Source organism: Pseudomonas sp. Xaverov 83, assembly GCF_019352905.1.
Lineage (GTDB): Bacteria > Pseudomonadota > Gammaproteobacteria > Pseudomonadales > Pseudomonadaceae > Aquipseudomonas > Aquipseudomonas yamanorum.
Genome location: NZ_JAAAFU010000081.1, coordinates 53,396 through 109,752, shown reverse-complemented (window position 1 = coordinate 109,752; position 56,357 = coordinate 53,396). Strand labels below are relative to the sequence as shown.

Annotated in this window: 55 protein-coding genes (1 of these 55 cut by a window edge); 27 read left to right on the top strand and 28 right to left on the bottom strand. The window is 60.9% G+C overall.

Annotated elements, in window-relative coordinates; genetic code table 11:
- Nucleotides 1–242: the 3' portion of a LysR substrate-binding domain-containing protein gene (locus K0H47_RS26790; RefSeq protein ID WP_219273895.1), read on the top strand. The gene continues 631 nt to the left of window position 1, outside the view; only the last 242 of its 873 coding nucleotides appear in the window; the start codon falls outside the window, past its left edge; it ends in the stop codon at nt 240–242.
- A gap of 88 nt (nt 243–330) precedes the next feature.
- Nucleotides 331–1,158 carry a phosphonoacetaldehyde hydrolase gene (phnX, locus tag K0H47_RS26785; RefSeq protein ID WP_093201440.1) on the top strand — a complete coding sequence of 276 codons (828 nt, stop codon included), beginning with the start codon at nt 331–333 and terminating at the stop codon, nt 1,156–1,158.
- Nucleotides 1,159–1,197: 39 nt separating this feature from the next.
- Here the strand turns inward: phnX and K0H47_RS26780 are convergent, their stop codons facing one another.
- Nucleotides 1,198–2,163, bottom strand: coding sequence for an oxidoreductase (locus K0H47_RS26780; protein WP_063033017.1), 966 nt, complete (start codon nt 2,161–2,163; stop codon nt 1,198–1,200).
- Nucleotides 2,164–2,260: 97 nt separating this feature from the next.
- Here K0H47_RS26780 and K0H47_RS26775 point away from each other — a divergent pair, with 97 nt between their 5' ends.
- Nucleotides 2,261–3,205 carry an AraC family transcriptional regulator gene (locus K0H47_RS26775; protein ID WP_093201448.1) on the top strand — a complete coding sequence of 315 codons (945 nt, stop codon included), beginning with the start codon at nt 2,261–2,263 and terminating at the stop codon, nt 3,203–3,205.
- On the opposite strand, the gene K0H47_RS26770 is transcribed toward K0H47_RS26775, so the two are convergent.
- From K0H47_RS26770 to K0H47_RS26760, 3 genes are read right to left on the bottom strand one after another with little or no spacing between them, the layout of a single operon-like run.
- The gene (locus K0H47_RS26770) at nt 3,169–3,615 is read right to left on the bottom strand and encodes an NUDIX hydrolase (RefSeq protein WP_063033019.1); all 447 of its coding nucleotides are present in this window, start codon (nt 3,613–3,615) and stop codon (nt 3,169–3,171) included. The genes K0H47_RS26775 and K0H47_RS26770 overlap by 37 nt on opposite strands.
- 30 nt (nt 3,616–3,645) lie before the next feature.
- Nucleotides 3,646–4,029, bottom strand: coding sequence for a cytochrome c family protein (locus K0H47_RS26765; protein ID WP_003210355.1), 384 nt, complete (start codon nt 4,027–4,029; stop codon nt 3,646–3,648).
- 27 nt (nt 4,030–4,056) lie between these two features.
- Nucleotides 4,057–4,578: a GNAT family N-acetyltransferase gene (locus K0H47_RS26760; protein WP_219273923.1), complete on the bottom strand. Its 522-nt coding sequence runs from the start codon at nt 4,576–4,578 to the stop codon at nt 4,057–4,059.
- 124 nt (nt 4,579–4,702) lie between these two features.
- Between K0H47_RS26760 and K0H47_RS26755 the strand changes: the two genes are divergently transcribed.
- The 4 genes from K0H47_RS26755 to K0H47_RS26740 all read left to right on the top strand — a co-directional run bounded on the left by K0H47_RS26755 (nt 4,703) and on the right by K0H47_RS26740 (nt 8,883).
- Nucleotides 4,703–5,422, top strand: a complete 720-nt coding sequence (locus tag K0H47_RS26755; protein WP_219273894.1) for an SDR family oxidoreductase — start codon at nt 4,703–4,705, stop codon at nt 5,420–5,422.
- 142 nt (nt 5,423–5,564) lie between these two features.
- On the top strand, nt 5,565–5,942 hold the full coding sequence (locus K0H47_RS26750; protein ID WP_063033022.1) for a response regulator: 378 nt from the start codon (nt 5,565–5,567) through the stop codon (nt 5,940–5,942).
- A 101-nt stretch (nt 5,943–6,043) separates the two neighbouring features.
- Complete coding sequence (locus K0H47_RS26745) at nt 6,044–6,658, top strand: biliverdin-producing heme oxygenase (RefSeq protein WP_063033023.1); 615 nt, start codon at nt 6,044–6,046, stop codon at nt 6,656–6,658.
- Nucleotides 6,655–8,883 carry an ATP-binding protein gene (locus K0H47_RS26740; RefSeq protein ID WP_219273893.1) on the top strand — a complete coding sequence of 743 codons (2,229 nt, stop codon included), beginning with the start codon at nt 6,655–6,657 and terminating at the stop codon, nt 8,881–8,883. Before K0H47_RS26745 ends, K0H47_RS26740 begins: the two co-directional genes overlap by 4 nt.
- 358 nt (nt 8,884–9,241) lie before the next feature.
- On the opposite strand, the gene K0H47_RS26735 is transcribed toward K0H47_RS26740, so the two are convergent.
- A complete protein-coding gene (locus tag K0H47_RS26735) occupies nt 9,242–10,561 on the bottom strand; it encodes an ATP-binding protein (protein ID WP_219273892.1) in 1,320 nt (439 codons plus the stop codon).
- Entirely contained in the window at nt 10,558–11,268 is a 711-nt protein-coding gene (locus tag K0H47_RS26730; RefSeq protein ID WP_023659139.1) for a response regulator, read from the bottom strand. The genes K0H47_RS26735 and K0H47_RS26730 overlap by 4 nt, the downstream gene beginning before the upstream one ends.
- 164 nt (nt 11,269–11,432) lie before the next feature.
- On the opposite strand from K0H47_RS26730, the gene K0H47_RS26725 reads away from it, so the two are divergent.
- The 5 genes from K0H47_RS26725 (at nt 11,433) to K0H47_RS26705 (ending at nt 15,994) form a co-directional block, all read left to right on the top strand.
- Nucleotides 11,433–12,221 carry a VacJ family lipoprotein gene (locus K0H47_RS26725; RefSeq protein WP_063033026.1) on the top strand — a complete coding sequence of 263 codons (789 nt, stop codon included), beginning with the start codon at nt 11,433–11,435 and terminating at the stop codon, nt 12,219–12,221.
- Nucleotides 12,211–12,489: a hypothetical protein gene (locus K0H47_RS26720; RefSeq protein ID WP_081253212.1), complete on the top strand. Its 279-nt coding sequence runs from the start codon at nt 12,211–12,213 to the stop codon at nt 12,487–12,489. The genes K0H47_RS26725 and K0H47_RS26720 overlap by 11 nt, the downstream gene beginning before the upstream one ends.
- A gap of 112 nt (nt 12,490–12,601) precedes the next feature.
- Complete coding sequence (locus tag K0H47_RS26715; protein ID WP_063033028.1) at nt 12,602–12,808, top strand: hypothetical protein; 207 nt, start codon at nt 12,602–12,604, stop codon at nt 12,806–12,808.
- Between the two features lie 113 nt (nt 12,809–12,921).
- On the top strand, nt 12,922–14,841 hold the full coding sequence (locus K0H47_RS26710; protein ID WP_219273891.1) for an alkaline phosphatase D family protein: 1,920 nt from the start codon (nt 12,922–12,924) through the stop codon (nt 14,839–14,841).
- Between the two features lie 139 nt (nt 14,842–14,980).
- The gene (locus K0H47_RS26705; protein WP_201141049.1) at nt 14,981–15,994 is read left to right on the top strand and encodes a diguanylate cyclase domain-containing protein; all 1,014 of its coding nucleotides are present in this window, start codon (nt 14,981–14,983) and stop codon (nt 15,992–15,994) included.
- Nucleotides 15,995–15,999: 5 nt separating this feature from the next.
- Here K0H47_RS26705 and K0H47_RS26700 read toward each other — a convergent pair whose 3' ends face one another.
- Nucleotides 16,000–17,028, bottom strand: coding sequence for an amino acid ABC transporter substrate-binding protein (locus tag K0H47_RS26700; protein WP_063033031.1), 1,029 nt, complete (start codon nt 17,026–17,028; stop codon nt 16,000–16,002).
- A 194-nt stretch (nt 17,029–17,222) separates the two neighbouring features.
- Here K0H47_RS26700 and K0H47_RS26695 point away from each other — a divergent pair, with 194 nt between their 5' ends.
- Complete coding sequence (locus K0H47_RS26695) at nt 17,223–18,089, top strand: LysR substrate-binding domain-containing protein (protein ID WP_218169064.1); 867 nt, start codon at nt 17,223–17,225, stop codon at nt 18,087–18,089.
- Nucleotides 18,090–18,178: 89 nt separating this feature from the next.
- Entirely contained in the window at nt 18,179–19,429 is a 1,251-nt protein-coding gene (locus K0H47_RS26690) for an aspartate aminotransferase family protein (RefSeq protein WP_219273890.1), read from the top strand.
- Nucleotides 19,430–19,472: 43 nt separating this feature from the next.
- On the opposite strand, the gene K0H47_RS26685 is transcribed toward K0H47_RS26690, so the two are convergent.
- Together K0H47_RS26685 and K0H47_RS26680 are read right to left on the bottom strand one after the other, a co-directional pair.
- Entirely contained in the window at nt 19,473–19,856 is a 384-nt protein-coding gene (locus K0H47_RS26685; protein ID WP_219273889.1) for a hypothetical protein, read from the bottom strand.
- Nucleotides 19,846–20,115 (bottom strand): hypothetical protein, encoded by a 270-nt coding sequence (locus K0H47_RS26680; RefSeq protein ID WP_017476093.1) that lies wholly within the window; start codon nt 20,113–20,115, stop codon nt 19,846–19,848. Before K0H47_RS26680 ends, K0H47_RS26685 begins: the two co-directional genes overlap by 11 nt.
- A gap of 293 nt (nt 20,116–20,408) precedes the next feature.
- Here K0H47_RS26680 and K0H47_RS26675 point away from each other — a divergent pair, with 293 nt between their 5' ends.
- Together K0H47_RS26675 and K0H47_RS26670 are read left to right on the top strand one after the other, a co-directional pair.
- Nucleotides 20,409–21,746 carry a carbohydrate porin gene (locus K0H47_RS26675; RefSeq protein WP_093201502.1) on the top strand — a complete coding sequence of 446 codons (1,338 nt, stop codon included), beginning with the start codon at nt 20,409–20,411 and terminating at the stop codon, nt 21,744–21,746.
- Nucleotides 21,747–21,847: 101 nt separating this feature from the next.
- Nucleotides 21,848–24,265, top strand: a complete 2,418-nt coding sequence (locus K0H47_RS26670; RefSeq protein WP_201141044.1) for a glucose/quinate/shikimate family membrane-bound PQQ-dependent dehydrogenase — start codon at nt 21,848–21,850, stop codon at nt 24,263–24,265.
- A 61-nt stretch (nt 24,266–24,326) separates the two neighbouring features.
- On the opposite strand, the gene K0H47_RS26665 is transcribed toward K0H47_RS26670, so the two are convergent.
- The 9 genes from K0H47_RS26665 to K0H47_RS26625 all read right to left on the bottom strand — a co-directional run bounded on the left by K0H47_RS26665 (nt 24,327) and on the right by K0H47_RS26625 (nt 34,603).
- On the bottom strand, nt 24,327–26,663 hold the full coding sequence (locus K0H47_RS26665) for a bifunctional diguanylate cyclase/phosphodiesterase (protein ID WP_177070792.1): 2,337 nt from the start codon (nt 26,661–26,663) through the stop codon (nt 24,327–24,329).
- A gap of 203 nt (nt 26,664–26,866) precedes the next feature.
- Complete coding sequence (locus tag K0H47_RS26660) at nt 26,867–28,039, bottom strand: PotD/PotF family extracellular solute-binding protein (protein ID WP_219273888.1); 1,173 nt, start codon at nt 28,037–28,039, stop codon at nt 26,867–26,869.
- Nucleotides 28,036–29,010 carry a GTP-binding protein gene (locus K0H47_RS26655; RefSeq protein WP_093201511.1) on the bottom strand — a complete coding sequence of 325 codons (975 nt, stop codon included), beginning with the start codon at nt 29,008–29,010 and terminating at the stop codon, nt 28,036–28,038. Before K0H47_RS26655 ends, K0H47_RS26660 begins: the two co-directional genes overlap by 4 nt.
- The gene (locus tag K0H47_RS26650) at nt 29,007–29,306 is read right to left on the bottom strand and encodes a hypothetical protein (protein WP_017476087.1); all 300 of its coding nucleotides are present in this window, start codon (nt 29,304–29,306) and stop codon (nt 29,007–29,009) included. Before K0H47_RS26650 ends, K0H47_RS26655 begins: the two co-directional genes overlap by 4 nt.
- 13 nt (nt 29,307–29,319) lie before the next feature.
- Nucleotides 29,320–30,069 carry an SDR family NAD(P)-dependent oxidoreductase gene (locus K0H47_RS26645; protein WP_008438505.1) on the bottom strand — a complete coding sequence of 250 codons (750 nt, stop codon included), beginning with the start codon at nt 30,067–30,069 and terminating at the stop codon, nt 29,320–29,322.
- 144 nt (nt 30,070–30,213) lie between these two features.
- Nucleotides 30,214–30,975: an SDR family NAD(P)-dependent oxidoreductase gene (locus K0H47_RS26640; RefSeq protein ID WP_017476085.1), complete on the bottom strand. Its 762-nt coding sequence runs from the start codon at nt 30,973–30,975 to the stop codon at nt 30,214–30,216.
- 11 nt (nt 30,976–30,986) lie between these two features.
- Nucleotides 30,987–32,327 carry an MFS transporter gene (locus K0H47_RS26635; RefSeq protein WP_063033039.1) on the bottom strand — a complete coding sequence of 447 codons (1,341 nt, stop codon included), beginning with the start codon at nt 32,325–32,327 and terminating at the stop codon, nt 30,987–30,989.
- 42 nt (nt 32,328–32,369) lie between these two features.
- A complete protein-coding gene (locus tag K0H47_RS26630) occupies nt 32,370–33,248 on the bottom strand; it encodes a polysaccharide deacetylase (protein ID WP_003234086.1) in 879 nt (292 codons plus the stop codon).
- Between the two features lie 11 nt (nt 33,249–33,259).
- Nucleotides 33,260–34,603, bottom strand: a complete 1,344-nt coding sequence (locus tag K0H47_RS26625) for an amidase (protein ID WP_219273887.1) — start codon at nt 34,601–34,603, stop codon at nt 33,260–33,262.
- A 335-nt stretch (nt 34,604–34,938) separates the two neighbouring features.
- Between K0H47_RS26625 and K0H47_RS26620 the strand changes: the two genes are divergently transcribed.
- The 7 genes from K0H47_RS26620 (at nt 34,939) to cmoB (ending at nt 42,236) form a co-directional block, all read left to right on the top strand.
- Nucleotides 34,939–35,928 (top strand): GntR family transcriptional regulator, encoded by a 990-nt coding sequence (locus K0H47_RS26620; RefSeq protein WP_219273886.1) that lies wholly within the window; start codon nt 34,939–34,941, stop codon nt 35,926–35,928.
- Between the two features lie 222 nt (nt 35,929–36,150).
- Nucleotides 36,151–38,571 (top strand): endopeptidase La, encoded by a 2,421-nt coding sequence (lon, locus tag K0H47_RS26615; RefSeq protein WP_063033041.1) that lies wholly within the window; start codon nt 36,151–36,153, stop codon nt 38,569–38,571.
- Between the two features lie 202 nt (nt 38,572–38,773).
- A complete protein-coding gene (locus tag K0H47_RS26610; protein WP_063033042.1) occupies nt 38,774–39,166 on the top strand; it encodes a protease inhibitor I42 family protein in 393 nt (130 codons plus the stop codon).
- A 1-nt stretch (nt 39,167) separates the two neighbouring features.
- Nucleotides 39,168–39,821, top strand: a complete 654-nt coding sequence (locus K0H47_RS26605; RefSeq protein ID WP_063033043.1) for a lysoplasmalogenase — start codon at nt 39,168–39,170, stop codon at nt 39,819–39,821.
- A gap of 145 nt (nt 39,822–39,966) precedes the next feature.
- Nucleotides 39,967–40,398, top strand: coding sequence for a hypothetical protein (locus K0H47_RS26600; protein WP_063033044.1), 432 nt, complete (start codon nt 39,967–39,969; stop codon nt 40,396–40,398).
- A gap of 141 nt (nt 40,399–40,539) precedes the next feature.
- A complete protein-coding gene (gene cmoA / locus K0H47_RS26595) occupies nt 40,540–41,283 on the top strand; it encodes a carboxy-S-adenosyl-L-methionine synthase CmoA (RefSeq protein ID WP_063033045.1) in 744 nt (247 codons plus the stop codon).
- Nucleotides 41,280–42,236 (top strand): tRNA 5-methoxyuridine(34)/uridine 5-oxyacetic acid(34) synthase CmoB, encoded by a 957-nt coding sequence (cmoB, locus tag K0H47_RS26590; protein WP_063033046.1) that lies wholly within the window; start codon nt 41,280–41,282, stop codon nt 42,234–42,236. The genes cmoA and cmoB overlap by 4 nt, the downstream gene beginning before the upstream one ends.
- A gap of 141 nt (nt 42,237–42,377) precedes the next feature.
- Here cmoB and tadA read toward each other — a convergent pair whose 3' ends face one another.
- From tadA to lptF, 10 genes are all read right to left on the bottom strand, one after another.
- Nucleotides 42,378–42,875 carry a tRNA adenosine(34) deaminase TadA gene (gene tadA / locus K0H47_RS26585; RefSeq protein WP_063033047.1) on the bottom strand — a complete coding sequence of 166 codons (498 nt, stop codon included), beginning with the start codon at nt 42,873–42,875 and terminating at the stop codon, nt 42,378–42,380.
- Entirely contained in the window at nt 42,875–44,254 is a 1,380-nt protein-coding gene (locus tag K0H47_RS26580; RefSeq protein ID WP_063033048.1) for a multicopper oxidase family protein, read from the bottom strand. The genes tadA and K0H47_RS26580 overlap by 1 nt, the downstream gene beginning before the upstream one ends.
- A 226-nt stretch (nt 44,255–44,480) precedes the next feature.
- On the bottom strand, nt 44,481–45,224 hold the full coding sequence (pdxJ, locus tag K0H47_RS26575; RefSeq protein WP_063033049.1) for a pyridoxine 5'-phosphate synthase: 744 nt from the start codon (nt 45,222–45,224) through the stop codon (nt 44,481–44,483).
- A 52-nt stretch (nt 45,225–45,276) separates the two neighbouring features.
- Nucleotides 45,277–45,966 (bottom strand): DNA repair protein RecO, encoded by a 690-nt coding sequence (recO, locus tag K0H47_RS26570; RefSeq protein ID WP_093201548.1) that lies wholly within the window; start codon nt 45,964–45,966, stop codon nt 45,277–45,279.
- Nucleotides 45,967–46,130: 164 nt separating this feature from the next.
- Nucleotides 46,131–47,033, bottom strand: coding sequence for a GTPase Era (gene era / locus K0H47_RS26565; protein ID WP_003210432.1), 903 nt, complete (start codon nt 47,031–47,033; stop codon nt 46,131–46,133).
- Nucleotides 47,026–47,715: a ribonuclease III gene (gene rnc, locus K0H47_RS26560; RefSeq protein ID WP_003210434.1), complete on the bottom strand. Its 690-nt coding sequence runs from the start codon at nt 47,713–47,715 to the stop codon at nt 47,026–47,028. The genes era and rnc overlap by 8 nt, the downstream gene beginning before the upstream one ends.
- Before the next feature lie 147 nt (nt 47,716–47,862).
- On the bottom strand, nt 47,863–48,717 hold the full coding sequence (gene lepB, locus K0H47_RS26555; protein ID WP_017476070.1) for a signal peptidase I: 855 nt from the start codon (nt 48,715–48,717) through the stop codon (nt 47,863–47,865).
- A 5-nt stretch (nt 48,718–48,722) separates the two neighbouring features.
- Nucleotides 48,723–50,522: a translation elongation factor 4 gene (lepA, locus tag K0H47_RS26550; protein ID WP_003210439.1), complete on the bottom strand. Its 1,800-nt coding sequence runs from the start codon at nt 50,520–50,522 to the stop codon at nt 48,723–48,725.
- A gap of 152 nt (nt 50,523–50,674) precedes the next feature.
- Nucleotides 50,675–51,754 (bottom strand): LPS export ABC transporter permease LptG, encoded by a 1,080-nt coding sequence (gene lptG, locus K0H47_RS26545; protein WP_219273885.1) that lies wholly within the window; start codon nt 51,752–51,754, stop codon nt 50,675–50,677.
- Complete coding sequence (lptF, locus tag K0H47_RS26540; RefSeq protein ID WP_063033052.1) at nt 51,747–52,865, bottom strand: LPS export ABC transporter permease LptF; 1,119 nt, start codon at nt 52,863–52,865, stop codon at nt 51,747–51,749. The genes lptG and lptF overlap by 8 nt, the downstream gene beginning before the upstream one ends.
- 282 nt (nt 52,866–53,147) lie before the next feature.
- Here lptF and K0H47_RS26535 point away from each other — a divergent pair, with 282 nt between their 5' ends.
- From K0H47_RS26535 to K0H47_RS26520, 4 genes are all read left to right on the top strand, one after another.
- Nucleotides 53,148–54,638 carry a leucyl aminopeptidase gene (locus K0H47_RS26535; RefSeq protein WP_219273884.1) on the top strand — a complete coding sequence of 497 codons (1,491 nt, stop codon included), beginning with the start codon at nt 53,148–53,150 and terminating at the stop codon, nt 54,636–54,638.
- A gap of 193 nt (nt 54,639–54,831) precedes the next feature.
- Complete coding sequence (locus K0H47_RS26530; protein ID WP_063033054.1) at nt 54,832–55,260, top strand: DNA polymerase III subunit chi; 429 nt, start codon at nt 54,832–54,834, stop codon at nt 55,258–55,260.
- Between the two features lie 7 nt (nt 55,261–55,267).
- Nucleotides 55,268–55,672, top strand: a complete 405-nt coding sequence (locus K0H47_RS26525) for a DNA polymerase III subunit chi (RefSeq protein WP_219273922.1) — start codon at nt 55,268–55,270, stop codon at nt 55,670–55,672.
- Nucleotides 55,673–55,799: 127 nt separating this feature from the next.
- A partial coding sequence (locus tag K0H47_RS26520; protein ID WP_219273883.1) for a hypothetical protein occupies nt 55,800–56,357 on the top strand: 558 nt, incomplete at its 3' end.

The window sequence follows — 56,357 nt, the reverse complement described above, 5'->3', positions numbered from 1 at the left end:
GCGTCGCCGTGAACTGCGTGATGCAGTTGAACAGTCGCGAAGCCATCGTGCACGCAATCTCCAAAGGCATCGGCATCGGTTTTGTGTCCGCTGTGGAATACGCCGAAACCCCGGGCACCACACCCATCACCTTCGTCGACCACCCGTTTTTCATCGACTACCACCTGTGTTGCCTGGGGATCCGACGCAACCGACCGATGATCGCCGAGCTATTCGAGGCCAGCCCGATCCCGGTGACCTGATCGCCTTACCCGTTTAACCCCTCACCAGGCGCTTACCTCTTCTTCGACAGAGGGACGGCCTGCTCACATCTGAAAATGGAGACTTGCCATGCACTACCAACAACCTTCCAAGCTGCAAGCCGTGGTCCTGGATTGGGCCGGCACTGTCGTCGACTTCGGCTCCTTCGCCCCCACGCAGATTTTTGTCGAGGCGTTCGGCGAGTTCGGCGTCGCCGTTTCCCTGGAGGAAGCGCGCGGCCCGATGGGCATGGGCAAGTGGGATCACATCCGAACCTTGTGCAACCAGCCGCAGATTGCCGAGCGTTATCGGGCGGTGTTTGATCGCTTGCCAACCGATGAGGATGTCACCGCACTGTATGAACGCTTCATGCCGTTGCAGATCGAGAAAATTGCGCTGCATTCGGCGGTTATTCCCGGGGCTCTTGAGGCGATCAAAAACCTGCGCGAACAGGGTTTGAAGATCGGCTCCTGCTCCGGGTACCCGGCGGTGGTGATGGCCAAGGTGGTCGAGCTGGCGCGGCAGAATGGCTACGTCGCCGACCATGTGGTGGCGACCGACGAGGTGCCCAACGGGCGCCCGCATCCGGCGCAGGCGTTGGCCAACGTGATTGCCTTGGGCATCAGTGATGTGGCCGCGTGCGTGAAGGTCGACGACACCTGGCCGGGGATTCTGGAAGGCCGCAGCGCAGGCATGTGGACGGTGGCGTTGACCTGTTCGGGCAATGCACTGGGTTTGACCTATGAGCAATACAAGGCACTGCCCGCTGCTGAGCTGGCGCTGGAGCGCGCGCGTATTACACAGATGTTCGAGGGCTCTCGGCCGCATTACCTGATCGACACCATCGTCGAACTGCCGGCGGTGATCGAGGACATCAATGCGCGTTTGGCGCGCGGGGAGACACCGCAGGGTTCTTGATGGGCCGATGGGGTCAGCGCGCTGACCCCACACCGCGGCCTACCGTCCTGCGACAAGCTGTTCGCTGAGTGTCCACAACCGCTGTGCCAACCCCGCATCCACTGCCCACGGCCTGACACCCAGGTGTTCTTCCGATTCCGCACTCATCGCAACCGCCACATCACAGTTTTCACAATAAACCCCACCCATTCCCGCCAACTGCCCGCTCACCGCACACCACACACTGGTGGCCGCGCCTTGCTCCGGGGTTTTCATGTTCCGCTCAGGGTCGATCACCGGTTTCCCGTGCTCGTCTACATAGCCCGAAGCCTGCAGGATTTCAGCCTTCATATGCCGCACCAGGTCGGTAATGATTCCGCCAGGATGAACCGCAAACGCCCTCACCCCGCTGGCCGCACCGAGGGTGTCCAAATGCACGGCGAACAGTGCATTGGCGGTCTTGGACTGACCGTAAGCCTTCCATGGATCGTAGGTTTGGCGCTCGAAGTTCCAGTCGTCAAAGTCGACGGCACCGTGCACGTGTCCCCGTGAGGACAGCGCCACCACCCGCGCGCCTTCGGCGCGTTGCAAGGCCGGCCACAGGCGCTGGGTAAGCAAGAAATGCCCGAGATGGTTGGTGGCGAACTGGGACTCGTAGCCTTGGGCGTTACGACTCAGCGGCGGCGCCATGATGCCCGCGTTGTTGATCAGCAGGTGCAGCGGGCGGCCAGTCGCCAGAAAGCGCTCGGCAAACTGCTCGATGGAGTGGGCGTCCATCAGGTCGAGGGGTTCAAGTTGCAGCTGTGGATAAGGTTTGAGTGCGGCGCGTGCCTTGACCAAGTCACGCGCCGGGACGATCACGTGTGCGCCAGCGGCGGCCAGGGTACGGGCGGTGACCAAGCCAATGCCGGAGTAGCCACCCGTGACAATCGCCACCTTGCCCGAGAGATCAACGCCTCGGATTATTTCGGCAGCGGTGGTTGCCGCTCCATAGCCGCTATGGATCGGTTTTTGTGCTGTGGGCATGACAGAGCCTCCATTAGACGTGTGGTTAACACGCTACGCCCGGAAAGCCGTACTCTGAATACTCGAACATCCCGTTTACCTGCGTAAAAGTACGGATATGCACAGCGACCCGTTTTCCGAGATTCTCACCTTCGTGAATGCTCAGTCGGTGATGACCGGCGGCTTCAGCGCGGGCGGCGCCTGGGCCCTGCGTTTTCCGGCGCCGGACAAGATCAAGTTTTTCGGGATGGTGAAGGGGCAGTGCTGGCTGTGCCTGGATGGCGAGGCTGCGCCGGTATTGATTGAGGCGGGCGACGTGTTCCTGCTGTGTGCACAACGCGCGTTTGTGCTTGCGGGCGATGTGTCGGTCACGCCTTTGGAAGCGCGGCAATTATTCGCTGACGCCGGTCGCTTCCCGCAAATCGGTGACGGCCAGGGCTGTGTGCAAATCGGCGGCTACGTGCAACTGGATCCGGAAAGTGGCGGACTGCTGGCCAACGCACTGCCTCCTCTGATCCACGTGCGGGCCACGGCGCCGCAGGCGGCGATCGTGCAATGGCTACTCGGCCAGTTGGCACATGAGGGGCAAGCCAATTTGCTCGGGGCGAGTCTGGCATCGGCGCAACTGGCGCAGTTGATGTTTATCCAGATCCTGCGGGCCTACGTCGAGACCTCGGGCGTATTACCCGAAGGCTGGCTGCGCACGGTCAGCGACAAGCGCCTGGCCCCCGCGCTGCGCTTGATGCACAGCGAGCCGGGGAGTGCCTGGACGCTGGAAGAACTGGCTGCGGCGGCTGCAATGTCGCGCACTACCTTTTCGCAATACTTCAAGAGCGTTGCCGGGGTGCCACCGCTGGCGTACCTGACCGAGTGGCGCATGCGCCTTGCGCAACGAGCGTTACGCGAGGGGAATCTGTCAGTGGGCGTGTTAGCGCTGTCGTTGGGGTACGGGTCTGAAAGCGCGTTCAGCAATGCCTTCAAGCGAGTAACAGGAAAGGCCCCGAGGCATTATCGGGATGCGTGCCGTCAATCCAGTAGTGCGGCGCCTTTGAGCAGCGCGTAAAGCCCTTCCGGCACCAGTGGCGACTGCGCAGTAAAGCTTGAGCTGTCCTTCCAACTCACCTTGAACGCAAAACCATTGCTTTCGGCACCGTCGAGGTACGGTTGCTCGTACAGGCTCTGGTCCTCAAATTGGCCATCGTAGACCTGGACGATCTCGTGCCCGGGGTTGCCGTCGTAGGTGAAGATACTTTCAAGCGTGCCGAGCAGGCGCAGGCTGTGAATCGGCTGCGCCAGTTCCTCCTGGACTTCTCGCACGATGGCCTCGGCGCTGTGTTCACCGAATTCGATGCCGCCACCGATGGGGCGAAAGACTGTCTGCTGTTTCACCGCATCCTGGAATTCGTGAACCAGAATTCGACCGTTGCGGTGAAAGATACAAAGGGCAAGCGCCCGGATACGCGGTGCGACCATGGGGTGAAATCCTTGTCTTGGGATCGGTGTTTATTGCGCCTGAAATGTCGCAAGGTACGCCAGCAAATTGTCGATCTTCTCCTGATCGCTGATCCCCCAGAAAATCATCCGGGTGCCGCTCACCACCTTTTTCGGCGCCTCGATATAGGCGGCCAGCTTGTCCCGCGTCCAGACCACGCCTGAATTTTTCATCGCATCTGAATACTGATAGTCAGTGGTGGTGCCAGCCGGTCGACCAATGATGCCGTTGAGTTGCGGCCCGAAACCGCCCCGTGCATTTTCGCCGACGCTATGGCAACCGCCGCAGGTTTTGCTGAACAGCTTTCCACCGGCTTCGGCATCTCCCGCCGCCGCTGCCGGTAGGCTCACGAGACCGGCAATCAGGGCGAGGCTGAATAATACGACGTACTTCATAGGTAACTTTCCATCCGATGTGCCGGTTCAGCTGGGGACCTGCCATGACATGGCACAGCGACTGCCCGGCGCAAAACCGTGACGATACTCCTCACGCAGAGCCTCTGCCAAACGATGATCCGGCGCCAGCGAATGTGCTTGCTCAAATCCCAGCCGCTGATAAAACGGGCTGTTCCAGGGCACGTCGCAAAATGTGGTCAAGGTGACTGCCCGCAACCGGCGCGAGCGAGCCTCATTCATCACGGCCTCAAGCAATTGCCGCCCTGCGCCACGGCCCTGCATGACCTGCGCCACCGACAGCTCATGGATGTGCAGGTCGTCATCAAACATCTGTGCACTGAGAAAACCCTGGGTTTGGCCAGCAGCATCCACCGCCACCCAACACGTACCCAACGCGATCAACTGCAGATGACGTTCAACACTCATGACCTCGGCATCGGCCAGCCAGCCCAAGGATTCGATCGCACGAAAGGACTGGGCCGCACTGCGCTCTATTGCAGGTAAAAACACTGCGTCGGGCGCGGCGGCAAGTCGGATAACAGTGAGCATGAGGCAACCCGGGATCGTTGAAACACCTGAGATTAACATCTGGAAACAGCCACTCAATTGATATCACCCCACCACTCTGCTTGCATGCCCGCTCCTCTCGGCACAGCGGTTCAGGAGACAAGCGATGAAAACCATGGTGGTCGGTGCAAGCAAAGGATTGGGCAGGGCCTTGATGGAAGGGCTGGGCGGGGTTGGGGATACGCTGATCGGGGTGTCCCGCAGTCGCCCTGATCCCTTGATGTGCAGCACTGGCGCCGAGGTGCGCTGGGTGGAAGCAGACCTTGGCGTGCCTGGCCACGCGGCGCACGTCATCGAACAGGCTGTGGCGGCAGGCGGGCTGGACACACTGATCTATAACCTGGGCATCTGGGAGGAGCGGGCGTTTGATCCGGCCTATAGCTTTCTCACCGACGAGGACACGCAATTGGAAGCCATCGTCAGTTGCAACATCACCGCACCGCTGTTGTTGATCAAGCGGCTGCTGCCGGTGTTAATGAAGAGCTCCCAGCCGCGCATCATCCTCACAGGCTCGACCTCGGGACTGCCTCAGAGCGGCCGGCCCGAAGTGGCGTTCGGCGCCTCGAAATTCGCCTTGCGCGGCATCGCCGATGCGCTGCGTGAAGGCTATCGCCAGCAGCGCCTGGGCGTCACTTGCCTGAACCTGGGCTATCTGAATACCGAAGATTCCTTGAGCACCTCACGCACCCAGGCCGAACAGCGCGGTGAGGGCCAATTGGTTCCGGTGCATGACGTGGTGCAGGTGGTGCGTATGGTCTTGAGCCTGTCCGGCGCCAGTTTCGTCAAGGAGCTGACGTTGCCGGCGCTGCTGGATGAACGCTTCTAGCAGGTTTCGCAAGTGGAGCGCCCTGCCCTGACGCAACGCCAAGACAACCAAATGACCACCCATCGCATAAAACACATCCAATCGAACCTAATCAACGGCGCCCCACTCCACCTTACTTAACCCGGATGGTGGAGTAAGGATCATGGCTCAGCCATCGATATTGGTGCTGGAAGACGACGAAATCATTCGCTCGTTGATGGTGGATGTACTGGAGGATTTCGGCGCGGTGGTGACCTCGTTCCCTTCCGCAGACGAAGGAATGATTTTTCTGGAGCGGGCCAGTGATCCGGTAGACTTGATTGTCAGCGATATCCAGATGCCCGGCTTGCTCAATGGCTACGATTTGAGCAAGGTAGTCGCCCATCGCTGGCCGACGCTGCCCGTGGTACTGACTTCGGGCAACACCGCAATGGCTTCGCAGTTGGGCAGCACCGTGCGGTTCCTGCCCAAGCCATGGACCACCCAGCGCCTGCTCGATTGCGTGCAGTCGGCCCTGGTACAGGCCCCGCCCATGCATTGATAGCATCGCGATATCAGCTAACCCGAACTTCGCGGCAGTTCCTGCGGTCAGTTATCAGGCAACCCTACATGGCCAGCAGGCCCCCAGTTCGAGTTTACTGAATGCATTCACAGGCCCATGACGTTGGTGCGCCACCTGTACTTGAAGCCCTGCGCTCGGGTACTGCGTTACTGCACGTCGCCCTGGAAAAGCGCTTGCCGTTTTTCTCTCCGCAGCTGAATCACGACGGCTACCGACGCCTGCTCCAGGCCTACTACGGGTTCTACAAACCTCTGGAAGCAACGCTGAACGACAGCGGTTTGATCCCTGCGGGATTTGATCAGGTGCTGCGTCTGAAGACGCCAACCTTGTTGGGGGATCTCCACGCCCTGGGCCTGGACGACCAAGCCATCGCGGTGCTCCCCCACTGCTCATCGCTGCCACCCCTGGACACACCCGCCGCCTGCCTGGGCGCGCTTTACGTGGTGGAAGGCGCCACTCTGGGTGGGCAGATCCTGCGCCGGGAAATGGCCGGGCGCCTGGGACTGGATGCCGACAATGGCGGCGCGTTTCTCAATGTGTATGGCGCTGAAACCGGCCGGCGCTGGAAAGACTTTCTCAATTACCTGAGCCATGTGCCCCTCGACGCGCACGCCAAACTGCGCGCCGTGAACGCGGCCCGCTCGACATTCAGCTGCTTTGAGCAATGGCTCGACAGCCAGGAGGTACTGCTATGAAACCCGAAGATTTTGAAGAACTGCTTGCCAACTGTGCAGACGAACCCATCCGCTTCCCGGGGGCCATCCAGCCCCACGGTGCACTGCTGACTCTGTCCGAGCCGGACCTGCATATCGTGCAGGTCAGCGCCAACGTAGCCGAACTGTTCAACCACTCACCGGAATCCCTGCTGGACCAGCCGCTGCACACATTGATCGGCATTGAACATGCCGAAGCCGTCCAGGCCATGGTCACGCAAAACAGCTTTTTTGATGCCCCGCCGCTGCATATGACCCTCAACGGCTCGGAGTTCGAAGGGTTGCTGCACCGCCATCAGGATGTGCTGGTGCTGGAGTTCGAGCCACGGCTCAAGGATTTCCAGCCGCGGGCGCTCAATGGCCGGACCAGCAACCTGGGCAAGATGCTGCAACGCCTGCAGGCGGCGAAAACCCTGCAAGCCTTGTATGAAATCAGCGTCAACGAAATCCAGGCCATGACCGGCTACGACCGCGTGCTGATTTATCGCTTCGAAGAAGAAGGCCACGGCCAGGTGATCGCCGAAGCGTCGGCCCCGTCCATGGAGCTGTTCAACGGCCTGTTCTTCCCGGCCTCCGACATCCCCGAACAAGCTCGGGAGCTGTACCGCACCAACTGGTTGCGGATCATCCCCAATGCCGACTATGAGGCTGTGCCACTGGTGCCCCGGTTGCGCCCGGACACCGGCCAGCCACTGGACCTGAGCTTCGCTACCCTGCGCAGCGTGTCGCCGATTCACTGCCAGTACATGAAAAACATGGGGGTGCTGTCGTCCATGAGCATTTCCCTGATGTCCGGCGACAAACTCTGGGGCCTGATCAGTTGCGGCAACCGCCAGCCGCTGCTGGTGCCCAATGACTTGCGCACCGCGTGCCAGACCATTGGCCAAGTGCTGTCGTTGCAGATCAGTGCCATGGAAGCCCTGGACCTCAGCCGCCAGCGCGAAGAAAAAGTCGAAGCCCTGGCCTTGCTCAGCCAGGCCATGCAGGCCTCACCCGCGAACGTCTTCGACGGCCTGGCGCAGCGCCCGCAACTGCTGATGGACCTGACCCTCGCTGGCGGTGTGGCGATCATCGAAGACAAGCAACTGCACCGCTACGGCAACTGCCCGGAACCTGCGCAAATCCGCGCCCTGCACAAGTGGCTGCAAGAAACCGGGCAGCCGGTGTTTGCCAGCCATAACCTGTCCTCGGTGTACCCACCGGCAGCTGAATATCAGCACGTCGCCAGCGGTGTGCTGGCCATGAGCTTGCCCAAGCCGGTGGACAACGGTGTGTTGTGGTTTCGCCCCGAAGTGAAGGAAAACATCAACTGGAGCGGCGACCCGAACAAACCCCTGGACCTGGAAAGCACCGACGCGGGCCTGCACCTTCGCCCGCGTACTTCGTTTGAAATCTGGAAGGTGGAGATGGCCGGCATTTCCACCAAATGGAGCCACGGCGACCGCTTCGCCGCGAACGACCTGCGTCGCTCGGCCCTGGAAAATGACCTGGCCCGCCAGGTGCTGCGTGAACAACAGGCCGTGCGCGCTCGGGATGAGCTGGTGGCGGTGGTTTCCCACGACCTGCGCAACCCGATGACGGTGATCTCGATGCTCTGCGGCATGATGCAAAAGGCCTTCAGTTCCGATGGCCCACACACCTCGCGACGGATTTCCTCGGCCATCGACACCATGCAACAAGCCGCCGGGCGCATGAATGTGCTGCTGGAAGATTTGCTCGACACCTCGAAGATCGAAGCCGGGCGCTACACCGTCAAGCCGGTGGCGCTGGACGTGAGCCAGATGTTCGAAGAGGCCTATTCACTGCTCGCGCCCCTGGCGATGGAAAAGGGCATCGACCTGTCCTTCAATGCCGAACCCGGGCTGCAAATCAATGCCGACCCGGAGCGGCTGTTCCAGGTGCTGTCGAACCTGATCGGCAACGCCATCAAGTTCACCCCGCGCCAGGGCAATATCGGCATCAGTGCGTTGAGCAATGGCGAAGAGATTGTGTTTTCGGTGCGTGACTCCGGCGAAGGGATCGCCCCTGATCAGTTGCCTCATGTGTTTGATCGCTACTGGACTCAAACCGAAAACAATCCCACCGGCAGCGGCCTCGGGCTGTACATCACCCAAGGCATCGTGCAGGCCCACGGCGGGCGGATCGAGGCTGAAAGTGAGTTGGGGCGGGGCAGTGAGTTTCGGTTTACGGTGCCCAAGCCGGCTTGAAACTGCGCCTCATCGAGACGGCGAAGCAAATGGAAACCCAGAGGCCCGGAACGCTGGACCGGGCCAGGGCCACTGATCAGGACGCACTCAAAGGGAGGTGAATGCGCACTTCACGTCCTTTCTAATGAGAGCCAACATCTATGTCCTTTCCAATCATTGGCAGCGCTTTCCATATCCAATCCTTCAATCAACCCACTCATTCGCCTCAAGCCACTCAACCCGTCCAACCTGTTCAGCCGGCCCCCAAACCAAACGATGAGCCCTCGCGTAGCAGCTCCAGCCAGCAAAGTTTTCAGTCGAATAGCGGTAATCTGACTGATCTGGGAAAAGGCAATTTGCCGTGAGGGTTTAAGCCTTCCTAAACCGGCAACACCACCACGGCGGCCAACCCGCCACACGGGCGATTCTCCAACGTCAGCGTTCCACCGTGTTCCAAGACAATCGCCCGTGCCGTGGAGAGCCCCAAACCGACCCCGCCGGTACTTTTATTGCGTGAGCCTTCCAGCCGAAAGAACGGCAGGAACACCTGCTCATGCTGCTCCTGCGGGATGCCCGGGCCACGGTCCAGTACCCGTATCGTCACCACGCCCGGACTCTGTTGCAGTTCGATTTCCGGCGCCCGCCCGTAGTGGATCGCATTGTCCATCAGGTTGGTCATCACTCGCTTGAGCCCCAGCGGGCGACCGAAATACACCAGCCGTGGCGGGCCATTGAAGGTGATGTCGATGGACTGGTCGCGGTAATCGTCAATCAGCGTTTGCAGCAACTCAGCGAGGTCCAGTTGGGTGGCCTGTTCCAGACGCGCATCGTCGCGAAAGAATTCCAGCGCGGTGTTGATCATCGCCTGCATCTCGTCGACATCCCGGAACAGGCGGTGCTGCTGGTCGGCATCCTCGATAAATTCACCCCGCAGGCGCAGGCGGGTCAGCGGCGCCCGCAGGTCATGGGAAATCGCGGCGAGCATCTGGGTGCGGTCCTGGATGAAGTGCTGCAACTGCGCCTGCATGCCGTTGAACGCGAGGATCGCCTGGCGAATTTCGTGGGGGCCGACCGGCTCAACGGGCGGCGCACGAAAGTCGGCGCCGAAACGGCGCACGCCCTGGGTGAAATGCTGTAATGGCCGGGCCAGACGCCGGGTGGCAATCAGCGTGACCAACGCGGTGGAAATCAGCACCAGCATCAGCACCACCAGGCTGCGCGGGCCCTCCGCCAGGCCCCAACTGCGGGACGGCGCGCTGAATACCAGCCACGATTGATCAACCAGCTGCACCATCAGCACATAGTGCCCGCCGGGGCCTGGCCAATCAGATGGCTCATAGACCTCCATTCGCCGTTCCGGCCCCTTGAGTAGCTGTTTAAACAGCTGATCGGAATGAAAAACCGGGTCTTCCAGAATCGGCACATCAATACCTGCGCGGGTGGCCGACCAACTCACGTTGAAACTGTCGTCACCCACCGCCTGTGTCAGTGGTGGGCGCTGGGAAGGCTCCGCGGCTTCGATCATCCGTACGATCACCGCGACCTTTTCCAACAGGCCCGTTTCACTCAACGGCGGCCTGGCCCAAACGCCGGCCAGTTGCACGAACAAGGCGTTGAAGGCCATCGCCGTGAGCATCGCAATCAGGATGGTCAGGGCAATCCAGCGGGCCACGGTGTCCCGGGGTTTGAAGCGGCTCATGAGCGGGTCACCGCGACGGTGAACTGGTAACCACCGTTACGCACGGTACGAATCATCGCCGGGCGCTTGGTGTCGAACTCCAGCTTGCGTCGCAGGCGGCTGACCTGCACGTCGATGCTGCGGTCGAACGCGTCATGGCTATGGCCCCGCGCCAGGTTCAGCAATTGCTCGCGGGTGAGCACGCGCTGCGGGTGTTCGACGAACACCAGCAGCAGGTCGAACTCCCCGGACGACAACGGGATCATCACCTGGTCCGGCGAGCGCAACTCACGGCGCGTCAGGTCCAGTTGCCAGCCGGCGAAACGAATCAGCGGGCGCGACACGTCGCCCAACGTCGGTCGGTTTTCACCCGCCCGACGCAGTACGGCGCGCACCCGGGCAAGTAATTCACGGGCATCGAAAGGTTTGCTCAGGTAGTCATCGGCGCCCATTTCCAGGCCCACCACGCGATCACTCAGTTCGCCCATGGCGGTCAGCATGATCACTGGTGTTGCGTATTGCTGGCGCAGGCGCTGGCACAGCAACAGGCCGTTATCCCCCGGCAGCATCAGGTCGAGGATAATCAGGTCGGCAGGCGTACGCTCCATGGCCGCCCACAGCTCGGCGCCATTGGCGGCGGTCTCGACCGTGTAGCCATGTTGCAGAAAAAATTTCTTCAGCAGGGCGAGGACCTCAAGGTCATCGTCCACGATTAAAAGATGGCTCACCGGTGGGCATCACTTGGTCTTGTGGATGCGCCATCTAAAACCATTCGAGGCGGCCCGTCATATATTTCAATCGTGCAATAAAGCGTCAACGGCGCAATAAAGCAGACATCTTTGCGCAAGCCTCGAATGCCAGCATCGGTCTCCTTTTTCCGGAGACTGTGCTTATGCGTTCGCTGACGTACCCCCAGCACCTGGCTCGCCAGGCCGTGCTGTTACTGACCGTGTCTTACCTGACGGGCTGCGCAAGCCCGGCCAACGTGGCGACTACTACACGCTGCGCACAGGTTTCCTACCCGGTGTATGACCCTGCCGAGCCGGTCAACCGGGGCGTCTTCGCCTTCAACCGCGCGGTGGACGACTATGCCCTGGCGCCTGTAGCCCGCGGCTACCGATACCTGCCGGATTTTTTCCAGCAGGGTGTGCATAACTTCGCCAGCAACTTCAGCGAGCCCAAGGTATTTATCAACGACCTGCTGCAAGGCAACCCTCGGCGCTCGGTCAACACGCTGGGACGCTTTGCGGTGAACACCACCGTGGGAATCGTCGGGTTGATTGATGTGTCGGACCCGCTGGGCATTCCCCGTCACACCGCTGACTTCGGCCAGACCTTTGGCGTGTGGGGGATTGGCAACGGCCCGATCGTGGAACTGCCTTTGCTGGGCACCGGCAACAGCCGCGATGCGGCGGGCAAGGTCTTGAACTTCCTGGTGGCGCCGCTGGGCGACAGCGATACCGTACAAACCCTGGACACCATCAGCCTGGTAGGCGGTACGGTGGATACGCGCGCGTCGTTGCTGCCGCTGACCGACAGCCTGCAAAAGTTGCCGGACTACTACAGCGCCTTGCGTAACGTGGTGGCCGAACACCGCGCGGCCTTTGTGCTGGAGGGCAAGCAGGGGGCGACGTCGCCCCGGGCCGATGATTGCGCAAAGGGAGCGGGCGATGATTTCTGATTCAAGCTCCCTGATTCTGCAACATCAGGTCCGCAGACGCGGCGCCAACGCCCTGCTCTGCCGGGAAACGCGCTTGCATCTCTCTGGCGACCAGAGTCGGCTGATCCTCAGTCGCTATGTTGAACAGTACAGCCCGCAGGGTGTGCGATGGGTCGAGCGCCAACACAGCGTGGCACTGGCCGATGTAATGCGCTGGCTGATGACGTCGGGAGAAGCATCCGTCACGACCCATGAACCCCATAAGAAGGTGGACCTGACAACGTCATAATTTGACGCGAGACGTTTATAGCGAGGCAACCAGGGGATGCGTAATTTCTCGCTCTCCTTGATAGCGCTGGCTATCAATGCAGACAGCCTCTCTTTTAAAAAGGAACATCGCCATGATCGATGCTATGAACAGCTCCTTTGCACAATTGCCCACCCCCTCTGTCTCCACTGAACAACCTGCGCCGGTACGAAACAAGCGAAGCCTTGAACCGTTCGCCGAAGCGAGGGATACCCTTGACTACAACGGCGCCTCGTCCAGCGACCGGGGTCGTAAAAACTCCGGCGGCCTGGACAACCTCGGCGGCGGCCGCCTGCCCTGACTCTCCAACTGGAGGGCAGCAGCGCTGCCCTCTCACTGGGTTCATGCCTTGACAAAACACTGACATCCATTGAGTTACCCTTTGCCCCCAACCTGTAATGAGCCGTGGCCTTCATGCTACAACCCGCCCACCTTCCTGCCGTACTTGCTGGCCCGCTGCTACGACGTCTGGAGCCCCAGCGCCTCGTGATGTGGCTGGTAGGAAGTCGTGCCCTGGCATTGACCCTGAGACTGCAAGTCGCCCAAGGCGAGACGCTGGATATCGAACTGGACGCCAGCTGCTGCCAGGTCATACCTGTCGGGCGCCAGGCCTTTATCCACCTGATCGATGTGCCACTGGCCGAGGCACTGCCTCAGGACGTGAGCATCGGCTACGACCTGCTGGTAAACGGGGCCGGCATCGCAGAGTGGGCGCCCCACCTGCTCTACCCGGGTGCCTCAGGCCCCAACTTCGTCCTGCACAGCCATATCCACCAATTGGTACACGGCTCATGCCGTAAGCCTCACCACCGCGCCGATGAAGGTTTGCTATGTGTTGACCGGCTGTTGGCCGAGTCGACCACTGTCGAAGAACGCCCGGCCCTGTTGATGATGAGCGGCGACCAGGTCTATGCCGACGATGTCGCAGGGCCAATGCTGCGAGCCATTCATGCGCTGATCACACGCCTCGGCCTGTTCGACGAACACCTCGACGGTGCCGTCGTCGACAACAGCGCAGCACTCTATGAGCATGCCGCCAGCTACTACCATCGAGCCGATCTGTTGCCCGCCCTGGAGAGCAACGAGACCTTGCGTGAGCGTTTTTTTGGCGGCGTGAAGAAGCCGATTTTTACCAGCAGCAGCGCCGATAACCACCTGGTGACCTTCGCCGAAGTCATGGCAATGTACTTGCTCGCCTGGTCGCCCGTGCCGTGGGGCCTGATCAACCCGCAAGCGCCTCAACTGCGCGCCGAAGGGCACGTACGCTACGCCCACGAGCAAGTGCAGATCGACAAGTTTCGGGACGGCCTGGGTGGCGTGGCCAGGGTATTCGCCCACCTTTCGTGCCTGATGATCTTCGATGATCACGACATCACCGACGACTGGAACCTCAGCGCCCAATGGGAAGAAACGGCCTACGGCCACCCGTTCTCCAAGCGCATCATCGGCAACGCGCTGCTGGCTTACATGCTATGCCAGGGCTGGGGCAATAACCCGGATGCGTTTGACACAGTGCTAGGCAAAACCCTGGCCCTGACCACCCAAGCCCATGGCAACTACCTGGATGCGGTCGCTCAGGATGAGCTGGTAGACGAACTGTTAACGTTCCAGCAATGGCACTACGTGCTGCCCACCACGCCTGCGCTGGTAGTACTCGACACTCGCACCCGGCGCTGGCGCAGTGAGTTCAACCTCAAGCAACCGTCGGGCCTGCTGGACTGGGAAGCTTTAAGCGAACTGCAACAGGAACTGCTGGATCACCCTTCGGCGATCATCGTTTCACCCGCGCCCATCTTTGGCGTCAAGCTGATCGAGACCGTGCAGAAGGCCTTCAGTTGGTGCGGCTACCCGCTGCTGGTGGACGCGGAAAACTGGATGGCCCATCGCGGTGCAGCGCAGGTGATCCTCAACATCTTTCGCCATTCCCGCACCCCGGGCAACTACGTGATCCTGTCCGGAGACGTGCACTACTCGTTCGTCTACGAAGTACTGATCCGCCACCGCAATGCGGGCCCGAAGATCTGGCAGATCACCAGCAGCGGCATCAAGAATGAATTCCCACCGCGGTTGCTGGAATGGTTCGACCGCCTCAATCGCTGGCTCTACTCGCCTCGCTCGCCGCTGAACTGGCTGACCCGACGCAGGCCCATGCAGGTTGTGCCGCATATTCCGGAACACGCCGAGGCGGGCGAGCGGCTGTGGAACTCTGCCGGGATCGGCCAGGTGTTTTTTAACCAGCAAGGGCAGCCTGAGGCGATCTATCAGCACAATGCCAATGGGGCGCCCAAAACGAGGATGGTGGCGCCCAATCAAAGGCTGACGCTCAATAAATAGTGGCCCTAGGCCACAACCCCAGCTAGACCAAAGCACCCCTTTCTAAGCGCCAAAGCGCCGTTGTACAGTACCGCCAGCCACGGAGTATCGGCGTCAACAGTAACTGGCCATGAGAGCCAGCCCACGCAAGGAGCGCGCAATGGACGATACATCCGGCCAAGAACCCTCAAGGAGCGACTTTACCGACCTCAACGCCGACATGCTGCACGCCATCATGGAGCTGGTCAGCGACGGGATCTGGGACTGGAACGCCAACACCGGTTTCGTCTACCGCAACCCCGGCTGGTACGAAATGCTCGGGTACGCCCATCACTCCCTGGAAAACAGCGTATTCACCTGGGAAAACGTGATTCATCCGGATGACTACCCTCAGGTGATGGTGCTGTTCGATAACTACATCAACCGTCGCACCACTCACTATCAAGCCGAATACCGCTGCCGCAAGAAAGACGGCTCCTACCTGTGGATCGAAGACCGTGGCTACGTGATCGCACGTAACGACGACGGTTCAGTGGCGCGCATGGTCGGTGCCCACCGCAGCATTCAGGCACGTAAACAGTCCATCGAACAGCTGGAACGACGCAATCAATCCCTGGAAGCCCTGGTGGCCGAACGCACCCGCGAGCTGTCGCGGGTCAATCAACAACTGCAGTTGCAACTGGATGAGAATCGCTCCCTGGCCGAACGTGACGCGTTGACCCGCGTGGCCAATCGTTACCGGCTGGAGCGGGTCTTGCTGGAAGAATGCGATCGCGCCCAACGCTTTCGCCTGCCGCTGTCGCTGATTGCCATGGACATTGATGACTTCAAGCCGATCAACGACCAACACGGCCATGCCGTCGGTGATGAAACCCTGGTGCATGTGGTGCAACGTCTGGAAGCCTGCTTGCGCCACGGCGACTTGCTGGCCCGCTGGGGCGGTGATGAGTTCATGGTGATCGTGCCCAAAAGCACGTTGGAAACCGCGCGGAAATTGGCCGAGCAGATGCGCGGTGCGCTCAAGGAGCTGCCCGCCGTGGGCAACTTCAAGGTAACGCTGAGCCTGGGCGTGGTGGAGCGAAGCATTGGTGAATCACCCACAAGCCTGATGGCCAGGGCCGATCAGGCGTTGTATCGCTCCAAGGCGGCGGGCAAGGACACCGTGTCTGAGTAAAACCTTCAGCGAACCGGCGGCGCGTACTGGATGCCGCCATTGCTCCACAGCGCATTCAGGCCACGCTTGATCTTCAGCACACTGCCCTGGCCGATGTTGCGCTCGAACACTTCGCTGTAATTGCCCACTTGCTTGACGATCTGCACCACCCAATCCTTGCGCAGTTTCAGGTCCTTGCCGTAGTCACCGTCGGCCCCCAGCAGGCGGGCAACGTCCGGGTTCTTGCTGGACTTGGCTTGCTCTTCGACGTTCTGCGAGGTGATGCCCATTTCCTCGGCATTGAGCATGGCGAACAGGGTCCACTTGACGATGCTGAACCACTCGTCATCGCCCTTGCGCACCAACGGGCCCAGCGGCTCCTTGGAAATCACTTCCGGCAACACCACGAACTCATCCGGGTGAGCCATCTTGATTCGCTGGGCATACAGGCCCGACTGGTCAGTGGTCAGCACGTCGCAACGGCCGGCTTCGAGGCCCTTGGCGCTTTCGTCGGCGGTGTCGAAGGTGATCGGCGTGTACTTCAGGCCGTTGGAGCGGAAGTAGTCCGAGACGTTCAGCTCGGTGGTGGTGCCGGCCTGGATGCAGATGGTCGCGCCGTCCAGGTCCTTGGCGCTCTTCACGCCGAGCTTGGTGTTCACCAGGAACCCGATGCCGTCGTAGTAGGTCACGCCGGTGAACACCATGCCCATGCCGGCGTCGCGGGAACTGGTCCAGGTGGTGTTGCGGGAAATCAGATCGATCTCGCCCGACTGCAACGCGGTGAAGCGCTCCTTGGCGGTCAACTGGCTGAACTTCACTTTCGACGCATCACCAAACAGCGCGGCGGCGACGGCGTGGCACACATCCACATCAATGCCGGTCATCTTGCCGTTGGCGTCCGGCACGCCGAAACCCGGCAACCCATCGCTGACCCCACACTGGATAAACCCCTTTTTCTGGATCGCATCCAGGGTCGCCCCCGCGTGCGCGCTGCCGGCCAAGCCCAATACTGCGGCGGCGGTGAATGCCGCCAACGTGGATTTGATGTGCTTCATGCAAGGCGCTCCCTGTCGGTCTTTATTATTCGGCGCCACAAACCCGCGCCGTTTATAGTGTTGCCGGTCAGTATCAACGGCTTTACACCTTGGCCACAAACGACGTTTAGGCTTAGGCTCCTTCCGATTTGGAATGAACTCGGCTATTTGAAAGGATCTGCGATTCCGTGATCTCAAAACGCTTGACCCCTTCGATGACCGCCCTGCAGTGCTTCGAAGCCGCCGCCCGCCACTTGAGCTTCACCCGCGCCGCCGAAGAGCTGCACCTGACCCAGAGTGCGGTGAGCAAGCAAGTGGCGCAGCTGGAAGAGATGCTCTGTCACCCGCTGTTCCAGCGGGTGCGCCAGCGTTTGTACCTGTCGCCGGCAGGCTCGCTGTACCTGGAGGAAGTACGCAAGATCCTCAACCAGGTGGATATTTCCAGCCGCTACATCCTGACCTACGGTGGCGAAACCGAAGTGCTGCGCATCGCCACCCAGCCGACCTTCGGTGACCGCTGGCTGGTGCCCAAGCTCAAGGATTTTGCCGCGCGCCATCCCAATATCCACCTGGACGTGCGCAACGAACTGGAGCCGTTCGACGTGTTGCAGGCCAAGGCGGATATCGCGTTCTTCTTCGGACAGGGGTCGTGGCCGGGAGCGACCTGCATCGAGCTGTTTCGCGAAGCCGTGGTGCCGGTTTGCGCCCCCGGGTTTGTGACCGTTGGCAGCGACGCCTCGTCCCGTCACACGTTGCTGCAATGCACCTCGCGTCCGGAAGCCTGGCACGAGTGGTTTCTGAAACAAGGCCTGCACTCGCAAAACAGCTACCACGGGCCGCGCTTCGACACGTTCTACATGTGCATTCGCGCGGCGCAATCGGGGTATGGCGTGGCGTTGGTGCCGCAGTATCTGGTGGCCGAGGAATTGGCGAACGGCAGCCTGATGATCCCTTGGGATTACACGATGCCCAGCGCCGGCGCGCACTTTATCGCCCATGCCGAACATGCCGGGGGGATTCCAAAAGTGCAGGCTTTTTTGAGCTGGATGGTGGAGTACCTCACAGCACATCCCGACTTTTAATAATGACCCGGCGACTTTATTTCGTTTGCGGGACAAGGCGGCTCACGGCTTAGATAAAAGGACGCCTCCCATTCTTGAGTCCCGGATCCATGAGCCGCGAAACCATCAGCCAGTCGATTTCCATCGTCCACCCCATCAGCCTCAGCCACGGCAAGAACGCCGAAGTCTGGGACACCACGGGCAAGCGCTACATCGACTTTGTCGGCGGCATCGGCGTGCTCAACCTGGGTCATTGCCATCCGCGTGTGGTCGAGGCGATTCGCGAGCAGGCGACCAAACTCACCCACTACGCCTTTAACGCCGCGCCTCACGCCCCCTACATCGAACTGATGGACCGCCTCACCGCGTTCATCCCAGTGGATTACCCGGTCAGTGGCATGCTCACCAACAGTGGCGCAGAAGCCGCAGAAAACGCCTTGAAAATTGTCCGGGGTGCGACGGGTCGCACCGCGGTCATTGCCTTTGACGGGGCGTTTCACGGGCGCACTCTGGCGACGCTCAACCTCAATGGCAAGGTCGCGCCCTACAAGCAAAAAGTCGGCGTATTGCCAGGGCCGGTGTTCCATCTGCCCTTCCCCAGCCGCGACAACGGCGTGACCTGCGGCGAAGCGCTGAAGGCAATGGACCGCCTGTTCAGCGTGGAAATCGACGTCGACGACGTGGCCTGTTTCATCATCGAGCCGGTGCAGGGCGAAGGGGGGTTCCTGACCCTGGACATGGAATTCGCCCAGGCCCTGCGCCGCTTTTGCGACGAGAAAAATATCCTGTTGATTGCCGATGAAATTCAGTCCGGCTTCGGCCGTACCGGCCAGCGCTTCGCGTTCTCACGCCTGGGGATCGAGCCGGACCTGATTCTGCTGGGCAAAAGCATCGCCGGCGGTGTGCCGCTCGGCGCAGTAGTCGGTCGCAAAACGTTGCTCGACAACCTGCCCAAAGGCGGCCTGGGCGGCACCTATTCCGGCAACCCGATTGCTTGCGCGGCGGCGTTGGCGACCCTGGATGAAATGACTGATGAACACCTGAAAAGTTGGGGCACGCAGCAGGAGGAAGCCATCGTCAGCCGCTATGAATCATGGCATTCGAAAAAGCTCTCGCCGTACCTCGGCCGCTTGACCGGCGTGGGCGCCATGCGTGGTATCGAACTGGCCAATGCCGACGGCAGCCCGGCATCACAACAGCTGACCCAACTGCTGGCCCTGGCCCGCGAGGCGGGTTTGCTGCTGATGCCCAGCGGTAAATCACGGCACATCATCCGCCTGCTGGCGCCGTTGACGATTGAGGCGGCGGTGCTGGAGGAAGGGCTGGATATTCTTGAGGGGTGTTTGGTGAAGTTGGCTTAAAACCAAAAAGCCCGGCAGGGAGCCGGGCTTCGAATGGAAGGCGTCAGTGGACAAGTCGGGCGACGCCAAATGCGATGGCAGACAAGGCTCCAGCCGTTCCGACAAACCATTTCAACAGCCGGGTTTCCAACGATTGCATATCCGTTCTGAAATGGGCGATTGAAAGATCCAATCTAGAGGTCGCTTCAAGCAGGTCGATTTTGGTCTGCATCAGATCGGACTTGGTAGTCATGTGCTCTTGCATGCCATCCAGCTTCGTCTCGACGCGCTCCAGCCTTGCCTCAACTTGCGAAATACGCTTTTCCAAATCGTTTTCTCCTCCGTTGCCCCCACCGCCTGCGCCGCCTTTGCGGTCGCAGCCTGATGACGAACCTTGACGGTACTCCTGGCGAAGATAGCTCACATTATCTTTGAGGTCATTCGCCATTTCCGGCCTCCTTCTTCTGGGTCAAAGCATTCAATCCATCAGCTACACCCTCCATGCAGTCGATAAACTCATTCAGCTTCGCCCATGCTTCATCTGCTGCCTGTTTTACATCGGCGTCTTCACTACGTCTGAGCACGCCGGCCAGGCTGATGATGCCGGAGCCGAGTCTCGCAATTGCACTGTGATACTGGCCAAGAATAATGACTAATTCCCGGGCCGTTACGGCCTCTGCCTCACCCACCATGTCGTCGCCGTCCATGTCGCCCCTCCATCCATTTTGGTGACGCAGAAAACCACGCCTTCAAACGCAAACCAATGAACAGTTTGCTACCAAATCCGACGACCCAACCCACTATTACCAAATCCGAAAGAATCCATCTTCCGTTTAGCCCTTTCTCTCCCCTCGCCAGCGCTTTATCCTTGTCAGTAACAAAGTGAAACGTTTCATCATTCCATCAGACCATCGACCGCCCGTGTTCAACGCCTTTGCGCGAACGCGCCAGGCCGCTGTTGGCGTTTCAAAACCATAAATATTAAGACTCCATTTTGCCTATGCCTGCTTTCTCAAACCTGCGCCTGTGCGCTGCGCTGCTACCGTTCGGCCTGTTCAACTGTGCCCAGGCCGGCCCTGCCTTTGACGCTGAATCACCGTGGATGCTGGGCGATTTCGGCGGCACTCGGACAGCGCTGTCTCAACAAGGCTACGACTTCAAGTTCGACTACACCGGCGAGATGGGCAGTAACCTGCACGGCGGCTCAGACCACGACCGCACCGCGCGCTACAGCGATCAGTTCGGCCTGGGTACGCACCTGGATTTGCAGAAGATCCTCGGCTGGCACGACGCGGAGTTCCAGTTGACGGTGACCGAGCGCAGCGGCAACAACATCACTAACGACCGCGTTAACGATCAGCGTGTGGGCGGGTTCACCTCGTCCCAGGAAGTCTGGGGCCGTGGCCAGACCTGGCGCCTGACGCAGATGTGGTATCAGCAGAAGTTCTTCGACCAGAAACTCGACATCAAGGCCGGGCGTTTTGGCGAAGGCGAAGACTTCAACAGCTTCCCCTGCGACTTCCAGAACCTCGCGTTCTGCGGCTCCCAGGTCGGCAACTGGGTGGGCAGCATCTGGTACAACTGGCCGGTGAGCCAGTGGGCGTTGCGGATCAAGTATCACCTGACGCCTGAGTTGTACGCTCAGGTCGGCGCCTATGAACAGAATCCGTCCAACCTGGATCGCGGCAATGGCTTCAAGCTCAGTGGCAGCGGCACCCAAGGAACCCTGCTCCCGGTGGAACTGGTGTGGACGCCCACCCTGAACGGTCTGCCCGGCGAATACCGCGCCGGTTACTACTACAGCAGCGCCAAAGCCAGCGACGTCTATAAAGACCGCAACGACCAGCCGGCAGCCCTCAGCGGCGAAGCCTATCGCAGCGCCTCCAGCAAACACGGGGTGTGGCTGGGGGTGCAGCAGCAAGTCACCAGCCTGGCCAGCGACCATTCGCGAGGCTTGAGCGTGTTCGCCAACGGCACGATGCACGACAAGAAAACCAACGCTGTGGATAACTACGTGCAGGCGGGAGTGGTCTACAAGGGCCTGTTCGATGCCCGCGCCAAGGACGATATCGGCTTTGCCGTCGCCCGGGTGCACGTCAACCCGGCCTATCGCAAAAACGCCGAGGCGACCAACCAGGCCCGCGCCGTCTTCGACTTCGATGACCCGGCCTACCTGCCCCTGCAACACACCGAATACAGCGCCGAACTCTATTACGGCGTGCACGTCACCAACTGGCTGACGATACGCCCGAACCTGCAATACATCCGTCACCCCGGGGCCGTTGCCCAGGTAGATGACGCGCTGATTGGCGGGATCAAGCTGCAAAGTTCCTTCTGATTTCTGAATAAACCTAATTTGCCCTGAACCATGCCTGCGCCGGAACGTCATCTACAGTGAACTGTGCGCAACCAATTCAAAACGTAACGGAGAACCACACTATGAGCACTGATGGTGCTTCAAGTCCAAGTCGCCTGCTGCCCAGGCTGCTGGGGATCTTGCTGCTGATAATGGGCCTGGCCTTGTTGGCCGGGGGGATCAAGCTGAGCATGCTCGGCGGGTCGCTGTATTACCTGCTGGCCGGTCTCGGCATCACCGTCACCGGTCTGTTGCTGCTGGCAACACGCCGCGCGGCGCTGGGCTTGTACGCACTGGTGCTGTTTGCCAGCACCGTCTGGGCGCTGTGGGAAGTCGGCCTGGACTGGTGGCAGTTGGTGCCGCGCCTGGCCCTGCTGTTCGCCCTCGGCATCGTCATGCTGCTCCCGTGGTTCCGCCGTCCATTGCTGCGTGGCCAAGCCTCGCCGCTAGGCACTGGCGCCCTGAGCGTCGCCGTCGTACTGGCCGGTGCCGCCGCCTTGGCCAGCCAATTCACCGACCCGGGGGCCATGGTCAAGAAAGGCCAACTGGACCGCGATGCGGTGCCAGGCATGGCCAGCGCCGCGCCAGCTCAGGCCGATGGTGACTGGAACTCCTATGGCCGCTCGGCCTTCGGTGATCGTTACTCGCCACTCGCGCAGATCACTCCGGAAAACGCCCACAAGCTGGTGCCAGCCTGGACGTTCCGTACTGGCGACATCCCTGGCCCAGGCGATCCCGGTGAAACCACCGCGGAAAACACCCCGCTGAAAGTCAACGGCATGCTCTACGTGTGCACGCCTCACAGCCAGGTCATTGCCCTGGATCCAGACACCGGCAAGGAAATCTGGCGTTTCGACCCGAAGATCAGCACCGAAGGCGCTGCAAACTTCAAAGGTTGGGCGCACATGACCTGCCGCGGCGTGTCGTATCACGATGATGCCGTGTATGCCTCCGAGCAGAGCCCGACTGGCAGCGCCAGCCCGGCCGCCGCGCCGAATGCTTGCCCGAAACGCATCTTCGTACCTACCGCCGACACCCGTCTGATCGCCCTGAACGCCGACACCGGCAAGATGTGCGAAGACTTCGGTGACAAGGGCCAGGTCGACCTGCGTGCCAACATCGGCACCTTCGCCCCAGGCGGTTACTACTCCACCTCGCCACCGGCTGTTACCAAGAACCTGGTAGTGATCGGCGGTCACGTGACCGACAACGTCTCCACCGACGAGCCTAGCGGCGTGATCCGCGCGTTCGACGTGCACACCGGCAAGCTGGTGTGGAACTGGGACAGCGGCAACCCGGACGACACTACCCCGTTGGCCGAGGGCAAGACCTACACCCGCAACTCGCCAAACATGTGGTCGATGTTCGCGGTGGACGAAAAACTCGGCATGCTCTACCTGCCGATGGGTAACCAGATGCCCGACCAGTACGGCGGCGACCGGACTCCGGATTCCGAGAAGTACAGCGCCGGCCTGACTGCCCTGGACATCGATAGCGGCCACGTGAAATGGACCTTCCAGTTCACTCACCATGATCTGTGGGACATGGACGTGGGCGGCCAGCCTTCGCTGATCGACATCAAGACCGCTGACGGCGTGAAAAAAGCGGTAATGGCGTCGACCAAGCAAGGCAGCATCTACACCCTGGACCGCACCAACGGTCAGCCCGTGGTGCCGATCAATGAAATCCCTGTACCGCAAGGCGCAGTGGCCGGCGATCACACCGCACCGACCCAACCGAAATCCGACCTGAACTTCATGCCACCGCCCCTCAAGGAGCGTGACATGTGGGGCGTGACGCCGTTCGACCAGATGCTGTGCCGGATTGACTTCAAATCCATGCGCTACGACGGTCCGTTCACCCCGCCATCGCTGCAAGGCTCGATCGTTTACCCGGGTAACTTTGGCGTGTTCGACTGGGGCGGCATTTCCGTCGACCCGGTGCGCCAGATTGCCTTCGTGAACCCGAGCTACATGGCGTTCAAATCGAAACTGATCCCGGCCGCCGACATCGCCAAGCAAGGCCCACGGGTCAGCGAAACCGAAGGCGTGCAGCCGAACAAAGGCGCGCCGTACGGCGTGATCCTCGAAGCCATGCTGTCGCCACTGGGCCTGCCGTGCCAGGCGCCGGCGTGGGGTTATGTGGCCGCGGTCGACCTGACCAACCACCAGACCATCTGGATGCACAAGAACGGCACCGTGCGTGACAGCTCGCCGGTTCCGATTCCACTGACCATGGGCGTACCAAGCCTGGGCGGGACCTTCACCACTGCCGGTGGCGTGTCCTTCCTCAGCGGTACCCTTGACCAGTACCTGCGTGCCTATGACGTGAAAAACGGCAAGCAACTGTGGGAAGGCCGCCTGCCAGCAGGCGCGCAAACCACACCGATGACCTACACGGGCAAGGACGGCAAGCAGTACGTGCTGGTCATGGCCGGCGGTCATGGTTCCCTGGGCACCAAGCAGGGCGACTATGTGATGGCGTTTAAACTGCCGGATTAAGTAACACCGGTGGTAATAACAAGGCGGCTACCTTATGGGTAGCCGCCTTTTTTTGTGCGTTTCACACCGGCACACGTTCGCGGCGCATCCACATTTCGAAAGCCATGGCGTTCAAGGGCCGGCTGATCAAATAGCCTTGGGCCGTGTCGCACTTCCAGAGCTTGAGCAGCTTGAGGCTGGGCTCGAACTCCACGCCTTCAGCCACCACCTTGAGCCCCAGGTTGTGACTCATTTCGATGGTCGAGCGCACGATCACGCCGTCGCCGGAGGTACTGTCGAGATTGCGTATGAATGACTGATCGATCTTCAGCTCCTGCACCGGCAGGCGTTGCAGTTGCGCCAGGGATGAATAGCCGGTGCCGAAGTCGTCCACCGACAGGCTGATGCCACAACCGCGCAGTTGCTCCAGCACGCTGAGGGCCTGAACCGGGTTGTGCATGATCGCGCTTTCGGTGATTTCGAAGATCAATCGTCGGGCCGATACGCCGTAGTGCGCCAACAGCTCGGTCACCCGCAGGGCCAGGCTGTCATCGGCCAGGTCATCCACCGAGATGTTCACCGACAACTGCACCTGCAACCCGCGCACCTCCCACTCGGCCAATTGACGAATGGCTTCTTCGATCACCCAGTGGGTAAGGTTGCCCATGCTGCCGGTGCGCTCGGCCAAGGGAATGAACTCGGCGGGCGATACCAGCCCGAGGGTCGGATGTTGCCAGCGCAACAGCGCTTCGGCCTGGCTCACATGCCCATGGTGCAAGTCGAGCTTGGGCTGATAACACAGGTACAACTCGCCCTCCGCCGGCGCCCGGCGCAGGTCACGGATCAGGCTGATCTGCCGTTGGTGAGCGAGGTCGCGGTCCTGTTGGTAAATCTGTAAATAACCCGGGAACGCTGCCGCATCGTGACGGGCAATGGCGGCGCGGCTGATCAGCTCTTCAACCTGCTGGCCGTCGGCCGGGTACGCGGCGATGCCGATGCTCACTTCATGGCGCAGTTCATCACCGCCAATGCGCTGGGGCTCGGTCAGCAGCCCATACAAGCGGTCAGCCAGGGCCACGACGCGGTCAATCTCGGTGTTTTCCAGCAACAGCAAAAACTCGCTGCCGGTGATGCGCGCAGCGGTGTCACTGGCCGAGAGGCTCGACAGCAGGCAGCGGCTGGCTTCGCGGAGCATTTCTTCCACGCCTTCCGGGCCGTAGCCTTCGTTAATCACGCGGTAGTTCTCAATCCCCAGATACAGCAACACCACGGGCCGACCGGCGCTGATGGCACTGCCGAGGCGTTCCATGGCCAGCGCCCGGTTGGGCAGGCCGGTAAGCGGGTCGTGCAGCGCGTTGTGGGCCAGTTGCCGCTCGCGCACCGCGATCCCGGTTTGCATGGCGTTGAAGGCCTCGGCCAACAGGCCGAACTCATCATGGCTGCGCACCCGCACCGGCGTCCGGTAGTCGCCGGCACCGATACGCTCGGCCGCCTGCACCAGCGCATTGAGTGGACGCGAAACTCTCCGCGCCAAAAACAAAGCGCCCGCCAACGACACCAGCAGCACCACCAGGGCGATCGCGAGAAATTGCCGGTCCAGCGGCGCGAAGGATTCAAGGGCGTGGTCCAGAGGACTTTGCAGCAGCACCCGCACCTCACCGCCCTCTGCGGTGTTGCCCAAAGGCAACACCTGGCTGAGATAACGCTGGCCGTGAAACAGGTTCAGTTGCGCCTCAGGATTGATGTACGGAGCCTGCAAGTCGCTGGTAATTGATGTCTGGAATGCCTCGGGCTGAGTGCTGAACAATTCGCCAGGCTGGCCGTGCTGCACACTGAGGAACGACACTTCCAGGTTGCTCATGGAGCGCAATTCACTGGCAAAGATTTCGTCCATAGGCAAGCCCATGACAACAAGGGCAATCGGTGTGGGGTCGACGACTTCCTGCTGCACCAGCAGAAAAGGCCGGCCATCCAGGGCCACGATCAACATTTGCAGGCCGCTGCGCCGGGCCTGGCGCAAGGCGTCGTTGTAGGGAAAGGCCTGCCCGGGGGTCAACGCCTGTAACGTGCTGACCATCACCTTGCCGTCGAGGCCCAGCACAAACACTTCACTGGACGTCAGGCCGGTGCCATGCCGGCGCAGGGCAGCGAGAATCTCGGCGGGCTCGCCATCGGCGACAGACTGGCGGAAGGGCAGGTCTGCCGTGAGCCAGTTCAAACCGTATTGCAGACGCCGGCCACGCAGGTCGAGCAAGCGCTCGAACACCTGGCTGCCGGTTTCCAATTGCACCTGGGCCTGGTTTTCCACGGCGCTATTGGTCGCGGTCTTCACGGCGAAGTACACCGCAGCCACCACCACCAGTAACAGCAGCGCCAGCACCCCGGCGATCCGGGTTTGAAATGTATGGCGCCACCTCATTTTGTTGCCCTCTGGCAGCGCCTGTCCCCTCCAGCCGAAATGTCCCTTCGTCATACGCGTCCCTCGCGACAGCTGAACCGGCGTCAAATAAACGTCCTTTTTAAAAGGACATTCGAATTATCCAGACTAGCTGCGCAAGGGAAGAAGTGCATCCAATAAATACGGGAACTTGGGTGTCATTAAATTGGCGACAAGCCTCTGCCTCAGCTACGCGCCCGCATGAAATCCCCCCAGCGCCGCACCAGGTAGTTGTGCTCGTCCATCACCGAGTTCCACACCGCGATGTGCCCCATGCGCTGCTCATAGGAGCCCCCGTCGCGCACTTCGCCCACATCAATCAACGGCAAGCCATCGCTGCCCAACAGCTCTTCCCGCGCGGGCAGACCGGCGTACCAGTAATCCCACTCGGCGCTGCTCAGGTGATCACGGCTGCGGGCCGGGTTGCCGATGTAATACCCCTGGCGCGCCATCACCGCACCTGGCCAGCCGGACAGCCACCAGTTGAGGTAGGCATAGGCCGCATCCAGGACCGGGCCCTTGGCATGGCGCGACAACGACAACCCGCCGAACCAGGCGCGATAACCTTCACGGGGTACCGCCAAGCGGTATTTGACCCCGGCCCGGTGCAGGCGCATCAGGGTCGGTGACCACAAACTCTGGATGTCGATGCTCGGGCTGAGCATCAATTGCGCCGCCTCTTCGTCATCCGACCAGAACGCCGCGAAGTGCCCTTCCTTCTGCTTGCGTACAAGGATATCCGCCAGCACATCGATCTCTTCGATGCTCATGTTGCCGATGTCCTTGAAGCTCGCGAGCCCCGCGCCTTGCACGGCCAGCGCCGCGTCGAGGGCACCGATGGCGGCGTCACTCTGCAGCGCGGTGCGTGCACCCCAGGCCGGGTCGAGCAGCCAGCCCCAGCTCTCATTGGCGCGGTTGAACCCTTCGGGCAAGCGCTCGGGGCGGTAGGCGAAACTGTCGGCGTTGTGGGTCAGGGGCAACATGCTGATGCGTTCGGTCACGGTGCTGCCGAGGCTGCCATCGTGCTGCACGAAGAGGCGCTCGCTGGGCACACTGCCGCTGCCCAGGCGGTCGTTGGCGGACAAACGTCCGCGCTTGGGCAGGTCGTTGATCTCATGCCACAGCGCAATGCGCCGGGTGTCGATCGGCTGGATCGCCCGGGCCGGCCACACGAAATCGACGTTGTGAAACCACTGGTCGTAGAGGTCGTAGCTGTCCGGCTGCATCACCGCGATGCGCTGGGCCTGCTCCACATCGTGTACCTGGTACACCAGGCGAATGCCCAGCTCTTTTTCAGCTCGCACACGCAGGCATTCGAGCAAGGTCACCGAGGTACCGAGGACGCGAAGCGTGATCATGCGGCGAACCTTCTGGAGAACACTTCAAAGGAGCGACGCAGCAATGCCGGGTCGAGACCGCGCAGGATAAACACCAGGCGTGATTGCCGATCGGTCCCCGGCCAGGCAGGCAGGTGAACCGGGGCATGCAGGCAATGCTGCACGCCATGAATGACGATGGGAGCGTTACTGGCGTTCACGTTGAGCAGTCCTTTGACGCGAAGAATACGTTCGCCGTGGCATCTTAACAGCATCGATAACCAGACCCCGAAACCGACCCAATCCAGCGGCTGATCGAAGGTCAGGCAGCAGACTTGTGCGGCGCCGTGATTGGCGGCGGTGGTTTGATGGAGTTTCCAGCGGCTGACTTCGGCAGCGGGTTCGGCGCTGCGCAGGCCTTCGCCAAGTAGCAGTTGATCGCCGCTGTCGATGTCACAGGTATTGAGGATCGGCGTACCGGCGTTCAGTGCCTGCAAGTGCGTGCGCAACGGGCCGCAGTCTTCGACGAGGTCGGTCTTGCTCAACAGCAGGCGATCGGCGGCGGCCACTTGCGCCAGCCATTCCGGGTGCAGGCGCTCTTGCAAGGCGGCGTGGCTGGCGTCCACCAGCGTCACCACCAGCCCGATATGAAAACGCCCGCGCAGTTGCACGTCGTTATTCAAGGTGGCGAGAATCGGCGCCGGGTCGGCCAGGCCGGTGGTTTCCAGGATCACCCGTTTGAAGGCCGGAATCTCGCCCCGCTCACGACGCTGCAACAGGCCGAGCAAGGCGTCTTTCAACTCGCCGCGAATCGAACAGCAGACGCAACCGCTGGGCAGCAGCACCGTGTCCGGGGCCACTTCTTCCACCAGCAGATGGTCAATGCCGACGTCGCCGAATTCATTGATCAGCAACGCCGTGTCGCCGAGGCTTTCGCCTTGCAGCAGGCGCTTGAGCAAGGTGGTCTTGCCGCTGCCGAGGAAGCCGGTGATGACGTTGAGGGCGATGCTCATGGCTGTTGCTCCAGATGATCCAGCAGTCGCGGGTCCAACGGGTCCAACGGCCGACCGAGCATGGTCTCTGCCGCCCGCCACAGCTGATCCAGGCCGCTGGCCAGCTCCTGTTTGCCGGTGGCGCCCAGCAGCAGATAGGACGCGCCCTGGAAGTCTTCGACCTTGAGCCGGAACACCGCCAGCACCTGGTTGATCGCCGCGATGCGGCGCAGGCGTTCGCGGCGGCGCGGCAACTCATCCCCCAGGGGATCGCTCCAGTGCAGGTCTTCGCCCAGCAGGCCGCAAAGTCCACACATGCTTAGTGCCCGCTCATGGCATGACATCGCCGGAGTTCGGGCCCAGGGTCTGGCCGACGAACAGATTGCCGCCCGGCTCGCTGGCCAATAACACAGCGGTGGGCGCCACTTCGTCCGCCAAGCCGAAACGGCCCAGCGGCAGCTCGGCGGCCTTGGCGCGTTTCCAGGTGTCGCTGATGCCGCCTACCAATGGCGTCTCAATCGGCCCGGGCGCGATGGCGTTGACCAGGACGTTGTCCTTGGCCACTTCCAGGGCCAGGGATTTAGTGAAGCCGATCACGCCGGCCTTTGCCGCTGCATAGTGCGTCAACTCGGCACCGCCCTTGATCCCCAGTTGCGAGGCGACATTGATGATCCGGCCCCAGCGCTGGGCGATCATGTGGGGCAAGGCGCGCTGGCTGGCGACGAACACGCTGGTGAGGTCGACCCTCAGCATGTCGTTCCACATGTCGAGGGTGAGGTCGACGCACCGGGCCTGGGTCAGCATGCCGGCGTTGTTGACCAGGATATCGATGCCACCGTAGTGGGTGACACAGGCATCGACGCTGGCCTGGGCGCCGTCGACGGTGCCGACATCGGCCACGCATTCGAGGACCTCGGCGCCGAGGTTACGGCAAGTGATGGCGGTTTCGGCGAGGGTGGCGGCGTCGCGGTCGGCCAGTAGCAGGCGCGCACCTTCGACGGCGTAGGCACGGGCGATGGCGGCGCCGATGCCGCTGCCGGCACCGGTGATCACGGCGCGGCGGTTAGCGAGTTGGGGCATTGTTATTCCTCTACGGGTCGAGTGTTACCTGTGGGAGCTGGCTTGCCTGCGATGGCATCACCTCGATTTATCTGAAGGACCGAGTTGTATGCATCGCAGGCAAGCCAGCTCCCACATTTGAATTGCATCAGACTTGAAACCGCATCAATCCGGCCAGCGCACGGTCAAGCCACCATCAATCACGATGCTCTGCCCGGTCAGGTAGCTCGATTCTTCACTGGTCAAAAACCGCACCAGAGACGCGACTTCATCCGCCCGCCCTACCCGGCCCAGCGGAATCGCCCGCGCCGCTTTCGCCAGCCCTTCCGGCCCCAGTGAGTTCTTCGCGTCCAGCGACTGGGGCGTCTCGATCAACCCCGGAATCACCGCATTGCAACGAATCCCCAACGGCGCCAATTCCACCGCCAGCGACCGACACAACCCCGGCACACCTGCCTTGGCCGCCGCATAGTGCGCGTGCTCCTGCCAGCCATACACGCCACCGGCAATCGACGAAATCGCCACCAGCGCGCCGCCTTCATGCATGTGCCGGGTCGCCGCCCGGAAGGTGCGCATCACTCCGGTCAAGTCGACGTTGAGCATCTCGTTCCACAGCGCGTCAGTCATCTCCAGCAGTGGCGCACGGCGCAACAATCCTGCGTTGGCCACCGCGTAATCGAGGCGACCGAAGTGCTGGACCGCCTGCGCAGCCAGGTTATCCACCGACGCGGTATCGCCCACGTCCAATGGCAACATCAGGCATTCACCGCCGGCCTCTTCCACCAGCGCAACCGTGTGATGCGGGTCATGGGGATCAGCCGGGTAATACCCGCCCACCACCGCCACGCCGCTGCGGGCATACGCCACCGCGAGGGCCTGGCCGATGCCGCTGGCGGCACCGGTAATCAATGCAACTTTACGACTCATCAACTGACTCCTTACTGGACGGTTTCCGGACGCACATGGCGCGCGGCAAACATCAACGCACCGGACAGGAAGCACGGCAGCGCGCCGAACCACAGCGCAGCGGTCTGCCAGTCACTGCCGGCCGACAACACTTGGGTCGCGCCAAACCCGGCAACCACTGCACCAATGGGCCCCATGGCATGGATGATCGCGCCGCCGGTGGCCCGGATGCTGGTGGGAAAACTTTCGCTGATGAAAAACAGTGCTGCCGAGTACGGCCCGATCAGGAAGAACAGGCCCAGGCTGTAGAGCCCGACCACCATCGCCATGTTGCTTGGGCCAAACAGCATCCCGGCAAACGACAGCCCGCCGAGCATCCAGCCCAGGCCGATGACGTTGCGACGACCGATCTTGTCGCCCATCCAGCCGTGGCTGAGGTAGCCGCAGTAACCCACCAGGTTCGACAGCACGAGGATGATCAGCGAGTTCTCGAACGAGATGTGGTGCACGCTGACAATCACCGACGTACCCAACACGCTGAACACCTGAATGGCGGCCCAGTTGAGCAACAACGCCGCACCAATCACCAAGGTTGCACGGCGGGCCGGACCACGGAAGGCAGCCTTGAGGCCGGCCTTGCTGTGTTCGTCATAGTCCACGCCGTAGGTCACGGCGACGTTTTGCGCTTCTTTCACCGAGCCGCTTTTGCGCAGCTCGCTGATGCGCTGGTGAATCTGGAACTGCGGGCTTTCCTTGAGCTTGCGCGCCATGACCGCAATCACAATCGCCGGGATCGCCGCAAACACAAAGCAACCCTGCCAACCAATCACCGGCAGCAACAGCGCGGTCAAACCTGCCGCGATCAACGCGCCCACCGGCCAGCCGCCCTGCACCAGGCTGTAGATAAAACCGCGACGCTTGGCCAGTTTCGGATCATCCGAGGCGGCGTACAGTTCGCTCAGGTAAGTGGCGTTGACGGTTTCCTCGGCATAACCCAGGCCACCCAGCGAACGGATCAGGATCAGCGAAGACTTGCCCCACGCGCCGCCAATGGCGGTCAGTGCCGAACAGATTGCCGAACCGGCGACGGTGAAAATAATCCCTTTGCGCCGGCCCAGCTTGTCAACGATCGGACCGATGGCCAGCGCAACCACGGCGGTGCCTACCGCCACCCATGTCGCTATCTCCGCTTGCTCCACTTCACCCCAATTAAAGTGCCGCCCGATTTCCGGCAGCAAGGTGCCGAAAAGAATGAAGTCATACACCGCAAACACCCAGGCGAAAAACGCGATCCAGGTGGCGAAACGCACTTCCTTGGGCGTCAGTTGCCGGGGTTTCCAGCCAGTCAGATCAAGCTTGTTGTAGATAGACATGAATCGCGCCTCGGGAGGTTGGCCAGGGTTTAGGTACAGGTGTCAGGTCCGCGGTTGGCGGCGGATAAAGTCATCGGCGATTTCGTCGAAGGTGACGAAGCGCACGCCGGCATGGCTCTGGATATGTTCGATCAGCCGCTCAAGCATCAGCAGCACTTGCGGGCGGCCGGAAACGTCGGGGTGGATGGTCATGGTGAACACCGCGTGTTCGTGCTCGCGGTAGACCCAGTCGAACTGGTCGCGCCACATTTCTTCCAGGTGACGCGGGTTGACGAAGCCGTGGCTGTTGGGGGCTTTCTTGATGAACATCATCGGCGGCAGGTCGTCGAGGTACCAGTTGGCCGGGATCTCCACCAGGTCGGTTTCTTCGCCGCGTACCAGGGGTTTCATCCAGGTGTCGGGGTGCTGGCTGTAGTCGATCTTGGTCCAGCTGTCGCCCTTGCGCACGTAGTACGGATGGAAGTCGTTGTGCATCAGACTGTGGTCGTACTTGATGCCTTTTTTCAGCAGCAGTTCGTTGGTGACCTTGCTGAATTCCCACCACGGCGCGACGTAGCCGGTGGGGCGTTTGCCGGTGACCTGGGTGATCAGCTCGATGGACTTGTCGAGGACAATTTCTTCCTGCTCGGCGGTCATCGCAATCGGGTTTTCGTGGCTGTAGCCGTGCACACCGATTTCGTGGCCGGCGTCGGCCACCGCCTTCATTTGCTCGGGGAAAGTTTCCATCGAGTGGCCGGGGATAAACCAGGTGGTACGCAGGCCATAGCGCTCGAACAATTTGAGCAGGCGTGGCGCACCGATTTCACCGGCGAACAGGCCACGGGAAATGTCGTCCGGGGAGTCTTCGCCGCCATAGGAACCGAGCCAGCCCGCGACCGCGTCGACGTCGACGCCAAATGCACAGAGGATGTCTTTAGCCATGATGTGTCTCCTTAAAAAGTGAGTGCGGTTTCGACTGACAGCGCGGCCCGAAGCAGGCGCGCGTCTTCGCCGCTGGGGGCGCTGAGCAGCAAACCCGTGGGCAGGCCCAGGGCATCGCGGCCGCTGGGCAGGCTGACGCCGGGCATGTCCAGCAGGCTGCCGGGCATGGTCAGGCGCAGCGTGGCGAGGTTGGTGCTGACGAACAGTTGGTCGTCGGCTTCCAGCGGCGCCAGGGCCGGGGCCACATGGGCCACGGTGGGGGTGATGAGGATCGCGCCGTCGAGTTCGTCGACAAGCTGCTGTTGCAGGCGGCGACGGGCGTCGTACAGCGCCAGCAGTTGGCTGGCCGGCAGCGTACGGGCGGCTTCAAGGCGACGGCGTACCCGGGGGTCGAGTTGCTCGGCATCAGGGCTGTCGAGCAGGGCTTCGTGGAGGGCGAAGGCTTCGAAAGCGCCAAGCCAGCCTTGGTGCTGGATCAGATCCAGGGTGGCCTGGAAAGTCTTCGAGGGGCGCACGTCAATCAGCGCGCCGTCTGCCTTCAATCGGTCCACACAACGTTGCAGGTTGTCGCGCACCGCAGATTCAACCCGTGCGTCTTCCAGCACACTTTGCTCGACCCAGAACCGCTGGCCGTTGAGGCTACGGGGCTGGCGTGGCGGGCGCTGGTCGCGACCATTGAGCAGGTCGTCGATGGCCAACGCATCGCGCACGCTGCGAGTCAGCGGGCCGAGGCTGTCGAGGGTGTGAGCCAGCGGGAAAACGCCGTCGCGGCTGTAGCGCCGGCAACTGCTGCGGTACCCCACCACGCCATTCAGCGCAGCGGGAATACGGATGGAGCCCGCAGTGTCGGTGCCCATGGCGATCGGTACGATACCGGCCGCCACGGCGACGGCTGAACCGGACGATGAGCCGCCGGGAATCCGCGGTTGGTCGACGCTGCTCGGGTTGTGCGGCGTGCCGAAATGCGGGTTCAGGCCCAGGCCGGAATACGCCAGCTCGCTGAGGTTGGTCTTGCCCACGCTGACCATGCCGGCGCGGCACAACAGGCCTACGCTCGGCGCATCCAGCAAGGCGGCTGGCGCGTGGCTGCGATAGGCCGCGCCCGCCGTGGTAATGCTGCCAGCCACATCAAACAGATCTTTCCAGGCCAGGGGCACACCGTCGAACACGCTCAACGGCTGGCCGGCACGCCAACGGGCAGCGGACGCTTCCGCCTCACGGCGGGCGCGCTCGGCAGTCAGGGAGATGAATACGCTGGGGACTTGGCTCGCGTGAGTAAGTGCCTGTTCGAGGGCCTGCACCGGGTCGCTGCGGCCGCTGGCAAAATCCTCGGCCAGTGAAGTGGCGTCTGACATGGGAATGACCTTCTAAAACGTACATATTAATAAAATGTACATTTTACAAAGGCAGCTTTCGTGCCAGTCTTGTGGACACCTTTTTGGGCGAATTCGACAGCTTCGAGCAGATACACGGGCTAGATGGGTTTCAGACATCAAAAGAAATATCGGCTGAGTTCTAATCCTCGCCCACAATGAAATAATGTATCTTTTATTAATAAGTACATTTTGGTGCAGAAAGGTAACAACCCCCCTCTTAAGGCCCCAAAAAAGTGCCACCGACGTGGCGCAGAGTGACAGGCGCAACTATGAGAGAATCCCCGGCCACCGACCCGTTAGCTCCAGAGAACCCGATGAAAGCAGTGTCAGCCTCGGCTTCCCGTTACGCGATGATTCATCAGGTTTTGCGCGACGCCATCACCTACGGCACCGCCCGCCATGGCCTGGTGTTGCTGGAAGCGCCGCTGGCCGAGCTGTTCGGCACCAGCCGGGTGCCGGTGCGCAAAGCCCTGAACCTGTTGCATGACGAAGGGTTGATCTGCCGCTTCGATGGCCGGGGTTACCTGATCAACCCCGACGGCCTGGACATGGAGCCGCTGCGGCTGCCCCTGAGCCATGCGCACCTGGGCCTCAACGGTGAAGATGAGCTGGTGGACACTCGGCCACTGGGGGAGCGGATCGTCGAGGAAATCGGCGCAGCGCTCTCGACCTGCATCGCCTTCGGGCATTACCGCCTCGATGAACAGGCCGCCGCCGAGCACTACAACGTCAGCCGCGCGGTGGTGCGTGAAGCGCTGATGCGCCTGCGGGACCGTGGCTTGGTGGAAAAAGAACCCTATTCCCAATGGCTGGCCGGGCCACTGACCGCCCGGGAAGTCACCGAAGATTACGAACTGCGCGCCTGCCTGGAGCCGGAAGCCCTGCGCCAAAGCGCGCCGAACCTCGACCGCGACCTGCTGCAAGCCATGTTGCAGCGGGTGCTTGATGCGCAAGAGAGCGCCCACTGCAGCCTGGAGGAAATCGAGCAAATCGAGGAAGACCTGCACCAACACTGCCTGGCGGGCCTGCAAAACCGCAAGATCGCCGCGTTGATTCGCCAGGGTCAGAGCCCGATGATCATCAGCCGGATTTTCTACCGCCTGCTGGGGATTGGTGCCGATCCGGCGATGCTGGCCGAGCACCGGCTGATCCTGGAGCTGTTGCTGCATGGCGCCTTCGACGCCGCCGCGCTGAACCTGCGCGAGCACCTGCAACGGGCCCGGCAGCGGATGTTGCAGCGTTTGAAGGTGCTGTCGGTGCTACCCGAACAGCCTTTACCGGCCTACTTGCACAAACTCAGCTGACGAAATGCAATCGAAAATGTGGGAGCGGGCTTGCTCGCCACTGCGGCGCATCAGGCACAGATGCATTGACTGACAGAGCGCATTCGCGAGCAAGCCCGCTCCCACATTTGTTCAGCGGCGCTTTTGAAAATATTGTGCAATATGTTGCTATCTCACCCCACCCATTGAAACCACGGCCGACCTGCCCCATCTAACCTGCATACTTCCTTATGCAGGTGCCCCATGAGCGACCAGCAAGAATTCCCGGACATAGACCTCAACGACTACGCCGACCCGGAAAACGCTGAACACACTTCCGCCAACACTGGCCTGGCCCTGCCAGGGCAAAACCTGCCCGACAAGGTCTACATCATCCCGATCCACAATCGGCCTTTCTTCCCGGCGCAAGTGTTGCCGGTGATCGTCAATGAAGAGCCGTGGGCCGAAACCCTGGAGCTGGTGAGCAAATCCGACCACCACTCCCTGGCCCTGTTCTTCATGGAAACCCCGCCCGAAGATCCGCGCCACTTCGACACCTCCAGCCTGCCGCTGTACGGCACCCTGGTGAAGGTGCATCACGCCAGCCGCGAAAACGGCAAGCTGCAATTTGTCGCCCAGGGCCTGACCCGCGTGCGGATCAAGACCTGGCTCAAGCACCACCGCCCGCCTTACCTGGTGGAAGTCGAATACCCGCACCAGCCGACCCAGCCGACCGATGAGGTCAAGGCCTACGGCATGGCGCTGATCAATGCGATCAAGGAACTGCTGCCGCTCAACCCGCTGTACAGCGAAGAGCTGAAGAACTACCTCAACCGCTTCAGCCCCAACGATCCGTCGCCGCTGACCGACTTCGCCGCCGCCCTCACCTCGGCCACCGGCAATGAACTGCAGCAAGTGCTGGACTGCGTGCCCATGCTCAAGCGCATGGAGAAAGTCTTGCCGATGCTGCGCAAGGAGGTCGAAGTCGCGCGCCTGCAAAAAGAAATCTCCGCCGAAGTGAACCGCAAGATCGGTGAGCACCAGCGCGAGTTCTTCCTCAAGGAACAACTCAAGGTCATCCAGCAAGAGCTGGGGCTGACCAAGGACGATCGCAGCGCCGACGTCGAGCAGTTCGAACAACGCTTGGTGGACAAGGTACTGCCGACCCAAGCGCAAAAACGCATCAGCGAGGAAATGAACAAGCTGTCGATCCTGGAAACCGGGTCGCCGGAGTACGCGGTCACCCGCAACTACCTGGACTGGGCCACCTCGGTGCCGTGGGGTGTGTATGGCGAGGACAAACTCGACCTCAAGCACGCCCGCAAAGTGCTCGACAAGCACCACGCCGGACTGGACGACATCAAGAGTCGCATCCTCGAATTCCTCGCGGTGGGTGCCTACAAAGGTGAAGTCGCCGGTTCCATCGTGTTGCTGGTGGGGCCGCCGGGTGTGGGCAAGACCAGTGTCGGCAAATCGATTGCCGAATCCCTGGGCCGGCCGTTCTACCGCTTCAGCGTCGGCGGCATGCGTGACGAGGCCGAGATCAAGGGCCATCGCCGCACCTACATCGGCGCGATGCCGGGCAAGCTGGTACAAGCCCTCAAAGATGTGGAAGTGATGAACCCGGTGATCATGCTCGACGAGATCGACAAGATGGGCCAGAGCTACCAGGGCGACCCGGCCTCGGCCCTGCTCGAAACCCTCGACCCGGAACAGAACGTCGAATTCCTCGACCACTACCTGGACCTGCGCCTGGACCTGTCCAAAGTGCTGTTCGTGTGCACCGCCAACACCCTGGACTCGATCCCCGGCCCATTGCTGGACCGGATGGAAGTGATTCGCCTGTCGGGCTACATCACCGAAGAAAAGGTCGCGATTGCCAAGCGCCACCTGTGGCCAAAGCAGCTGGAAAAAGCCGGTGTGTCGAAAAACAGCCTGTCCATCAGCGACGGTGCACTGCGCGCGCTGATCGATGGCTACGCCCGGGAAGCCGGTGTGCGTCAGCTGGAAAAACAGTTGGGCAAACTGGTGCGCAAGGCGGTGGTCAAGCTGCTGGATGAGCCGGACTCGGTGATCAAGATCGGCAACAAGGACCTGGAAGCCTCCCTGGGCATGCCGGTGTTCCGTAACGAGCAAGTGCTGTCGGGCACCGGTGTGATCACCGGCCTGGCGTGGACCAGCATGGGCGGCGCGACCCTGCCGATCGAGGCGACGCGCATTCACACCCTCAACCGTGGCTTCAAGCTCACCGGGCAACTGGGTGACGTGATGAAGGAATCGGCCGAGATTGCCTACAGCTACATCAGCTCGAACCTGAAGTCGTTTGGCGGTGACCCGAAGTTCTTCGATGAAGCCTTCGTACACCTGCACGTGCCGGAAGGTGCCACGCCCAAAGATGGCCCGAGCGCGGGCGTGACCATGGCCAGTGCGCTGCTGTCCCTGGCGCGTAACCAGCCGCCGAAAAAAGGCGTGGCGATGACCGGTGAGCTGACGTTGACCGGGCATGTGCTGCCGATTGGCGGGGTACGCGAGAAGGTGATTGCGGCGCGGCGCCAGAAGATTCACGAGCTGATCTTGCCGGAGCCTAACCGCGGAAGTTTTGAGGAACTGCCGGAGTACCTGAAGGAAGGGATGACGGTGCACTTTGCCAAGCGCTTTGCGGATGTGGCGAAGGTGTTGTTCTGATAGTTATGTAGTGCCTGGACTGACGCCATCGCGGGCAAGCCCGGCTCCCACAGGGATCGGTGTTGTTAATGACAACGCGGTCAAATGTGGGAGCGGGCTTGCCCGCGATGGCGCCCGTCCTATCAACACAACTTCCTCGCTTGTCACACCTTGTCTCATCTTCGGTTATGCTCGCCCTTCGTCGCCAAACAACGGAGCCCCCATGACCGCTGCCCGCCTGCTTCTCCCCCTGAGCCTTTGCCTGCTCGCCGCCTGCGCCAGTGCGCCGAAGCAAAACGTCACCGTGGAAAAACAGAGCGCTTGCCCGCTGCAACTCAAGACCGGGCAAAACCTGATCCTGACCCTGCCCAGCAATCCCACCACCGGTTACCGCTGGGCCATCCAGGATTCCGCCGGCGGCGTGCTGCGCAGCCTGAGCCCCGAGGTCTACAGCAACACCGAAGGCACCGGCGTGGTCGGCAGTGGCGGTCAATCCACCTGGCGCTTCCAGGCCTTCAACGCCGGCCAGGGCCGTTTGCGCCTCACCTCACAACAACCCTGGGAGCCGGAAGCAGAACCGGCCGAGACCTTCGACTGCGCCATTACGGTGAACTGATATGCCATGGATGATCCTTGCGTTGATGGGGGCGGTAACCTTTATCTACGGCCTGAGCACCCACGCAGCCCTGCTCTGCCTGTTAGTGAAGCCATTACCGGTACTGGCGCTACTGGGCTGGCTGCATGATGCGCCGCCCACCGACTATCGACGCTGGATCAGCCTGGGGCTGATTTTTTCCCTGGTGGGCGATGTGCTGCTGGCCTGGCCCGGCGACTTGTTCATCTTCGGCCTGGGGGCATTTTTGTTCGCGCACCTGGCGTACCTGAAAGCCTACTTGAGCGACTGCCGCCGCCCGGCCATTTTGCCGCTGGTGTTGGCGCTGGCGGTGGGTGCGATCTTGCTGAGCATCCTGATTTCCCATGGCCTGGGCCCATTGCTGGTGCCGGTGGTGGTTTACGCGCTGGTGATCAGCGCCATGTTGTGGCGAGCACTGGCGCGATTGGGCAGCGATGTGCCCAAGCGCTCGGCGTACCTGGCGGCAGCGGGCGCAGTGTCGTTCGTGTTTTCCGACACGCTGATTGGGATCAATCGGTTTGTGGTTTCGTTTGAAGCGGCGCCGTATTTGCTGATCGTCAGTTATTGGCTGGGGCAGTGGGGGATTACCGCCTCGGCATTTGCTCAACCAACTCGTGAAAGACACACAACGCACTAGTTTACAGCCAGGCAGAAAGGTTTATTCCGTTACGCTCTACAAGTAATCACTAAAAATTCTAAAAAACTGTCAATTATGACAGTTCTCGGCAACCGCCAGCTTCGGTAGTTTCCTTACGGACTAATCCAACGTAAAGGAATTAATCATGACTGCGCGCAAACATAAAAAGATCACATCAATCACCCATACGACCGGATCGTTTAATGGCAAGGCTATAACAAGCTTTGTGCCTGACTATAGTGAAGCGTACGTACACCCCAGCGAAGACGTCATTATCATTAGAGCGGTGCAATTATATTCACCGAGTACGATATCTGAGATATTCCTTCAAATGGATAAAAACATTCAGAACGGTGAGCATGAATTCCCGGGGAGTCCAGGCATTCATTACCTGGACATATACCCTTTGATCGGTGGTGGCCCCTACGAAGTGACCCAGGCAAAACTCACCGTCAATTTTGACCTCACAAAAGGCCACTTCAAAGGAAGCATTACCCTCGACGGCTACTTGCATGGAAATACAACTAACACAATTAATTTAACCTGCGCGTACGACTTGAAATCAGGCCTGCGTTAAAAATTCCAAGCCCATGATCGCCTCTGCTACACGGTGAGGTGATCGTGACCGGAAATCAGATTTATAAGGCTAAAAGCTCACTGCATCCACGGGCAGGTACGCTAAAATACGCGACTTTTCCCCTTCGTCGCCGGAACAGCCGTGAGCAAAGAACCCGATCGCCTATTCGCCCAGCCCCTGCCCCAGGTGCCGGACTTCGCCTTCAACGAAGACGTGGTGCGGGTTTTCCCGGACATGATCAAGCGCTCGGTGCCCGGTTATCCGACCATCGTCGAGAACCTCGGCGTGCTCGCGGCGCAGTTTGCCCAGCCCAATAGTGTGCTCTACGACCTCGGTTCATCCCTCGGCGCGGTGACCCAGGCCCTGCGCCGTCACGTGCGCACCGACGGTTGTCGAGTGATCGCGGTGGATAACTCGGCGGCGATGGTCGAGCGTTGCCGCGAATACCTCAATGGCCAGGACTCGATGTTCCAGGAGTTGCTGCCAGTGGAGGTGATCGAGGGCGATATCCTCGCGCTGCAATTCCAGCCGGCGTCGGTAGTAGCGCTGAACTTCACCCTGCAATTCATCGGCCCCGAACAACGCCTGGCGTTGCTCTCGCGCATTCGCCAATCGCTGCTGCCGGGCGGCGCGCTGATCCTTTCGGAAAAGCTGCGCTTCAATGACCCGGAAGAACACGCGCTGCTCACCGATTTGCACATCGCCTTCAAGCGCGCCAACGGCTACAGCGAACTGGAAATCGCCCAGAAGCGCAGCGCCATCGAAAACGTCATGAAGCCCGACAGCCTAGAAGAACACCGCGAACGCCTGTTGGCGGCCGGGTTCTCCAAAGTCGTGCCGTGGTTCCAGTGTCTTAACTTTGCCTCGTTGATTGCCTTGCCATGATTGATCTGTCTCCCCTCGCCCGCCATCTGGTCGGCACTCCCCTGGCCGTTTGGGCCCAAGGCCTGCAAGCGCAACTCGATGCGAAGATGGAAAAAGGTCATGGCGACCTGGAGCGCTGGCAGAGTGCGCTGGATGCGCTGCCGAAAATCATGCCCAGCGAAATCGACCTGCTCAATGGCCTGGTGCTCGACACCGATTGCGACGACGAAACCCGTGCGCAAATGCGTACCGCGCTGATGGGATTGTGCCCGTGGCGCAAGGGCCCGTTTGACCTGTTCGGCGTGCACGTGGACACGGAATGGCGCTCTGACTGGAAGTGGTCGCGGGTCGCGCCGCACCTGGACCTCAAGGGCAAGCGCATTCTCGATGTGGGTTGCGGCAACGGCTATTACATGTGGCGCATGCTCGGCGCCGGGGCGGACAGCGTGATTGGCGTCGACCCGAACTGGCTGTTCTTCTGCCAGTTCCAGGCGGTGCAGCGTTACCTGTCAGAGCCGAGGGCCTGGCACCTGCCGTTCCCGTTTGAAGACCTGCCGTCGAACATGGAGGGCTTCGATACGGTGTTTTCCATGGGCGTGTTCTACCACCGCCGTTCGCCCATCGAACATTTGCTGGCGCTGAAGGATTGCCTGGTGAAGGGCGGCGAATTGGTGTTGGAAACGCTGGTGGTTGAAGGCGATCAGCAGCAGGTGCTGGTGCCGGAAGACCGTTACGCGCAAATGCGCAACGTGTGGTTCCTGCCGTCGGTGCCGGCGCTGATGCTGTGGCTGCGGCGTGCGGGCTTCAGTGATGTGCGCTGTGTGGATGTGAGCGTGACCACGATTGAGGAACAGCGCGGCACGGAGTGGATGAAGTATCAGTCCCTCAGCGACTTCCTGGACCCTGAAGATCACAGCAAGACCATCGAAGGGCTGCCGGCGCCGATGCGGGCGGTGATAGTCGCCAGGAAATAACCCCCACTCTCCCTTACTAAATGGAGATCAAAAATGTGGGAGCGGGCTTGCTCGCGAATGCCGTGTGTCAGTCAGCACATGTATTGACTGATACACCGCATTCGCGAGCAAGCCCGCTCCCACATTAGCCCTCGCTGTTCTTTAGAGTGTTGGTTTGGCGCGACGCGCCTTGAAGAACTCGCTCAATACCGTCCCGCACTCTTCAGCCAACACCCCGCCTTCATACAGCACCCGATGATTGAGAAATCCCTGGGTAAAAAACTGGCCTTGGCTTTGCACGATCCCGGCTTTTGGTTCGAGCGCGCCGTACACCACCCGGGCAATCCGCGAGTGGACGATCAGCCCGGCGCACATGCTGCACGGCTCCAGCGTGACGTAGAGCGTACTGCCCGGCAGCCGGTAATTACTGACAGCCTGGGCGGCGGCCCGGATCGCGACCATCTCGGCATGCGCACTGGGGTCATTGCCGCTGATAGGGCAGTTGAAGCCACGCCCGATGATTTCTCCGTCCTGTACCAGCACCGCGCCCACCGGTACTTCCCCCAGCGCGGCGCCCTGGGCCGCCAGGGTCAGCGCTTCACGCATGAAGTCCTGGTCGCGGCTGCGGTCGATAATCGCCGTGGGGCGAAACTGGCGCATCACGCCACCTCGATGGCGGCCATCAGGCCGGTTTCCATGTGGTCGATCACATGGCAGTGAAACATCCAGACACCCGGGTTATCCGCCACCAACGCTACGCGGGCACGTTCGTTCTTGCCCAGCAGGTAGGTGTCGGTGAAGTACGGAATCACCTTGTGGCGGTTCGAGGCGATGACCTTGAAACTCATGCCGTGCAGGTGGATCGGGTGTTGGTACTGGGTCATATTCTTCAATTCGAAAATGTAGCTCTTGCCCTTTTCCAGTTTGGCAATCGGGCGGTCGGCGCAGGTCTTGTCGGTGATGTCCCAGGCCTGGCCGTTGATCTGCCACAGGCTCGGCGGCTTATTGCCTACGTTCACCGAAACCGATCCAACCCATTCGAAATTGAAGTTGAGTTTCTCGGCATTGGCCAGGTCTGGCTCGGCAATCGGGTTGGCGGGCAGCGCAGGCGGCCATTCGGTGGGGGCGTCGTTGCTGGCCACCGAGCGAAAGGTGCCCAGGCGTACCGGCCCGTTGCGGATCGACAGTTCTTCACCGGCGGGAGGTGCCTTGATCGCCAGGCAGATACGCATGCCGGGGCCCAGCCAGTATTCCTTGCCCAACGGGCGTGGCTCGACGGGGTTGCCGTCCAGCGCATAGATCTGCGCTTCAACGTCGGGGATGTTGATGCGATACGTCAGGGTGTTATCGAGGTTGAGCAGGCGCACGCGGGTGATTTGCCCGGCGGGCAAATCGATCACGGCCTGGGACACACCGTTGATGGTCGACAGACGTCCGGCGGTACCGCCACGGGCCGCTTCACGCGGGACGCTGAAGGCCACGAAGGCGCCCTCTTCGTCCACGTGCCAGCTTTTCAGGCTCAGGGTGCGTTCGTGCTTGAAACCGGTGGGTTCGCGCTCTTCGATGATCAGCGGGCCCACCAGGCCACGGCCCAGTTCTTCGCTGCTGTTCACGTGGGGGTGATACCAATAGCTGCCGGCATCGGGCACGCGGAATTTGTAGTCGAAGTATTCGCCCGGCAGTACCGGCAGTTGCGAGACGTAAGGCACGCCGTCCATTTCCAGCGGCAGGCGAATGCCATGCCAGTGGATGGTGGTGGCGACCGGCAGGTGGTTGATAAAGCGCACCCGCAGCCATTCACCCTGGCGCACCCGCAACTCGGTACCCGGCGCCGAAGGGCCGAAAGCCCAGGCTTGGGTCTTGTGCCCCGGCACCAATTCCACGTCCAACGGCGCGGCGATCAGTTCGTAATCGTGCCCCGCCTCAGCCTCGGCGACCTTGCCCAGCCAATAGCGATAAGCGCCACCGGCACCGACGCCCACTACCGCGAGACCGGCAAGACCACCCAGGATTTGTCGACGGGAAAACGATTGGGACACAACAACCTCACGTATCTGCCGCGGGTCCGAGACCCGCAAAGGGCAGATACCATACACCGGCATCACCTAAACAGTAAGGGTTCGCATTGCCACATGTGGGAGCGGGCTTAGTGTGGGAGCTGGCTTGCCTGAGATAGCATCACCTCGGTGCAACTGAAATACCGAGGTGATGCCATCGCGGGCAAGCCCGGCTCCCACACAAGTCACACATTGGATCTTCGTTACTTCAGGCCTTGGCGGCAGCCAGAATCAAGGCTTTCATCTCGGCGACGGCGCCTTTGAAACCGACGAACAGCGCGTGCGCCACCAGTGCATGGCCGATGTTCAGCTCGTTGATGCCCTTGATCGCAGCCACAGCTTCGACGTTGTGGTAATGCAGGCCGTGGCCGGCGTTGACGATCAAGCCCTCGCCCAGGCCGCAGTTGACACCGTCGATGATGCGTTGCAATTCGTCGGCAACTTCAGTCGGCGTGGTGGCGTCGGCGTAACGGCCGGTGTGCAGTTCGATGGCCGGGGCGCCGACGCGGCGCGAGGCTTCGATCTGGCGCTCGTCGGCATCGATGAACAGCGAGACTTCGCTGCCGATCTTCGACAGGCGCTCCACCGCAGCCTTGATCCGGGCTTCCTGGCCGGCCACATCGAGGCCGCCTTCGGTGGTCAGTTCCTGGCGGGTTTCCGGCACCAGGCAGATATGCGCCGGGCGGATGCGCTCGGCGAACGCCATCATTTCTTCGGTGACGCCCATTTCGAAGTTCATGCGGGTTTGCAGCACGTCCTTGAGCAGCAGCACGTCGCGCTCCTGGATGTGGCGGCGGTCTTCGCGCAGGTGCACGGTGATGCCGTCGGCGCCCGCTTCTTCGGCGTCCAGCGCGGCCTTGACCGGGTCCGGGTAACGGGTGCCCCGGGCCTGGCGCAGGGTGGCTACGTGGTCGATGTTCACGCCGAGAAGAATGCGATTGCTGGTGGTCACGAAAAGCGCTCCTGAAGAGGGAAGGAATCGCTGCACAGCATACACGGGGATGTCAGGGCTTTCGAAACAACTCGCGGCTGACCAGTGGCCGACCGCCCAAATGCACGGCCAGGGCCTGGCGCATCAGGCGCTTGGCGGCAGACAAGGCGCCGGGGGCGGTCCAGTCGGCTTCGCTCATCGCAAGCAATTCGGTGCCTTGGAACAGGCCGGGTTGCAGCAGGTAGACCCGCTCCAGGCCTGCGTCCACTTGCAGGCGGTACATACCGTCGGCAGCGATGGGGTCGCCGTGCAGGTCGTTGCTCAGTTCGAAGCCGTAGCCCAAGTCATCCAGCAGGCGCCATTCGAATGCGCGTAGCAGCGGTTCCAGGGGACGGCCTTCGGCGAGGGCGAGCAAGGTCGCGGCGTAGTGATCAAAGACGCCGGGGTGTGGGTCTTCGGCGGGGAGCAGGCGGATCAGCAATTCGTTGAGGTAGAGGCCGCTGAACAGCGCCTCACCGTTGAGCCAATTGGAAGCGCCGGCGGCTTCCATGCGGCCGACGTTCTTCAGTTCGCCACGTCCACGAAACTCCACTTCCAGGGCCACGAAGGGCCGCGCGAGGGTGCCGGCCTTGCCGCGGGCGCTGCGCAAGACCGCGCGCAGGCGGCCTTGAGGTGTGAGGAAGTCCACCAAGGCGCTGGTCTCGCGGTAGGCGCGGCTGTGCAAGACGTAGGCGGGTTGGCCGGTGGGTGGGGTTTGGGACATTGGGTTCTCGCTGCGGGAACACGGTCTGGAAAACAACGACTATCCAATGTGGGAGCGGGCTTGCTCGCGAATGCGGAGTGTCAGTCAACACATCTGGTGACTGATCCACTGCATTCGCGAGCAAGCCCGCTCCCACATTTGTCCTGCGGTGTTCCGGAGACCTGTTACAGGTCGCCGTAACCCAACGAACGCAACGCGCGCTCATCATCAGACCAACCACCCTTAACCTTCACCCACAGGTTGAGCATGATCTTGGAATCAAACAGTAATTCCATGTCCTTGCGCGCCTCGGTGCCGATGCGCTTGATGCGCTCGCCCTTGTCGCCAATGATGATTTTCTTCTGGCCGTCACGTTCAACGAGGATCAACGCGTGGATATGCAGGGTCTTGCCCTGCTGCTTGAACTCTTCGATTTCGACGGTGATCTGGTATGGCAGCTCGGCGCCCATCTGGCGCATGATTTTCTCGCGTACCAGTTCGGCGGCGAGGAAACGGCTGCTGCGGTCGGTGATCTGGTCTTCCGGGAAGAAGTGCTCGTTCTCCGGCAGGTACCCTGCGATCACGCGCTCCAGGGCTTCGAGGTTGTGCCCGTGCTGGGCCGAGATCGGCATGATCTGGGCGTTCGGCAGTTGTTCCTGCAGCCAGCTCAGGTGCGGCATCAGCTCGGCCTTGTCTTCGATGCGGTCGGTCTTGTTCAACGCGACGATCAACGGGCCGGTGACGTACTGCACGCGCTCCAGAACCATCTGGTCTTCGTCGGTCCACTTGGTGCGGTCGACCACGAAGATCACCACGTCGACGTCTTTCAACGCAGCCGAAGCGGTTTTGTTCATGTAGCGGTTAAGGGCCTTTTCGCCGCCTTTGTGCATGCCCGGGGTGTCGACGTAGACCGCCTGTACGGCGCCTTCGGTCTTGATGCCCAACATGTTGTGGCGGGTGGTCTGAGGCTTGCGCGAGGTGATCGCCAGCTTCTGTCCCAGGATGTGGTTCAGCAACGTGGACTTGCCCACGTTCGGACGGCCGACGATGGCAACATAGCCACAGCGAGTTGCGGTTGAATCAGTCATGGCCATTCTCCACGCCCAGGGCAATCAGTGCTGCAGCGGCCGCTACCTGTTCGGCAATACGACGGCTCACACCCTGACCTCGGCTTTTTTCATTCAGTAAGGTGATTTCGCATTCGACGAAGAAAACTCGGCAGTGCGGCTCACCCTGGATATCCACCACTTCGTAACGCGGCAGGTCGCAACCACGGGACTGCAGGAATTCCTGCAGGCGGGTCTTCGGATCTTTGTTGGTGTCTACCAGCGTCAGGCTTTCAATCTCGGTCGACAGCCAGGCGACGACGCGCTCTTTTGCTGCCTCCATGCCTGCATCGAGGTAGATGGCGCCGATCAGTGCTTCCAGGGCGTCGGCCAGGATCGACTCACGACGGAAACCGCCGCTCTTCAGCTCGCCGGAACCCAGGCGCAGGTAATCGCCCAGATCGAAACCACGGGCCAGTACGGCCAGGGTCTCGCCTTTCACCAGGCGCGCACGCAAGCGCGACAACTGGCCTTCGCGGGCCAGCGGGAAGCGATTGAACAGGGCTTCGCCGGCGACGAAATTGAGGATGGCATCACCGAGGAATTCCAGGCGCTCGTTGTTACGCCCGGCAAAACTGCGGTGTGTGAGGGCAAGGATCATCAATTCCTGATCCTTGAAGGTGTAACCGAGCTGACGCTCGAGACGGCTTAGAGAAACGCTCACGGTTTACCCACATTCAGTTCGAGGCACCGGTGGCCTGCGACGATTAACGCTGTGTTCAAATTCAAATCCTGGTGGTTGCTGCATGGGGCCAGACTTTGTCCAAGCCCCAGAAAAGCATTCGGCGCTGTGTTCACAGCGCCGCATGGATTACTTGATCAGCCCGACCCGCGAGAAGTTCGGCAGGTGGCTGAGCTTGGGTTCCGGCCAACTCATCCAGACCGCGAAGGCCTTGCCGACGATATTCTGGTCGGGAACCATGCCCAGCAGGTCCTTGGGAATATTGGGGTCATCCCAGTAGCGGCTGTCATTGGAGTTGTCGCGGTTGTCGCCCATCATGAAGTAATGCCCGGCAGGCACTGTCCATTGGTTGTCAGGCGGCGAACGGTAGCGGCTCATTTCCTTGCGGATTTCGTGCTCTACCGCTCCGAGTTTTTCCTGGTACAGCTCGGCGCTGCCCAAGGTGTTTGGCTCGGAACCGATCAGTTTTTCCGCCACCGACTCGCCATTGACGAACAGGCGCTTGTCGCTGGTGTAGCGAATCACGTCACCCGGCAGGCCCACTACACGCTTGATGTAGTTGACGTTCGGGTCGCTTGGGTAGCGAAACACCATCACATCGCCGCGCTGCGGGTCACCGATCTCGATGACTTTCTTGTCGATCACCGGCAAGCGGATCCCGTAAGAAAACTTGTTCACCAGGATGAAGTCGCCCACGTCCAGGGTAGGTTTCATCGATCCCGAAGGGATCTGAAACGGTTCCACCAGGAACGAACGCAGCACCAGCACGATGAACAACACCGGGAAGAACGACTTGCCGTATTCAACCAGCATTGGCTCTTTGTTCAGTTTCTCGACCACCGCCACATCGGGCTGGCTGACGCTGCCCTGATAGGCCGCGATGGCAGCCCGGCGACGCGGGGCGAAGAAAATCAGATCGAGCAACGCCAGGAGACCGCAAACGGCAACGGCAATGACCAGCAACAGCGGGAAATTTAGTGACATAGGACCTAACTATCCAACCTGAGCACCGCAAGGAAGGCTTCTTGTGGAATTTCCACGTTGCCCACTTGCTTCATGCGTTTTTTACCGGCCTTTTGCTTCTCGAGCAGCTTGCGCTTACGGCTGACGTCGCCGCCATAGCATTTGGCCAGTACGTTCTTTCTGAGTGCCTTGACGGAGGTCCGTGCAATGATCTGCCCGCCAATGGCGGCCTGGATCGCGACGTCGAACATCTGGCGCGGAATCAGTTCTTTCATCTTTTCGGTCAACTGGCGACCTTTGTAGTGCGCGTTGTCCTTGTGCACGATCAGCGCCAGGGCATCGACCTTGTCGCCGTTGATCAGCACATCCAGCTTCACCAGATTAGCTGATTGGTAACGATCAAAATGGTAATCCAGCGAAGCATAGCCGCGGCTGGTGGATTTGAGACGGTCGAAGAAGTCCAGGACCACTTCGTTCATCGGCAAATCGTAGGTCACTTGCACCTGGGTACCGAGGAACAGCATGTCGTGCTGTACGCCACGCTTTTCGATACACAGGGTAATGACGTTGCCCAGGTGTTCTTGCGGCACAAGAATATTGGCCCGCACGATCGGTTCGCGCATGTCTTCGATGGAAGACAGATCCGGAAGCTTGGACGGGTTGTCGACGTAAATCGTTTCACCGGTCTTCAGCGCCAGTTCAAAAATAACCGTCGGCGCGGTGGTGATCAGGTCCAGGTCGTATTCGCGCTCGAGGCGCTCCTGGATGATTTCCATGTGCAGCATGCCCAGGAACCCGCAGCGGAAGCCGAAGCCCAGGGCGTCGGAGCTTTCCGGGGTGTACTGCAACGACGAGTCGTTGAGGGTCAGCTTCTGCAGGGCTTCGCGGAAATCCTCGAAGTCGTCGGAACTGACCGGGAACAGGCCGGCGTAGACCTGCGGCTGGATGCGTTTGAAGCCCGGCAGCACGTCGACGTCAGGGGTGGAGCTCAAGGTCAGGGTGTCACCTACCGGTGCACCGTGGATGTCCTTGATACCGGCAATGATGAAGCCCACTTCACCGGCTTTCAGATCAGTGGTCGCGGTGTGCTTCGGGTTGAATACACCAACGCTGTCCACCAGGTGGATCTTGCCGGTGGATTTGACCAGGATCTTGTCGCCCTTCTTCACACGGCCGTGACGCACGCGCACCAGGGAGACAACGCCCAGGTAGTTGTCGAACCAGGAGTCGATGATCAACGCTTGCAGCGGATCTTCGTAGTTGCCGGTAGGCGCTGGAATGGTCTTGACCAGGCGCTCGAGCACTTCGTCTACGCCCAGGCCGGTCTTGGCGCTGCACTCGACGGCGTCGGTGGCGTCAATGCCGATGATCTTCTCGATCTCTTCCTTGACGCGGTCCGGATCGGCCTGTGGCAGGTCGATCTTGTTCAGCACCGGCATCACTTCCAGGCCTTGCTCGATGGCGGTATAGCAGTTGGCTACGGACTGGGCTTCAACGCCCTGGCCCGCGTCCACTACCAGCAACGCGCCTTCACAGGCCGCCAGGGAACGGCTGACTTCATAGGTGAAGTCGACGTGGCCCGGGGTGTCAATGAAGTTGAGCTGGTACTTGATACCGTCTTTGGCGGTGTAATACAGAGTAACGCTGTGGGCCTTGATGGTGATCCCGCGCTCGCGCTCGAGGTCCATGGAGTCCAGCACCTGGGCTTCCATTTCACGCTCGGCAAGGCCGCCGCACATCTGGATAAATCGATCGGCCAGCGTCGACTTGCCATGGTCAATGTGGGCGATGATGGAGAAATTGCGGATATGACTCAAATCACTCACGGATCAACACTCAAAAAGGCTGCAGGCAGACTGCCCGCTGAAAAATAGCCGGGAATTGTACCTGATGCGCAGACCTGACGTCATCCATGGTGACCAAGAACAAAAATGCCCCGGTCGTTCGAACGGGGCATTTTTTGTTCATAAGCGCGGGCTCAACCGGCCCGACGCAACAGCCAGAAGCCGGCCAAGGCGCAAATAGCCGTCGGCACCAGCACCGCAAGCAGCGGCGAGAAGCCGAATACCAGGCTGGACGGCCCGAGCAGGTCCTGGGCGATACGGAAGGTGAAGCCCACCAGCACGCCAGTAAACACGCGCTGGCCAAGGGTTACGGAACGCAACGGGCCAAAGATGAACGAAATCGCCATCAGCACCAGCGCAGCGGTCACCACCGGCTGCAACACCTTGACCCAAAACGCCAGCCAGTAACGACCGTTGTTCAAGCCCTGGTCCTTGAGGTAATGGATGTAGCTCCACAGGCCAGAGATTGGCAGGCTTTCCGGGATCATCACCACGGTGTTCAGCAATTCGGGCTTGAGGGCAATGTCCCACTGCTCCGTCGGCACATTGATGACTTCAGTACTCGACGCCGCGCCCTTGCCGATTTCACGGAAATAGGTGGTGGTCACATCGCTCAATTGCCACTTTTCATCGCTGTACTGTGCGCGTTTGGCGAAACTGGACGACAACAGGTGACGCTCTTTATCGAAGCGGTAGCGAGTGACACCGACCAGCAAGCCGTCTGGTTGCACGGCGTTGATGTGGATAAATTCCTCACCCTGGCGGTGCCACAGGCCATGCTTGGAGCTTTGGGCATCCCCCGAACCCTGGGCCAGGGCGCGGTTGGCCTGGGCGGTGGATTCGGCAGGGGGCGCCACGTATTCACCGATCAGCACGCTGACCGCCATCAGCAACAGCATCGGCTTCATGACCGCCCACACGATGCGGCCGATGGAAACACCCGCCGCGCGCATGATGGTCAGCTCGCTGTTGCTGGCCAGGCTGCCCAAGCCGATCAGGCAGCCAATCAGCGCGGCCATCGGCATCATGTCGTAGAGACGACGGGGTGCCGTCAATGCCACGTAGCTCAGGACGTCGGTTACGGTGTAGGTATCGCTGACGTTGCCGACTTCATCAATGAAAGCGAACAACGAGGCAAGCCCCAGAATAATGCCCAATACCGCAAGGATTGCGACCAGGACGCTGCTACCAATGTAGCGGTCGAGCTTAACCACGAGCCATCTCCTTCATGCTGCGACGACTCTTCATCTTCAGGCGCAACGGTTCCCAATAAAGCAGGCCCAGGCCAATCGCCAGGAAGATCCCGTGGACCCACCACAACCCCAGGGTCGGCGACAGCTTGCCCTTCTCTAGGGAGCCACGGGCGGAAATCAGGATGGTCAGGTAAGCCATATAAAGCAGGATTGCCGGCAACAGCTTGAGGAAGCGGCCCTGGCGCGGGTTGACCCGGGACAGCGGCACGGCCATCAAGGTCACGATAAAGACCAGCAGCGGCAGGGAAATCCGCCATTGCAGCTCGGCGATCGAACGCAATTCCTTGCTGCCGACCAGGTCTGGCGTCGGGATCGCGTCACGGTCGGTGACCTCGTCGCTGACATCCGGCCGGGCCAGCATCACACCATAGGTGTCGTACTTGATTGCGCGGTAATCGGCCTGGCCGGGGCTGCCGTCATAACGATAGCCGTCCTCCAGGATCAGGTAGCGGCTGCCGTCCGGGCGCACTTCCTGACGTCCCTTGTCGGCCACCAGAATCGAAATACCACGGTCTTTCTGGTTCTGGCCGAGGTTTTTCTGAGAGATGAACACACCGCCCAGGTTGGCACGGTCATCCGTCATTTGCTCGGTATAGGTCACCCGGGTGCCATCGTTGAGCGCTTGAAAGCGGCCAGGCTCCAGGGTGTCGAATTCGGTCATGGCGTCCTGTTTGTTGAGCACCAGTTGGAACTGCAGGGCACCCTGGGGCGCCAGGCTCAAGCTCAACCAGGCCACGACCAGCGCGATACCGGTGGCCGGAACCATGGTCATGGCCAGCAAACGTTGCTGGCTCATGCCGGTGGCCGACAACACGGTCATTTCGCTTTCAAGGTACAAGCGGCCGTAGGCCAGCAGAATCCCGAGAAACAGGCCCAACGGCAGGATCAGCTGCAGGAAGCCCGGCAGGCGAAAGCCCATGATCAGGAACAGCGAGCCCGGATCCAGGGCGCCCGAGGCGGCCTGGGCGAGGTATTTGACGAAGCGACCACTCATGATGATGACCAGCAATACCGCACTCACGGCACTCAGGGTCAACAGGACTTCGCGGGACAGATAACGGAAGACGATCAAACCAGACACTCCAGGGTTGTCAGGCTAAGGCGGCCAAACAAGCAAGCATATCGAGTCGACCCATTGCTGCAGGCCGGCTAAAAAGATGGCGCATTATCCTGTGATTGACCGCACCTGTCACGGAGCTTGCTCATACGCGTGCACAAAGCTGCCCACAAGGGTTGTCAGGCTCGGGCGGCGAGGTTCAAACTGCGGCCTTTGTCGCGGGCGGCCTACAGGCTGCCAAGCTTACAAGCCGGAGTACAGACTCCTGGCTCACTGACCTTTATAAGGGACCCGAAAATGGAACTGGTTGTAAAAAGCGTTAGCCCCGAAACGTTGAAAACCGCCACCCTCGTGGTCGCTGTCGGCGAAGGCCGCAAGCTCGGCGTTGCCGCCAAGCAACTGGACGAACTGAGCGGCGGCGCCATCAGCGCAGTCCTCAAGCGCGGTGACCTGGCCGGCAAGGTCGGCCAAAGCCTGCTGCTGCAAAGCCTGCCTAACCTTAAAGCCGACCGCGTATTGCTGGTGGGCGTCGGTAAAGACGCCGAACTGGGCGACCGTCCGTTCCGCAAGATCATCGCCGGCATCCTCAACACCCTCAAGGGCCTGGGCGGCACCGACGCAGCCCTGGCGCTGGACGAGATCGTGGTCAAGGGCCGCGACAGCTACGGCAAGACCCGTCTGCTGGCCGAAAGCCTGCTGGATGGCGGCTACATCTTCGACCAGTTCAAGAGCACCAAGGCTGAACCCCGCGCCCTGAAGAAAGTCACCTTGCTGACCATCAAGGCCGCCCATGCTGAAGTCGAACGCGCCGTGACCCACGCCCAGGCCATCGCCGGCGGCATGGCTTTCACCCGTGATTTGGGCAACCTGCCACCGAATATCTGCCATCCGACTTACCTGGGCGAGCAAGCCAAGGCGCTGGGCAAGGAATTCAAGGGCCTGAAAGTCGAAGTCCTGGACGAGAAGAAGATCAAGGAACTGGGCATGGGCTCGTTCTATGCCGTGGGCCAGGGCAGCGACCAGCCGCCACGCCTGATCGTGATGCAATACAACGGCGGCAAGAAGTCCGAGAAGCCATTTGCCCTGGTCGGCAAAGGCATCACCTTCGACACCGGCGGCATCAGCCTCAAGCCGGGCCTGGGCATGGACGAGATGAAGTACGACATGGGCGGCGCCGCCAGCGTGTTCGGCACCCTGCGTGCCGTGCTGGAACTCAAGCTGCCGATCAACCTGGTGTGCATCCTGGCCTGCGCCGAGAACATGCCGAGCGGCGGCGCGACCCGTCCGGGCGACATCGTCACCACCCTCAGCGGCCAGACCGTGGAAATCCTCAACACCGACGCCGAAGGCCGCTTGGTGCTGTGCGACGCCCTGACCTACGCCGAGCGCTTCAAGCCGCAAGCCGTGATCGACATCGCCACCCTGACCGGTGCCTGCGTGGTTGCCCTGGGCGCCCACACATCGGGCCTGCTGGGCAACAACGACGAACTGATCGGCCAACTGCTCAGCGCCGGCCAGGCTGCAGACGACCGCGCCTGGCAACTGCCGCTGTTCGATGAATATCAGGAACAGCTGGACAGCCCGTTCGCCGACATCGCCAACATTGGCGGCCCGAAAGCCGGCACCATCACCGCTGCGTGCTTCCTGTCGCGTTTCGCCAAGAACTTCAACTGGGCGCACCTGGACATCGCCGGCACTGCCTGGACCAGCGGCGGCAAGGACAAGGGCGCCACTGGCCGTCCGGTTCCATTGCTGACCCAGTACCTGCTGGACCGCGCCAAAGCCTGAAACTGACGACCCCGGGGCGGCGATTCCAACGCCGCCCCGACCGTAGCAGCTGCCGAGCCCCGGCGAGGCTGCGTCAGCGGAGTATCTGACACACCGCAACGCAGCCTCGCTCAGGCTCGACAGCTGCTACGGGGTTTTCGTGGTGGTCGATCAGACAGTATTTACACATGCGGCGCGGCTATCAGGACCCCCAATGACCCAAGTCGACTTCTATATATTGCCCAGCGCCGATCCTTCCGCGCGCCTGGACTTTGCCTGCAAGCTCACCGAAAAAGCCTGGCGCATGGGCCACCGCATCTACCTGCACTGCAGCGATGCCGCCCAGCGTGATGACCTCGACGCCCGCCTGTGGCGCTTCAAGGGCGAAAGCTTCGTGCCCCACGGTCCCGCCGAATCAGAGCCGGAAGGCCTGGTGGTACTGGGTTTGGGCGATAACTGTGGCGATCACACAGACCTGCTGGTCAACCTCGACCTGAAAGTACCGGCCTTCGCCAAGAGTTTCGCCCGTGTGGCGGAAGTGGTGGTGGAAGACCCGGCTATTCGTCAGGCCGCACGGGAGAGTTTCCGTTTCTACCGTGAACAGGGCTATTCTCTGCAAGATCACCGGCTACAACGACTTTGAGCACATGATGGACACTCCAAACCCGCTAAAAGACTCTGATCACCTGCTGGATGACCTTGAGTCGATCCGCAAGCTGCTCGGTGATGATGACCTGCAACCGCCGCTGCTGACCGATTCGGTCAATGGTGACGTACAAATTCCTTTGCTGTTCGATATGGTCGGTGGCAAACCTGTCGCGCCGGAACCTGTCGAAACGCCTGCAGAGCAAGCCGCCCCCGCGCCGGCAGTTGCCGTGCCTGCCGCAGAGAAAGCGCCCGACGCCCTGCTGCTGCACCTGGACAACGAACTGCGCGCTGCTGCGCAACTGATCATGCAAGACGTGATCGACGATTTTGCTCCGCATATCGAAACCGAGATCAAGCGCCGATTGGATGCGCGCATGGAGCGGTTGTTGAGCCAGTACCAATCCTGACCGGTAAAAGATCAGAGCGGTTTTGAATTCGAGACCGCTCATCGAAACTGTTATTTCTAACAGTAGATTCAACCCGTTTCTGCGAGAGAAAGTGGCAACAGCCTCTTAACTCTTCAGGAGAAACGGCATGAGCGCACCAACAGTTTTCTCGCCGATCACAAAAATCTTTCCACAAAACAGACCGATTTTTCTGGGGAAGGGGGCACCGGGTACCGAAATTACTGTGTGTCAGAGCAACACCGGGATCGGCCTGGCGAAAACCATAGTCGACACAAATGGCAGTTGGCTGGTTCGGTCAGCGGTAGAGCTGCCGGCCGGCATATACGCCTTCACTGCTTATACAACGTCAACTGGCGAATACGCGGCGAACACCAATGTTTATATCGAGGCGAATGTTCAGCCTCCAACGCCAAGCCCCCCTGTAGTACCTCCTACAGATACGATCACCCCTTCAGTGCCTCCGATCACTCCTTCGGTGCCTCCAGTCACCGGTGGCACCCTGCCCTACGGCAGTGCTCCCATTGTCGACAGTCCCGCCAACAACGAACGCCTGACGACTCGACAGCCGCAGCTCTCGGGCAGGGCCGCCCCCAATACGGATATCTATGCGTATGGCAAAGACTACAATCCGGCGTATGGCAACGTAAAAGCAGACGCCAATGGCAATTGGCATCTTCCGCCGACG

What these genes read in the sequence shown, in the direction of transcription:
- K0H47_RS26725 (WP_063033026.1), top strand. Translation starts at nt 11,433, where the DNA reads ATGCGTTCGCTGACGTACCCCCAGCACCTGGCTCGCCAGGCCGTGCTG.
- K0H47_RS26685 (WP_219273889.1), bottom strand. Translation starts at nt 19,856, where the DNA reads ATGGCGAATGACCTCAAAGATAATGTGAGCTATCTTCGCCAGGAGTAC.
- K0H47_RS26605 (WP_063033043.1), top strand. Translation starts at nt 39,168, where the DNA reads ATGCCATGGATGATCCTTGCGTTGATGGGGGCGGTAACCTTTATCTAC.
- K0H47_RS26695 (WP_218169064.1), top strand. Translation starts at nt 17,223, where the DNA reads ATGACCGCCCTGCAGTGCTTCGAAGCCGCCGCCCGCCACTTGAGCTTC.
- K0H47_RS26650 (WP_017476087.1), bottom strand. Translation starts at nt 29,306, where the DNA reads ATGTGTGGACTTTGCGGCCTGCTGGGCGAAGACCTGCACTGGAGCGAT.
- K0H47_RS26670 (WP_201141044.1), top strand. Translation starts at nt 21,848, where the DNA reads ATGAGCACTGATGGTGCTTCAAGTCCAAGTCGCCTGCTGCCCAGGCTG.
- era (WP_003210432.1), bottom strand. Translation starts at nt 47,033, where the DNA reads ATGACTGATTCAACCGCAACTCGCTGTGGCTATGTTGCCATCGTCGGC.
- K0H47_RS26680 (WP_017476093.1), bottom strand. Translation starts at nt 20,115, where the DNA reads ATGGACGGCGACGACATGGTGGGTGAGGCAGAGGCCGTAACGGCCCGG.
- K0H47_RS26660 (WP_219273888.1), bottom strand. Translation starts at nt 28,039, where the DNA reads ATGATCACGCTTCGCGTCCTCGGTACCTCGGTGACCTTGCTCGAATGC.
- K0H47_RS26620 (WP_219273886.1), top strand. Translation starts at nt 34,939, where the DNA reads ATGAAAGCAGTGTCAGCCTCGGCTTCCCGTTACGCGATGATTCATCAG.
- K0H47_RS26645 (WP_008438505.1), bottom strand. Translation starts at nt 30,069, where the DNA reads ATGCCCCAACTCGCTAACCGCCGCGCCGTGATCACCGGTGCCGGCAGC.
- K0H47_RS26600 (WP_063033044.1), top strand. Translation starts at nt 39,967, where the DNA reads ATGACTGCGCGCAAACATAAAAAGATCACATCAATCACCCATACGACC.
- K0H47_RS26630 (WP_003234086.1), bottom strand. Translation starts at nt 33,248, where the DNA reads ATGGCTAAAGACATCCTCTGTGCATTTGGCGTCGACGTCGACGCGGTC.
- K0H47_RS26740 (WP_219273893.1), top strand. Translation starts at nt 6,655, where the DNA reads ATGAAACCCGAAGATTTTGAAGAACTGCTTGCCAACTGTGCAGACGAA.
- K0H47_RS26665 (WP_177070792.1), bottom strand. Translation starts at nt 26,663, where the DNA reads ATGAGGTGGCGCCATACATTTCAAACCCGGATCGCCGGGGTGCTGGCG.
- K0H47_RS26775 (WP_093201448.1), top strand. Translation starts at nt 2,261, where the DNA reads ATGCACAGCGACCCGTTTTCCGAGATTCTCACCTTCGTGAATGCTCAG.
- K0H47_RS26530 (WP_063033054.1), top strand. Translation starts at nt 54,832, where the DNA reads ATGACCCAAGTCGACTTCTATATATTGCCCAGCGCCGATCCTTCCGCG.
- K0H47_RS26690 (WP_219273890.1), top strand. Translation starts at nt 18,179, where the DNA reads ATGAGCCGCGAAACCATCAGCCAGTCGATTTCCATCGTCCACCCCATC.
- recO (WP_093201548.1), bottom strand. Translation starts at nt 45,966, where the DNA reads ATGTCCCAAACCCCACCCACCGGCCAACCCGCCTACGTCTTGCACAGC.
- K0H47_RS26640 (WP_017476085.1), bottom strand. Translation starts at nt 30,975, where the DNA reads ATGAGTCGTAAAGTTGCATTGATTACCGGTGCCGCCAGCGGCATCGGC.
- K0H47_RS26720 (WP_081253212.1), top strand. Translation starts at nt 12,211, where the DNA reads ATGATTTCTGATTCAAGCTCCCTGATTCTGCAACATCAGGTCCGCAGA.
- K0H47_RS26535 (WP_219273884.1), top strand. Translation starts at nt 53,148, where the DNA reads ATGGAACTGGTTGTAAAAAGCGTTAGCCCCGAAACGTTGAAAACCGCC.
- K0H47_RS26710 (WP_219273891.1), top strand. Translation starts at nt 12,922, where the DNA reads ATGCTACAACCCGCCCACCTTCCTGCCGTACTTGCTGGCCCGCTGCTA.
- K0H47_RS26760 (WP_219273923.1), bottom strand. Translation starts at nt 4,578, where the DNA reads ATGCTCACTGTTATCCGACTTGCCGCCGCGCCCGACGCAGTGTTTTTA.
- K0H47_RS26610 (WP_063033042.1), top strand. Translation starts at nt 38,774, where the DNA reads ATGACCGCTGCCCGCCTGCTTCTCCCCCTGAGCCTTTGCCTGCTCGCC.
- lon (WP_063033041.1), top strand. Translation starts at nt 36,151, where the DNA reads ATGAGCGACCAGCAAGAATTCCCGGACATAGACCTCAACGACTACGCC.
- K0H47_RS26755 (WP_219273894.1), top strand. Translation starts at nt 4,703, where the DNA reads ATGAAAACCATGGTGGTCGGTGCAAGCAAAGGATTGGGCAGGGCCTTG.
- K0H47_RS26715 (WP_063033028.1), top strand. Translation starts at nt 12,602, where the DNA reads ATGATCGATGCTATGAACAGCTCCTTTGCACAATTGCCCACCCCCTCT.
- tadA (WP_063033047.1), bottom strand. Translation starts at nt 42,875, where the DNA reads ATGCGCCAGTTTCGCCCCACGGCGATTATCGACCGCAGCCGCGACCAG.
- K0H47_RS26735 (WP_219273892.1), bottom strand. Translation starts at nt 10,561, where the DNA reads ATGAGCCGCTTCAAACCCCGGGACACCGTGGCCCGCTGGATTGCCCTG.
- K0H47_RS26700 (WP_063033031.1), bottom strand. Translation starts at nt 17,028, where the DNA reads ATGAAGCACATCAAATCCACGTTGGCGGCATTCACCGCCGCCGCAGTA.
- K0H47_RS26765 (WP_003210355.1), bottom strand. Translation starts at nt 4,029, where the DNA reads ATGAAGTACGTCGTATTATTCAGCCTCGCCCTGATTGCCGGTCTCGTG.
- K0H47_RS26635 (WP_063033039.1), bottom strand. Translation starts at nt 32,327, where the DNA reads ATGTCTATCTACAACAAGCTTGATCTGACTGGCTGGAAACCCCGGCAA.
- K0H47_RS26525 (WP_219273922.1), top strand. Translation starts at nt 55,268, where the DNA reads ATGGACACTCCAAACCCGCTAAAAGACTCTGATCACCTGCTGGATGAC.
- K0H47_RS26675 (WP_093201502.1), top strand. Translation starts at nt 20,409, where the DNA reads ATGCCTGCTTTCTCAAACCTGCGCCTGTGCGCTGCGCTGCTACCGTTC.
- lepB (WP_017476070.1), bottom strand. Translation starts at nt 48,717, where the DNA reads ATGTCACTAAATTTCCCGCTGTTGCTGGTCATTGCCGTTGCCGTTTGC.
- K0H47_RS26745 (WP_063033023.1), top strand. Translation starts at nt 6,044, where the DNA reads ATGCATTCACAGGCCCATGACGTTGGTGCGCCACCTGTACTTGAAGCC.
- phnX (WP_093201440.1), top strand. Translation starts at nt 331, where the DNA reads ATGCACTACCAACAACCTTCCAAGCTGCAAGCCGTGGTCCTGGATTGG.
- K0H47_RS26625 (WP_219273887.1), bottom strand. Translation starts at nt 34,603, where the DNA reads ATGTCAGACGCCACTTCACTGGCCGAGGATTTTGCCAGCGGCCGCAGC.
- K0H47_RS26770 (WP_063033019.1), bottom strand. Translation starts at nt 3,615, where the DNA reads ATGGTCGCACCGCGTATCCGGGCGCTTGCCCTTTGTATCTTTCACCGC.
- cmoB (WP_063033046.1), top strand. Translation starts at nt 41,280, where the DNA reads ATGATTGATCTGTCTCCCCTCGCCCGCCATCTGGTCGGCACTCCCCTG.
- K0H47_RS26655 (WP_093201511.1), bottom strand. Translation starts at nt 29,010, where the DNA reads ATGAGCATCGCCCTCAACGTCATCACCGGCTTCCTCGGCAGCGGCAAG.
- K0H47_RS26750 (WP_063033022.1), top strand. Translation starts at nt 5,565, where the DNA reads ATGGCTCAGCCATCGATATTGGTGCTGGAAGACGACGAAATCATTCGC.
- K0H47_RS26780 (WP_063033017.1), bottom strand. Translation starts at nt 2,163, where the DNA reads ATGCCCACAGCACAAAAACCGATCCATAGCGGCTATGGAGCGGCAACC.
- K0H47_RS26705 (WP_201141049.1), top strand. Translation starts at nt 14,981, where the DNA reads ATGGACGATACATCCGGCCAAGAACCCTCAAGGAGCGACTTTACCGAC.